The following is a 42,705-nucleotide window of genomic DNA, read 5'->3' as shown; positions in this document are numbered from 1 at the left end:
GGTAACCCGGCAGGACGCCGGGTTAGCCGTCCTGGGCCAGGGATGGCCCATGACGGCGGCCCACGGTCCAAAGCCGGAGTGAGGGCACACCGAGCATTAGCGAGGTGCCGAGTGGTGGGGCAAGAGCGTTTTGCTTACTTTTGCGCTCTTCAAAAGTGAGCCGCTGTAAGAGCGGAACCCATATCAGCCGTTACCCAAATAACGGATATACACCCAAAACCCACCTCAGCCCCGCCGACTCCCCAGCCATTCCTCCCGGGTAATCTCCCAGATATCCTTGGGCAAACTCCCAGCGACAAACTGCCCCTCATCGGTCCTGACCAACCGCATCCCCGTCCGCTCGGAAATCCTGCGAGACGCCACGTTCGGCGCCGCCTTGGGCACGCGCATCACGGGCCGCTCCAGCACCTCAAACCAATACTCAGTCACCGCCGCACTGGCCTCGGCCATCAACCCCTGGCCCTGCCACTGCGGCGCCAGCCAAAAGCCGCGGTTGTTGTCCACCTCATCCATCAGGCTGACATTACCAATCAACACCCCAGGCGCGCTTTTCAGGCGGATCGACCAATGCCACTCCTCACCCCGGGCCATCGCCGGCAATGCAACCTGCTCCAGATAGCTGCGCGCACCATCCGCCGGGTACGGCCAGGGCACCAGGGCATTCAGGTAACGCACCACTTCCCAATGCGGAAATTGCTGCTGGACACCCTCGGCATCCTCCAGCGTCAACGGCCGCAGGATCAGCCGTTCGGTATACAGCGTAGGTTGCGCATCCATGTCGTTACCAAGTGGCAGTGTTGGGAAAGTCCAGGGTCCCGCGATCCACAAAACGCATGGTGCCAAACAGGCCACCTGCGAGTTTCCCGCGCAACACGTACGGCAGGTTATTCAAACTCTGGGTCTGGCTCAAGCCAAGGGTCTGGCGCAACACGGAAAACGCCGAAACGCTCACCGGCACCGTCAGCACCGTCTCCGAAAAGCGTGGGATCGAGCCACCCTGGTCACTCACCCCGGACGCCAGCGGCCGGCCATTGACCTCCAGGTCCAGGGCCACGCCGCTGTAGTCGATGGCGGTTTCATTGGGGTTCTGTATGCGCAGTTTCACCGCGAACCGCACTTCCAGGTCCTGGCTCTGCAGCGGCTCGATGCCCACCACGTTGATGTTCACCGGGTCGCGGTTGGGGAACAGCGCGCACGCGCTCAGGGTGAGTAGCAGCAGTGACAAAACCATGAGCTTGCGCATAAAACGGGTTCTCCTATTTCGTGACGTCCGGGTCCTGCATCACTTTGAGGGTGGAGGCTTCCGGATCAAATTCATCTTCTTCCAACTCTATGAACTCCTCAGGCAGGAAGATGTTCAGCACGATAGCGCAGAACGCCCCCACGGTGATTGGCGACTCGAAGATGTTGTGCAGCGCCTTGGGCAGCTCGCGCAGTACTTCCGGCACTGCTGCCACACCCAGGCCCATGCCCAGGGAGATCGCCACGATCAGCACATTGCGCCGGTGCAGCCCGGCTTCGGCGAGGATCTTGATCCCGGCCACGGCCACGGTGCCGAACATGATCAGCGTGGCGCCACCGAGTACCGGCTTGGGCATCAGTTGCAACACCGCGCCGATCATCGGGAACAGCCCCAGCAGCACCAGCAGCCCGGCAATGAAGTACGCCACATAACGGCTGGCCACGCCGGTCAACTGGATCACCCCGTTGTTCTGGGCGAAGGTCACCATCGGCAAGCTGTTGAAGGTGGCCGCCATCACCGAGTTGAGGCCGTCGGCCAGCAGGCCGGACTTGATGCGCTTGATGTACAGCGGGCCCTTGACCGGCTGTTGCGAGATCATCGAGTTGGCGGTCAGGTCACCGGCGGCTTCCAGTGGCGAAATCAGGAAGATCACCGCCACCGGGATAAACGCCACCCAGTCGAACGAAAAACCGTACTTGAACGGCACCGGTACGCTGATCAGTGGCAACTGGGGCAGGGCGCCCAGGTCGACGCGGCCCATCCACCAGGCCACCACAAAACCCAGGGTCAGGCCGATCACGATCGAACCCAGGCGCAGGAACGCGTTGTTGAAGCGGTTGAGCACCACGATGGTCAGCAGCACCAGGGCCGCCAGGCCCATGTTGCCGGCGGCGCCCAGGTCGCTGGCGCCATAACCGCCGGCCATGTCGGTGACGGCTACCTTGATCAGCGACAACCCCATCAAGGTAATGATGGTGCCGGTGACCACCGGGGTGATCAGCTTGCGCAGCTTGCCGATGAACTGGCTGAGCACCACTTCGATAAACGCCGCGAAAAAGCAGATGCCGAAGATCGTCGACAGGATCTCATCGGTGCCGCCGCCCCGGGCCTTGACCATGAAGCCGGCACTGAGGATCACGCTGATAAACGAAAAACTGGTGCCTTGCAGGCACAGCAGGCCCGAACCCACCGGGCCGAACTTGCGGGCCTGCACAAAGGTGCCGAGCCCGGACACAAACAACGCCATGCTGACCAGGTACGGCACTTCGCTTTCCAGGCCCAGCACGCCGCCGACGATCAGCGTCGGGGTGATGATCCCGACAAAGCTGGCCAGCACGTGCTGCAGGGCGGCAAATATCGCCGCGCTGAAGTGCGGACGGTCGTCGAGGCCGTAGATCAGGTCGGATTTATAACGGGGGCGAGGGGTTTGAGTGTCAGACAAAATACGGGCCCGGGTAGGAAAAAGGAGGCGCAGGATGCCAGAAAGTGCCAGTTGTCAGAAGTGTGAAAAAATATTTCGAAACATCCCCCATTAAATCCTCAAGCCGGCCGATACCGTTTATAGGCCCACATACCTATTACAACAGTGGCGCCAGCCGGTCAGAGCGGCGCGTTGACGCCCACTGACCGTGTCGCGGCAGGGATGCTCGCAGCCACTACTTCTAAGAGCGCCCCCTATGTCCCTTCGTAACCTGAATATCGCACCTCGAGCTTTTCTCGGTTTCGCCTTCATCGCGTTGCTTGTCGTTATTCTTGGGGTGTTTGCGGCGAACCGCATGACCCTGATTCGTCAGGCATCGGTCGACATGGGCTCCAACCAACTGCCCAGCGTCGGGTATCTGGCGACCATGACCGAAAACGTCCTGCGCCTGCGGATTCTCTCTTTTCGTGTGCTGGTAAACCGTGAGCCGGCGGCTCTGGATGAGGCTCAAACCCGCATGGGTGTGCTGGTGGACAAGGTCAAGACGGCACAGGCCGCTTATGCAGGCATGCCAGCCGGGAACGAAGAGGCGGCGCTTTACAAAACGTTCTCCCTCACGCTCGACAATTATCTGAAGGCCCAGGCCGAGATGGTTGCCTTTTCACAGCAGAACAAGGTCGAAGAGATGCGCGCCCTGATCAACAGCCGCATCAAGGACGGCACCGACCAGATGGGCGAGCAGTTGAATAAACTGATCGCCATCAACGCTGCTGACGCGAAGCAGGCCGACACCGAGGCCGGGCAAAGTTATCAGGATGCAATCACTGGCATCATCGCAGTCTCCGTGATTGCTGCGTTGATGACCGTACTGCTGGCCTGGCTGCTGACGCGCAGTATCGTGACGCCCTTGCGCAAAGCGCTGGAGGTTGCTGAAACCATCGCCGGCGGCAACCTGAGCAAGCCCATCGAAGTCGACGGCAAGGACGAACCGGCCCGCCTGATCGGCGCCTTGGCCGCGATGCAGAACAACCTGCGCCAGACCATCCAGCACATCGCCGGCTCAGCCACGCAGTTGGCCTCCGCCGCTGAAGAGCTCAGCGCCGTCACCGAAGAAGCCTCCAAAGGCCTGCAACAGCAAAACAACGAAATCGACCAGGCCGCCACCGCGGTCAACGAAATGACGGCCGCCGTGGAAGAAGTGGCGCGCAACGCGGTGTCCACCTCCGAGGCGTCCAGCCAGTCCAATCAGGCTGCGCGGGAAGGGCGCGACCGAGTGGTGGAAACCGTCGGCGCGATCCAGACCATGACCCAGGACGTGCAAAACACCTCGGTGCTGATCGAAGGCCTGGCCACCCAGGGCCGTGACATTGGCAAGGTACTGGATGTGATTCGCGCGATTGCCGAGCAGACCAACCTGCTGGCCCTCAACGCGGCGATTGAAGCGGCGCGTGCCGGTGAAGCCGGGCGTGGTTTTGCGGTGGTGGCGGACGAAGTGCGGGCCCTGGCCCATCGCACGGCGCAGTCGACCCAGGAAATCGAGAAAATGGTCGCCGGCATCCAGAGCGGTACGGGTGAAGCGGTGCAGTCCATGCAGCAGAGCAACCAGCGCACCCAAAGCACCCTGGAAATGGCGCGGGCTGCCGGTGTGGCCCTGGAGCAGATCACCCAGTCCATCAGCCTGATCAACGAGCGCAACCTGGTGATCGCCAGTGCCTCGGAAGAACAGGCTCAGGTGTCCCGCGAAGTGGATCGCAACCTGGTGAACATCCGCGACCTGGCGACGCAGTCGGCGGCGGGTGCCAATCAGACCAGCGCGGCCAGCCATGAGCTGTCGCGACTGGCAGTGGATTTGAACGGGATGGTGGCGCGCTTCGTCATCTGACCTGAAATACGATCAAAAATGTGGGAGCGGGCTTGCTCGCGAAAGCGGTGTGTCAGTTGATGCATTCGGTGGCTGACACACCGCCTTCGCGAGCAAGCCCGCTCCCACATTGGCTTCTGTGGTGCTTCAGGAATCAGTGTTTCCAGGCGGCTGGGTTCACCAGGTTCTTCGGCTTCTCACCCGCCAGCGCCGCCAGCAGATTGTCCACCGCGCACTTGGCCATCGCCTCCCGCGTTTCATGAGTCGCTGAACCGATATGCGGCGTCGCCACCACATTGTTCAAACGCAACAACGGCGAGTCATGCTGCAGCGGCTCGCGCACAAACACATCCAGTCCCGCCGCGCGTATCGTGCGTTGTTGCAACGCCTCGATCAGCGCCGGCTCGTCCACCACCTTGCCCCGGGAGATGTTGATAAAGATCGTCTCCGGGCCCATCAGCGCGAACTCTTCGGCACCCATCAACCCTTCGGTTTCAGCCGTCAGCGGCAAGGTCAGGCACACAAAGTCGGCTTCCCGGAGCAGGTCCGGCAGGCTGCGGTATTGCGCGTCAAACCGCGCCTCCACCGCAGGTTTTGGCGAGTGGCTGTGGTAGATCACCGGCATGCCGAACCCGAAGTGCCCACGCTGGGCCAATGCTTCACCAATCCGGCCCATGCCGATAATGCCCAGGGTCTTGCCATGCACGTCGCTGCCGAAATGCAGCGGGCCGATGTTCTGGTTCCAGTTGCCGGCACGCACCATATTGGCCAGCTCCACCACTCGCCGGGCGGTCGCCAGGATCAGGGCGAAGCCGGTATCGGCGGTGGTTTCGGTCAGTACGTCGGGGGTATTGCTGAGCAGGATGCCGCGCTCGGTCAGGTAGTCGATATCGTAGTTGTCGACACCAACCGACACGCTGGCCACCGCCTCAAGGTTTGGCGCCAGATCCAGCAGTTTGGCATCCAGGCGCAGGCTGGCACCCAGCAACCCCTGGGCCGTCGGCAAGGCTTCACGCAGTTTGGCCAGGCCGCTTTCATCCAGCGATTCAATAAGCGTGACCTCGGCCTGTTCATGCAGGCGGGCCATCAGCGGTGCAGAGAGTTTCTTGTAGAGCACGACAGACTTTTTCATCAGGTCTTTACCTTCAATTCAAGGGATTGCAGCGGGGCGCGTTCGCGGTCACTGGCGCCGGGCTTGAGAAAGATCGTCAACACCACCGACACCAGCAGCGCACCGCTCATCAGCAAGTACGAGGCGCCGGGCGATCCGGTGCTGCTGTTGAGGTAGCCCACCAGGTACGAACCGCCGAACGAACCGAGGGCGCCCATGCTGTTGATCAGCGCCATGGCGCCGCCGGCGACGTTGGCCGGAAGGATCTCGGGGACGATTGCGAAAAACGGCCCGTAAGGCGCATACATACAGGCCCCGGCGATCACCAGCAGGGTGTACGACCACCAGAAGTGTTCGGCGCCGAGCACGTAGGACGCATAAAACGCGATGGAGGCGATCAGCAACGGTGGCCACACAAAACGTTTACGTTTTTGCAGTTTGTCCGAGCCCCAGGACACCGCCAGCATGCCGATCACCGCCGCCAGGTACGGCAGCGCCGACAGCCAGCCGGCCTCGACCATGTCCATTTTCAGGCCGGCCTTGAGGATCGACGGCAGCCACAGCACGAAGCCATACACGCCAATGCTCCAGCAGAAAAACTGCAGCGCCAGGATGATCACCTTGGGTGAGCGAAAGGCCTCGGCGTAGTTCTTTACCGCCTTGATGCCCACTTGTTCTTCGGCGAGGGCTGTTTCCAGGTCTTTTTTATGCTGGGCGCTCAGCCATTTGGCGTCTGCGGGTTTTTCATCCGCCAGCTTCCACCAGATAAACGCCCACAGCACCGCCGGCAAACCTTCGATGATAAACATCCAGCGCCAGCTGAAATGCTGCACCAGGTAGCCCGAGACCACCGACATCCACATCATGGTCACCGGGTTGCCGAGGATCAGGAAGGTGTTGGCCCGCGAGCGTTCCGCGCGGGTGAACCAGTGGCACAGGTACACCAGCATCGCCGGCATCACGGCGGCTTCGACCACCCCGAGCATGAAGCGGATCACGATCAGCATGTAGGCGTTGGACACCATGCCGGTCAGGGTGGCCAGGCCGCCCCACAGGATCAGGCTGACGAAAATCAGCTTCTTCACGCTGCGTTTCTGCGCGTAGATCGCACCGGGCACCTGGAAGAAAAAGTAGCCGAGGAAGAACAGCGCGCCGAGCAATGACGACATGCCCGGGGTGATCATCAGGTCTTCGGCCATCCCGGAGGCGGCGGCAAAGCCGTAGTTGGCGCGGTCCAGGTACGCCAGGCTGTAGGTGATAAACACGATGGGCATGATGTACCACCAACGGCGGGTGGCGAGTTTCAACGGTTCCATAAGGTTGCTCCTGAGCTTGTTGTAGTTGTGGCAACAGGTAACTCGGTGATGCTGATTAACCGGCTTTCTGGGTGTGGGGCAGATCGGTCCTGAACGGCAAGCCTTCCATGTCGCCACGGCTCTGCACCGCGCGGCTGCCGATCCAGTTGCCGCGCTGCACGGCTTCGCTGAAGCTCAGGTTTTCCAGGAGCGCGCTGATCATGCCCACGGCAAATCCATCGCCGGCGCCGACCGTGTCGACCACCTTGGCCACTGGCACGGCGGCGACAAACCCCTGGTCCAGCTGGGTGCGGTAATACGCGCCGTGGGGCCCGAGCTTGATGGCCACGGCTTCCACGCCCTGGTCCAGGTAAAACGCGGCGATGTCGGCCGGGTCTTCAAAACCGGTAAGCAAGCGGCCTTCGCTCAAGCCCGGCAACACCCAGTCCGCCAGGCAGGCGAGGGCGTTGATTTCGCTGATCATGCGTTGCTCGTTCGCCCACAGGGAAGGGCGCAAGTTCGGGTCGAAGGACACGCTGCGCCCGGCCTCGCGCATTTGTGTCATCAACTGGCGCGACAGGTCGCGGGTGGCGTCCGACAGCGCCGGCGGAATGCCGGTGGCGTGCAGGTGCCGGGCTTGCAACAGCTCAGGCTTGATCGCCTCGACCGACAGATGGCTGGCGGCCGAGCCACGGCGGAAGTACTCCACCTGCGGATCATCGCCGGCTTCCTCGCGGGACTTGAGTTGAAAGCCCGTGGGGTGCAGCGGGTCCACCGCCACATGGGTGCAGTCCAGGCCTTCGTTCTGCAAGGTGTCCACCACGAAGCGCCCGAGGGAATCGTCACCCACGCGGCTCAGCCATGCGACGTTGAAGCCCAGGCGTGACAGGCCGATGGCGACGTTGCTGTCGGCGCCGGCAATACGCTTGTGAAATTGGGCAACCTGGGCCAGGTCGCCGGTCTGTTCGGCGACAAACATCGCCATGGTTTCACCAAACGACAGGATATCGATCTCAGACATGTGCGTTCTCCACGCGGGGCTGGCCGAGGACGGCGAGGGCGGCGACCTGCTGGGCGGTGACCTGCACCAGGTCATTGCCTTGCAGCGGAAATTCCACGGCCCGGGTAATACCTTGAGTCATGTGCTTGAGCAGTTGTTCCCACAGATGCAGGTCGGCGGCGCCCGGCGGCAGGGCCACCAGCTTGCCGTCGGCGCGGCGGGCCACGGCCTTGCAGTGCAGGTAATCCACGTGGCGGCCCAGCAGGCGTGCAGCGGTGGTCGCCGATTGGTCTTGCCATTGCCAGTTGCCGATATCGAAGGTCATTTTCACCGGCACCGCCAACCGCTCGACTTCGTTGAAAAAGCGCTGCATCGGCTCGATGCGCCCGCCGTGCAGGGTCTGGTCGTTTTCCACCAGCAGCTTGACCGGATGCCGGTTGAGCAGGGCGCTCAAACTGTCGAGGTCGTTGGTGTCGGTGAAATAGCCCAGGGAGACTTTCAGCCAGCGGGCGCCGAATGCCTGGGCGCGGTCGAGGGTGGCGGCCAGTTCGGCATTGGGCTGCGAGCGACCGGCCACCCAGAGTTCCAGGGGCGATGAGAACACGCACTCCAGGCCTTGATCGGCTGCAGCTTGCGCCAGCTCATGGGGTTGTTCGGTGGTCAGCAGCTCTTCGCGCCATTCGATGCGTTGCGCGCCGGCGGCAGCCAGCACCTCGACGAAACTCAACTGGCCTTGCTGGCGTACCAGGTCGGCGCCGTAACTGGAAAGGCTGATGGAGACGGGGTATTTATGCATTGTTGTGTACCTCTGAAACCGGTTTCATTTTTATTCGCAAAATAAACGTGTGGGAGCTGGCTTGCCTGCGATGGCGGCGGTCAGCCGCCTACTGCTTCGCCGGAGAAACCGTTATCGCAGGCAAGCCAGCTCCCACAAGGGATTGGGTCGAGCCCCGGATAATCAGTTGTGGCAAGAAATCCAGGGTGCGTGGGGGCTGGCTATCGCCGCGCAAACGCTTGAGTAAACAGTCAAACGCACTGGCGCCGATGGCCTCGGTGGGCTGGGCGAGGGCGGTGATGCCGTTGCCCACCAGCGGGTACCAGTCGAGGTCATCCAGGGCGATCAGGCCCACGTCATCAAACAGGTCGCAGCCTAGATTTTTCAACGCACGGGTACACGCCAGTGCCGCGATTCCGTTGGCGCAGAACAACGCCTTGGGGCCGGATTTGCCTAGAAACTTTTGCAGACGCTGTTCCAGTTCGCCGTCCAACTCGAGTACGGCGCCGGTCAACGTCGGACGGTTGGTCATCTCCGCCTTGAAACTGTCCAGGCGCTCAAGCCGCGAGCTGGTGCCGTCGGTGGCTTCAGTCACCAACAGCAGGTCGCGATAGCCTTGTTGTTCCAGATGCTCCACGGCCATGCGCACCGCCACCGGGTTGTCCAGCCCTACCAGGTCGCTGTGCAGCGGTTCGACCTTGCGGTCCACCAGCACCAGGGGCATTTCCCGTTGCAGTTCCAGCAATTGGTCCAGGTGATGGCCGAGGGTATTCACGATCAGCCCTTCGATATTGTAGGCACGCAGGGCCGCCAGGTGCTGGCGCTCCTGCTCGTCATCGCGGTCGGTGTTGCACACCACCAGGCTGTAGCCGTGCTGGCGGCAGGCGGTTTCCACGCCATGCATCACGGCAATCGAATAGGGGTTGCGGATATCGGCTACCAGCATGCCGATCAGGCGGGTGCGCCCGCGTTTCAGGCCGCGGGCCATCTGGTTGGGGCGATAGCCCAGCTCATCGATGGCCTGCTCGATGCGCAGGGCGATGGCATCGGAGAGCAGGGCACGGTCGTCGCCGATAAAGCGCGACACGCTGGCCTTGGATACACCGGCGCGCTCGGCGACGTCCAGCATGGTCACGCGGCTGCGTTGGGCGGCGGAAAAAGTAGTCACGGCGGCGGCCTTTCTTATTGGATTTATCTGGGTTCCAAGGCGAAACCAATTGCTGAAACCGGTTTCAGGAAACACCAAGTAGGAAATTTCGTCAAGCGCTGCTCAGTAACCGCCCTGGCAGCAAGGCCGAGCAAAAAGCGACGAATGGAGGGGGCTACCTGTTAATTCTGACAGTATCCGGACGAAGGAATCGGGCGCTTAATTCTCTCAACGCCACTTGGTACACACACGCCGCCTGCCGGCAGGCCACTGTCCACCGTGTTGAGGATTAAACCCATGTCTGACGTCTCTGAATCCACTTACCTGATCAACCCCTTGGGCGCGGACGACGGGGGCACTGTGTTGCTGGACCCGATGGACATACCCGGCGTCGACAGTGGTGACCCCCGGGGCGTGATCCCGCGCTCGCGCCTGCAGGGCCCGCTGCAGGTCAACATTCCGATGTGGAACCCGCGACCCGAGCCGCTGCTGGATGAGCCGCACATCGTGCGCCTCCGCTGGGTGTGGGCGGGTGTCGATGAGGTGGTTGATTCGCGGCAGGTGTTTGGCCCGCCACCCCCTTTGCCAGCGGTGATCTCACTGGAGGTGCCCCTGTCACGATTGACTGATGAGGGCTCCGGCACCGCGCAACTCTACTACACGGTTCAGGACTCCTTTGGCGGCGTCAGTGTGTTGAATCCCAGGAGAACACTCACCATCGATCTGGATTCGCCTGAGTTACTGAACCCTCTGGATACTGTGGATTTTGTAGTTGCCCCGACCCCGAACGTCGATGAGCAATACCTGCTCGATAACGTGCCGGTGGCGTTCAATATTCCGTTCTACACCGTGCGCGCGGACAGGGACCGGATTGAATTCTACCTGTCCAACCGGGATAACCCGCCGCTAAGCGCGGCGGACGCCGAGTACGTGATCGCGTTAGCCTCAGACCCGCTGGTTGCTTACGTGGACCCCGATATTTTTCGCAGGTTGAACAACGGTGACGCCTATATTTTCTACCGCATTTTTGACGAGGCAGGCAATTTCAGCAGCCAGAGTGCCGGACTGCTGTTTCAGCTGGCACTGACGCCGTTGCCGAGCAACTTGCCGCGTCCGCAAATTCGGCCACCGGCATACGACGACGGCCTGATCAAGCGCGATGATGCACGTCGTGGCGTGTTCATGCGCATTGACCCCGCCTACGACGATTGGGCGCCGGGGGACCAGGTAATCGCCTATTGGAATGCCCGTCCGACAGTCCCGCAGCCGGTACTGAGCTTCCCTTGTGATGTGGAAATTCCATGGCTGACCCTCAGGGGGCCTGCGCCTGTACTGGTTCCCGAAGCGGCGGTGGTGCGCTACGAAATCATTCGCGGAGCCCTGCCTCCATTTCGTTCCTTATCGGAACGGTTCAATGTCGACCTGACGATTGCCGGCCAGGACCATCCCAATGCGCCCGCATTGCTTAACCCGACCCTGGCCAGCGTCACGGTGATAGGGCGCGGCTCCAAGACTCCCAATCAGCTCAATCATCTGGATCGTGGGCTGGCTGCCCAGGCATATGTTCCTTTGTTTGCAGATCCGGTTGCGGGTCAATTGCTCAGTCTGTTCTGGAACGGTGTTGGCCCGGTGGCCAGCCATCCCGTGCAGTTGGGGGAGGTAGGAGGGCAGTTGGTGTGGTTTACCGATATTCCCTGGAATCTGATCGAGGGGACGGTCAATCCACGTCTGCCGGTCCATTACCTCACCAGTAATGGGGTCAACGAACAACAGTCGCCGCCAACTTTTGTGAATGTCGATGTGACGGCGCTGATTGATTTTACTCCTCCGCAAGTTCAGCACACCCTGACTAGCGAGTATGTGACCTGTTGTTCTTCGCCTTCGCCTTTATATGGCGTGCATTGGTTGATTCCGGGCAATATCGGCCTGCAACTTAACGACGAGGTGCGTTTTCACTGGCAAGGCTATGCGCGTAATAACTGGGTTGATCCTATTGCTGGCACTGAATACGAAGAAACCATCCAAGTGCTGCAACCCCATATTGATAACGGTATTAAAGTTGTGGTGGAACCGTTCGACCGGACCTTGGAGCCTATGCGCGAATACGGTTCAGCTGTCGCCAGTTTCGAAGTGTGGCGCAACCTGGGCAAGGTGGGTGACTCCCGGCCAGACGTCAAGGGGAGCGGACATATCCGTGTCGACCTGACCTTTCCAACGGGTGGGTTTTGTAAACCCGGGGATGTCATTAGTTGCACCAGTGATGGAAAGGCAACGTTGGTCAAAGATTAAAGAACTGGGTGTATTTGTTGTTGTGCAGGGAATAGTCGGCGTGTGATAGGCGTGCAAGCGCTTTGTCTCGCGACGCGAACGGCTACGTCAATGGTAGGGAAGTGTGGGTGAGATGTAATTCGTCTTAATATCTGGAGACACGTAATGAAAAAGGACACGCTCGACTTTATCCGTAACTATGCAAAGAATCGAAGTGCCAATACGACTGGCGCCTTGCCTGATGGTATTCTTGAAGGTGAGGTGCCTGGCTACCCTGGATTGCTTTCACGGGAGTACAACCTGCGTGAGAATTTGAATTTCTCTATTCCACTATGGCCTGACGCCGATACCCATCCGTTTCTTGACGATCTTGTCAGTGTTTGGTGGAAAAATTTCGATGACACCGAGTGGGGCACGCCCATTTATAGGTTCACCGTTGTTGCCCCAGGGCCTGAGACAGTGGTGAACATTGCTCAAGGTCGGCGGCCCGCGGGGCGGTACCAAATCAAGTACGGAATTGAAGTACGTGGCGTTGACAACTATTCCGAATCAGATCCGCAGACCGTTATCGTTGACCTGACACCACCGTATGCCATTTCCCCCGATGCACCGCCGGCGCCGATTCCGCCTGCCGACCTGCCGACACCTGCCGACCGCGACTACTTTGAAAGCAAGCCCAATGAGTCTGCAGTGTTTACGATCCCGGATTATGTGGCGCATGGTCGGGCAGACGGCGATTGGGCGTATCTTTACTATAATGGCTCCGATACGCCCTATGCACCCAACCCGCCCGATCCTTCGCCACGCTGGAATCTGCCTGCGGACCTGAGCTTCCCATTGCCATTATCCGTGGTTGACGCCAATCCGGATGGCCTGCGCAATTTGCGGTATGAGTTGTTCGACGCGGCAGGGAATTGGGCGCGGCTTTCGACTGCCTACGAGATGGACGTGGGCCTGTTTCCAGCGCCCGAGAACCTGCTGGCCCCCCTGGTTGACCGAACCTCACCCCCCGGCGATGTATTGATTGATCGGGCGGACGTTGCGCTGGACGGCGGCATGATCGTGCGTATTCCTGAATATACGAACTTTCTGCGCGGCGTCGATGGAGATGAATTCCTCGTCACATTGAGGACAAGCATCACCACCGTTCCCTTGGAGGCCCAGCCACTGGGCAACAGCCGTTTCCCGGCGGAGGTTTACGTTCCGTACAGGGTGCTGGAAATCCTGTATGGCGCCACTCGAGGGCTATTGCCGTTGACGGTTTCCTATGTGGTGCGGCGGCGGTCTGTCAACAACCCGGCGACACCGACCACCACCGTCAACCTGGACCTGTTTGTTGTCGGCCCCACTCCCATTGGCCCGGACCCGATCAACGATGACCTGCTGCCCGTAGTCGTGAACGGGGTGGACGCAACCGGTACCGAGGGCCCCGACGACGAACTGGAGCGCGACCACGCCAACCGGCCTGCAATTGCTCGGGTAACGTTATGGAGTACGGCACCCACACCGGATGCCAGCGACTTTACGATCCGCCTTTACTATTCGGGCGAACTCGTTGCTACCCAACCGGTGACTGGCGCCTCGGCTGGCCAGGTGATTCCGCTCTCAATCCCGTGGAGCTTCATTGAGCGTCATGGCAATGGCCGCAAGACGGTGTTCTACACCATTGCCCAAGGGGCCAGCACCAACCGCCAGTTTTCCCCTGAAACCACGGTGACGGTGAATGCCAACTTCAAAGAGCTTGCCCCGCCGGTGGTACGACATCTGTCGGACGCAGGGGCGATCAACTGCACTACGTTCAGGCCTGAAAATCCTCCCGGAAACGTTGTGGTGTTTATCCCGCCTTCGGAGCACTTTGAACTGAGGATGGTGGTTACGCTGCACTGGCAGGGCTACAGCGACAATGCAGGAATGGTAGCGGTCCCGGCAGCAGTGGGTCGTGTGGACTCCATACCGCTCACGCAAGCCATGATCAATTCTGGGTTCGAGTTGCTCCTTGGGCCCTATGAGACCATCTACAAACCCATCCAGCCCCACTCGGGTGCAAGGCTGGCCGGCTCCGCGCGGATCTGGTACACCATCAACCTGCCTGAAGGACCATTACCTTCCGATGAAGCGCATCCTCTTGTTCGCGGGGTTCGGATAGGTGGAACGAATGGCTTTTTCTGCGACGGTACTGCCGTCCCGCTTCCTTGATACTTGTTTGAGCCCTAATGCCAAAGAGGAGCCTTGCTCCTCTTTGGCATTTTTGCCGTTGGGTCGACTACAAACTGCATTCACTTTCAGCACAGCACCTTGGGATTAGTCCTACAGATGTTGGGAACAGCTCTGGGTACCTTGGGCGCCGCTTGATTGGCAGGGTCCACACGCTTTTCGGAACCGGCCAGTTTTTTTCCGTAAAGGAACGCCAACCCAGAGGTCCGTAAAGATGTCAGCTCCATTCGATTTCAAACCAACTCCCTTAAGCCTTGCCTTCAAGGCCAAGGCCGTCACACTGCTGATGCTCATGGCGCAGCTGTCCGAAGCGCGTGTCGTGACCGGCCCGGATGAAATGGTGGGGCCTGGCCCGCGCCCTGACACTTTTGAATTGCGTGCAGGTTCCCGCCTGACGGTTCTGGGAGTGCCCACCCTGCAAATCACTGCCAATTCCGCAACCCTGATTGTCAATGCCGGCAGCAGCACCCGGGACATTGCCGCAATCAACTCCGACATCCGCATCGATGGTTCGGACGTCGTTGCGCGGGATTCGGCAAGGGCCGGGGTTCATGTCACGGGCAGCAACGTGGTGATCACCAACAGCAACGTTACCCACAACAACGGAACCGGGCTGGCAGCGGCCCGTTCCCTGGGCGCCACCAATGGTTCCAGCGTCACGGTCGTCAACAGTCACATCACCGGCAGCACCCGCGGTGCCTCGGCCAGTGCCCACAGTGTGCTGGACCTGACCGATTCGCGTGTCGAGGCGACCGCAGATGATGGCGTGGGTATCGAACTGTTCAATGGCCAGGCCCGTGCGTTCAATACCAGCATCGTTGGTGGAGACATTGGCGTGAAGATGGGCGTGGATAACGACCCGACTTTGGCCAGCAGCCTGATCCTCGACCGCTCGAGCGTCGAGGGCAAGACCGGTTCGGCGATTCAGGTCGGCTCGTTCAGGCCCGGGGAATCCACCCTTGCTGATATTCATGTACTCAATGGCTCCACGCTGACCGGCGCAAACGGTGTGCTGCTGGAAGTCATGAACGGCGCCACCGCCAACATGAACGTCGACCGCAGCTTCCTGGTCGGTGACGTGGTGGTCGAAGACGGCAGCACCGCCAGGTTGCAGCTCAACAATGGCTCCTGGCTCACCGGCAAACTGCAGAACGTCGCCGAGTTGAGCGTCAATTCAGCGTCCCACTGGATGCTGGTGGATGACAGTTCAGTCGGCGACCTGATCATGGGCGGCGGCACCGTGCACTTTGGCGGCGCCGATGAGTTCTTCCAGTTGGACGTCAACAGCCTGTCGGGTGACGGCAGCTATGTGATGCACACCGACTTCAGCACCGGCCAGACCGACTTGCTCAACGTCAACGGGGTTGCCACGGGCAACCACAGCCTGCTGTTGGCGGCGACCGGCTCCGAGTTGGCGAGTGCCTTGCCGATTCGTGTGGTGCACACCGAAGGTGGCGATGCGCACTTCTCGCTGGACGGCGACACCGTGGATGTGGGCGCCTATTCCTACGGGCTGAAGAAGGAAGACACCGACTGGTACCTCGACCCTAACCGTCGTGGCACCAGCAACAGCACCAAAACCGTGATGGCGTTGTTCAACACGGCCCCCACCGTGCTGTACGGCGAGATGTCCCTGCTGCGTACCCGCATGGGTGAACTGCGCTTCAGCGACGGCCAGAGCAACGGGTTCTGGATGCGTGGCTACGGCAACAAATACGAGGTAGCCGGGAACAAGGACGGTGGTGGCTACACGCAAAACCAGCGTGGCCTGAGCCTGGGGGCCGATGCGCCATTGTCGGGCGGAGATGGCCAGTGGATGGCCGGTGTCATGGCGGGTCACAGCACGTCCGACATCAGCGCCAACACTTCCGGCAGCGGCAAGGTCAACAGCTACTACCTGGGGGGGTATGCCACCTGGATCGACGACGAGAGCGGGCTGTACTTCGACGGCGTGGTCAAGCTCAACCGCTTGCACAACGAGGTCAATGTGACCATGAGCGACGGCAAGCGTGCCAAGGGCAACTACACGCAGAATGCCGTGAGCGCATCGGCGGAAGTCGGCCGGCATATCAAGCTCGACGATGGTTACTTTGTAGAACCGTACTCGCAACTGAGCACAGCGATTATCCAGGCGCAAAGTTACGAGCTGGACAATGGCCTGCAGGCCAAGGGTGATCGCAGCGCCTCCGTGGTGGGCAAGCTCGGCGTGACAGGTGGCAAGAATATCCAGCTGGAGAGCGGCGGGGTGCTGCAGCCCTACCTGCGTACAGCGTTGGCCCATGAGTTCAACCACAGCAACAAGGTCAAGGTGAACGACCAGCGCTTCAACAACGATGTGTTCGGTTCGCGTATCGAAGTGGCAGCGGGCGTGGCGATGTCGGTGTCGAAGAACGTCAAGCTGCACGCTGATATTGAACATGCCCAAGGCAAGAAGGTGGATCAGCCGTGGGGGGTTAATGTGGGAGTGCGTTACGATTTCTAGGAAACAGGGGTAAAGAAAAAAGGAAGCCGAGGCTTCCTTTTTTTGTGGGGTTAAGTATCTTGATTTTTTAATAGGGAGTCATGCACCACGCTGACATGTTGTAATGCCCGCGCACAGCCACCCAGTATAGCGGTCCGGTTCCTATCGTTATGAAGTTGTACCAATCACCATTGAATGAACAAAGTCCATACTCTCTGAGTCTTGGAGGAGGGTTGTATATAGAGCTTAACGCGGAAATTATCGATCCATTTCCGCTGTTGCCTATTACAAGTGGGCGTCCTCCTATTGAGTTCATCCAGTTAATAGCAGCAGTAGGAGACTGGTGTGTTTCATTGACTTGTAGTTGGAAGATGTTAGAGACAACGACCGTATAGGACCGCGAAATATTATTTCTGTCTCTCGCGGTGATCGTCGCCGTACCATTACGATTGCCTGTTACTTTTCCCGTGGTTAAGTGTACTGAAGCAATAGTAGGTGCGCTGGACGCGTAGGAATAAGAACCAACCCCTCCGCTGGCTACTCGTGTCTGCGTATTGCCCGCCCAATCCCTCCCGGTTGCGGGCCAGTTGGTGAGCACCCTTGTACCGTTCAAGTTCATTTGACTCTGATCAATCCTCAGCGAAGTGATTACCGTATAGGTCGCAGTGGGGAACGTAATGGCCGTGGATTCAACGCTGCTGCCATCAAACGTTACCTTGCACGTTACGGTGATGGTGCTGTTGTTAGGCAGCCCGTCCAGCCATGTGCGCAGTACCGCCTTGTTCACCAAGCCGGTCGATACTTCTCCCGCCAGCAGGCTGTAGTTTGTCAGCACATTCAACGGCGCGCTGCCCGCCCTGGTCAGTTGCACCCAGACCTTCTGGCCCGTTGCGGCCAAAGGCCAAGGGGCAACACTCAAGGTGGCATTGGTGCTGAAGTTATTGAGGTTCAACTCACCGCCTGTAGGGACGCCATTGATCAGCGGCCGAGGCAGCGCCGAGGACGGAACACGGTTGACGGTCAGCTTCTGTGTTTCTGACGGGACAATAGTCGTCCCTATCGTCGCCATATAACGGAGCTCGATCAATTTGCCCGCGCTGTTGGCGAGGATGTCCCGGCTGATCTGAAAGTCGACGCGCTTATTGGTGTTACCGTTCTGCGCCGGGATGGTCGCCATGGTGCCGTTCGGGTAAATCCACTCGAGGGCGATGCGGTGGGCCGCGGTCATTTCGTTATAGGCCACCGCCACATAGGCGTTGTTCTGCCAGTCCTGTGGGTCGATGGTCAAGGTGGCGCCTTGCAGGTTGGCAAAGGCCGGGCGCGGCAATGTGGCGGGGATCGACTGGATAATATGCTCGCGTACACCAAACAATACTGCGGTGTTTTTATCAGTGCTTTCGGCCAGGCTGACCCAGAAGCGAATGGTCAGGTGCGACTCGTTCCTGAGACCTTGCAGCTCCGCCAACGGTATGGGTTGCGAGACACCCAGGGTGGCGCTTTCTCCAACAGGGGCGGCGATAAAAGTGTCCAGGTTGAACGTACTGCCGTCGGTGTTGGTACCCGTGTATTGCAGCCACATGAACTGCTCTTCAAAGGCCAAAGGCCAGGCCGCCACACGGATGCGGGCTTGAGCAACAAGCTCGTTCGTCGGCAGGATCACGCTGTTGCCGACCCCGTCGATGGTTGGTGTGGGTAAGCCACTCAACGGCAGCAGGTCCAGGTTCAGAGTATCCGACTCATGGAGAAACCCGCTGCGGGTAAAACTGTATTGCACACTGATGCGGTTACGCTCGTTGCGAATGCCCTTGGCAATGGTACGGGCCTCTATCGGCACACCCACTTCATTGGTGTCGGGGTTGCCCCAACCCGTTTCGACGGTGCTGCCCAGCAGATCGGCCGTCACCCATTTCACTGAAAACGATTCGCTCTCGCGCATGCGCCGGTATTTCACCAGCACCGTTGCACCCGATTGAGCTGCCAGCGGGTCAAGCCGGTCAGGGTACTGCTCGGCTTCCACGACTTCAGGCGCATCCAGTTCCACGCCACGGCCCACGGTCAGGAGGGTTGTAAACGAGCGCAAGGTGAGTTTCGGCAGCGGGGTTTCGCGTTCCAGGCTGTAGGTGATGCGCAGTTGGCCATCGAAGTTGTTATCCAGCACCGCACGGCTCACCGGCAGTACCAGTGGCTGGCCCTGTGTCGCACCGTTGATCGTCACCGAACCGCTGGCGGAACCGCCTGTGCCCGTGCCCACAATGTTCCATTGGATATGGTCGCGGCTCCTGGTTGCCGTATAGGGTAGCGTCAGCAGCACGCTGTCGCCCACTACGTCAACCGGGTCAACGTTGTCGTCAATCGCACCCTGCAGGGTGGGGGCAGGCATGGTTTCGAGGCGTTCGTCGATGCGTACTGTCAGCACCCGGGATTTGCGTTCAATCAGCGCACCGTAGGCATGCAACTGGGCATCCGCGCCGTCGTCGACAAGGTAATACACTGCGACGTCACCCAGCCCCTTGAACTGTTGCAGTATTTCGCTTGGAACCCGGCGCGTGCCACCCTGGTCCCCGGCCAGTTGCGGGTCGGAATAGCGCATTCCACCGCCCCCTGGAACAATCTGCTCGATGACCAGGGTTTCCAGCGAGTCGTAGGCGTGTGGCTGGTAGGACGGGATGCTGATAAACGCATCATCGTCCGGATTGATCAGGCCCAACTCGCTCGGGGTCACGGTCACTGCCGGCATCGAGGTCGGTGTACCCACCACCGTCACGGTGACACTGCCAGACTGCCCGAGGTGGCCACCGGTGGCGGTGTGCCAGACGAATGAAGCCCTGAACGAGCCGCCGATGACGCGCTCGATCAAATCGCGGTCCACCGGGAAGATCTCTTCCCGACCGTTCCTGACTTCGACAGGATCAAGCACCAGTTCTTCGATCGTGCCGTCCGCCAGTGTGGCCGTCAGGGTAATCGTGACCTGGTTTGGGGGCAGCGGGGCCGGTGTCACCCGTGGGGTCTGCAACAGGATTTCGAACAGTGAATTACTTTGCGTGTCGTAATCGATTTGCCGGCTTTCCGCGTCATCCACCAGGAAAAACGGCGCGCTCATCAAGCTGGGGTCCAGTTCGGCGACCAGTCCATACGGCTTGGAGTACTGGTATTTTTCCCCTGAGTAATTCTGAACCACATCGAACACCCTGAAGCGCAGGGTGAGTGCGCCGTTGAGGCCGCCCTTGAGAATATTTTCCTTGCTGATAAATACCCTGATCGGCTGGATACCGCCAGCCTCGGCGGCCGTGACCAGGTGCCTGATCTCAATTCCGTCCCAATAGAACTCAATGGTGTCGTTCTTGCGCACGTTCGGATAGGGCGCAATCACGGCGTATAACCCGCGACTGATCGTGTCCATGTTGATCGTGCTGCTTTCGGGCAAGCCGTCGACACTCAGGCTGAGTTTACTGTGCCATTTGTCGTCACCATTGTTCTCTATCCCGCCGGGACGGGTGGTCTTGATCAATATGCTTTGCGGCGGCGAGGTGCTTTCCTGGCCGCTGCCTGCGCGCAGTACCCGCGCGCGCACTTGCACTTCACCTTCAGGCATGCGTTCGGCGATGACGTACATGCCATAACGATCCTGGTCCATCTCGACGACACCAGATACCTGAAGATCGTTATTGAGGTACAACTCAAAGGCGTCGAAGATGGCCCAGGTGTGCCATTTTTCCAGGACGAAATACGCATAGGGCTGAACATGCCGAATGCCCAGGCCATAGGCGTAAGGTTCATCGGGATACCGGTCAAGCGAGACCGGCGGGAACGCCGAATAGGGTGGGGCCAGGTCTTCAGCCGTGATCACCGGCAGGGGCGCGGGCTCAAGGAGGGCCAGGGGGCTGTCGGAAACAGGTACACCTGGGTCTTCAATGACCGAGGCATTGTCATCGGGGTCGATCGGTTGGTTGGGCATGCTGACCACTCCTTGCTGGAAGTCACGCACAGCGCTGGCTGTGCATATAGGCAAGGGAAATCAAACACCCGCAGCCCCGATAGCGGATAGCTGTGAAAACTGACAGTGCCGACGAACGGTTGTGTCTACACCCAGACGCTCAGCCAGCTTGAGACCAGCAACAACACCGCCATGCAGCGGTTGAACCGTTGCATGGCCTTGGGCGAGCGAAACACCCGGTTGCTTCCAACCCCCAGCAATGCCCACGCGCCGAGGCACGGCAAGGCGATCACAAAGAACGCCAGCGACAGGTACAGCACATGGCTCTGGCGTTCATCGCCATTGCCGGCAAACACGCTCACCACCGCCAGGGCCATCATCCAGGTCTTGGGGTTGACCAGTTGCAGGCTGGCGGCGCCGGCCAGGCCCAGGGGTTTTTGCACGGCAGCCGGGTCGATTGACTCGGCGGGGGCGCTGAAGATCTGCCAGGAAAGATAGCTGAGCCAGGCGACCCCCAGCCATTGCATCGCTGCCTGCACCCGGGGCCAGTGCGCCAGCGACTGGCCAACGCCGGAGCCTACCAGCAGCACAATCCCCGCCGCCCCCGCGCATGCGCCCAGCACGATAGGCAGTGCGGCTGTGAAGCCATACCGTGCGCTGTTACTCAGCACCAGGATATTGGTGGGGCCAGGGGTGATGGAGGCTACAAAAGCGAATAAAAGGAAGGGCAACAGGGTAGGGAACATGGTGGGGCGACTCCGTAAGTGGGGCGATGGAGTCGATGGTTGCAGGGGCGTGGTGGCGTGTCTGGAAGGTTTGAGCAGGGCAAGCGCATCGGTATATGAGGCAGGGGGAGTGGGGGATAAAAAGACGGGACAAATCCATGACTAAGATGGATTTGTCCCGGTGTTGGCTGTGACTTATAAAGCGATGACTGTCACTTTGTCGTCGATAAAGTCGGCTGTATAAAGTCTTGAACCGTCGGGTAATACGCAAACATCGTAGGCGCGGCGCGGCATATCAATACTACCTATTATCTCCTCCGTGCGCGTATCAAAAGTTAGAAGTGTTCCTGGATTACTACTGGTTACCACATACGCGCGTGCAATTTGTTGATTGACGGATATGCCACTGCTCCGACTGCCGTTAGGGATCAAAATGGTTTTGTGAAGTGTGTGGCTGTCGGTATTGAAGATGAGTATTTCACGTGACGTCGTGCAATACATGAGCAATGTATTATGAGGGTCGGCCGCGAGTGAGTAAGCAAATCCTGGTAGCTCGATTGTTGTAGTTATCTTGTAAGTGTTGGTGTCAATTACAAATAGTGCGTTTACACCGTTCCTGATCACCCCGTGGGTATAAAAACTGCTCCCGTCGGCGCTAAAGGCCATTGCGTAGGCTGTGCTCCCTGCGCCGTTTGCGGGCACAGGTATCGAAGCCAAGTGGCGCCCACTATTGGCATCGTAGATGTCAATGGTGGTTGTACTTTTGGTATAAAGTTGCGTACCACTCGAGTTGAGTACCAGCTCAAATGCTGGGGAGGGGATAGAAAATCTCCTGATAATATTGAAGTTTGTGGTGTTTATTGCTCTGACTTCACGTCCAACTCCGATTATGTATAGAATTGAGCCGTCTGGCGAAATTGCGCAGTTGTTTGAAGTTACTTCTAGGATTGTGCGAATTACGCTATTGCTGGCGGTATCGATAACTGATATCCCGGATTGCGAGGTTGTATATACTCGTCTACTGTCCGGGCTTGCAATTACCGAGTAAGGAAGGTGTGCCACGTCAATAGCGCCAATAATTCCCACCCGTCTTACAACGCTATACGTCGTCTGCTGAAACACCACCGCGCTTGACTCATCGTCACTGCCATCAAACGTCACCTTGCACGTCAGGGTAAATATCCCGCCGTTTGCCAGGTAGAGGAACCAGCTGCGCTCGACGGCTTTGCTCGCCAAGCCGTTCCTGGCTTCCGCCGAGGTGATGCTATAGCCGTCGAGGATGTACAACGGTTCTACCCTGTCAGCAGTGCATGTCAACCAGACTTTTTGCCCTTGTTTACTCAAATCCCATTTAGCCACAGAGGCCAGCGGGTTGCCGGCAATGGCATCCATATTCAACGAACCGCCATTGGCGATGCTATTGATCAACGGTCGCGGCAAGTTATTTGGTGCGATGCTTTCAACCCTCAGCACTTGAACCTCTGAAGGCACCGGGCTGCCATTGATGGTGGCGACATAGCGCAACTCAATGGTTTTGCCGACGCTGTCTGCCAGCACTTCATTGGTAATGACGAAATCCACACGACCGCCGTCCAGGCCGTCCTTGGCGCCAATATCCGCAACACCGCCATCCGGGAAAATCCATTGCAACTGGATGGAATGGCTTGGATTCATGCCGCCATACGCCACCGTGACACTGGCGTTGTCTACGTGGTCCAGCGGCTGAATGGTCAGCGTTGCCCCGGGCTGGTCGTTGAACCGTGGGTGCGGCAGCACGGCGGGCAGGGTTTGCACACGGTGTTCACGCACGCCAAACAGCACGGCGGTGTTCTTGTCGGGGCTTTCTGCCAGGCTGACCCAGAAGCGGATGGTCAGGTGCGAGCCATCCATCAAGCGCTGCAGTTTGTCCACTGGCGCGGGTGGCGAGATACCGTTGGCGGCACCGTTTTCGGTGACCAGGTTGGCGGTGTAGGTGTCCTCGCGGTACGGGCTGCCGTCGGCAAACGTGCCCTCCCAACTCATCCACATAAACTGCCCGGCATCGATAAACGGCCAGACGGATACACGGGCGCGGGCCTGGTCATTGAGTTTCGACAGGTCGAGCAGGGTGCTGTCGCCAATGCCGTCGATCGTCGGTGTGGGCAGCCCGGTGAGGGGAAGCAGGTGCAGGTCGACAGTGTCCGAAGGGTACGGAAAGGCGCCACGGTTGAAGTGGTATTGCACGCTGATCTGGTTGCCACCGGGGCGAATACCCCTGGCGATGGTGCGCGCCGGGATGGTCACGAATACTTCGTTGGTGGACGGGTTGCCCAGGGTGTACTCGGTGGCACTGCCCAGCCCGTCGCGGCTCAACCAGTCGACCTTGATCTGGTCGGTGGCCTGCATCGGCCGGTATCTCACGATGACCTTGGCGCCGCTCAATGCGGCCAGGGGGTTGAGTGCGTCGGGGAACAGGGTGGCGCCGTCGATAACCGGACGGTCCAGTTGCACGCCGCGGCCCACGGTCAGGTTGAGCACCTCGGAGCGCAATACCAGGCGTGGCGGGCCGCTGCGTTCGAGGCTATAGGTAATGCGCAGGCTGCCATTATTGTTGTTGTCGAGGATCGCCCGGCTCACCGGGAAAACCAGGGGCTTGCCTGCCGTGCCGCCGTTGATGCGCACAACGCCGCTGGCCGAGCCGTCAAGGCCGGAGCCGATGGCGTTCCAGTGGATCAGGTCACCTTCTTCGGTCTGCCCGTGCGGGGCGGGCAAGGTCAGGGGCAGGGTCAGCAGCAAGGTGGGCGTGGTCACATGGCTGGGGTCGATGTTGTTGCCCAGGGCGCCTTCCAGGTGTGCAGTCGGCATGTTGCCGATGCGCTCACCCACGTGGGCGAACAGCTCGCGGGACTTGCGAGTGGTCAATGCGTTGCCGTCCAGGACGTGGCCGGCGCCATCGTTGACCAGGTAATAAAATGCGATGTCGCCCACGCCTTCAAACTGTTTCAGGTGCTCTTTGCTGACGTAGCGCGTGCCGCCCTGGGCGCCCGCCAGTTGTTCTTCCACGTAGTCTTCGCCGCCGCCGCCAGGACGGATATGTTCGATCACCAGGGTTTCCAGCCAGTCCGGGTTGTGGGGTTCGTAGAAGGGGATCTGCACGGTGATGTCCTGATCGGGCTCGATCAGCCCCACCTCGATCGGTGCGACCGTCACTGCCGGCATCGCCACCGGCGTGCCCACCACGCTGACGGAGGTACTGCCGGATTGCTCCACGCGGCCGTCGTTTTTCAGCCACTGGAACGAGACCCGGAAGGACCCGCCCACCAGTTGTTCGATAATCTCGCGGTCGACGGTGACAAATTCAACGCTGAGGTTTCTGTCCACCACCGGGGCCAAGGGGAACACCTGGGTCGAACCGTCGCCCAGGGTACCGAACAAGGTCACCGCCAATTGGTGCCGCGGCAGCGGCGCCGGGGTTTGCCGAGGCACCGTCACCAGCACTTCGAAGGTTGCCTCGCTCTGGGTATCGAAGTCGATCTGGGTCGCCTCTTCGCCATCCACCAGGAAGATCGGTGCAGAAAGCAGGTTCGGATCCAGCTCGCTGTCCAGGAAGTAGGGTTTGGAATACTGGTACTTATCCCCGGAGAAGTTTTGCACCACGTCCGAGACCCGAAACCGCAGGGTCAGCTTGCCGAAATGCCCACCCTGCAAAATGATGTCCCTGGAGACAAAGACGCGAATCGGCCCTGAACCCGCGACTTCGGCCGGGCTGACGATATGCGTGACTAAAACCCCATCCCACGACAGCTCGATCTGGTCATTCTGGCGCAGGTTTTCATAGCGCTGGATCAGGCACCAGACCCCGCTGTTGGCATTATCTATATTAACGGTGGAGCCCTCAGGCAGGCCTTCCACCGTCATCACCAGGCCCGGGTGCCATTTGCTGCCGGGGTCGTTATCGCGGCCACCGGGGCGGGTGGTCTTGATCAGGATGGTTTGCAGCGGCGACGTACTCTCCTGGCCGCTGCCGGCCCGCACTACGCGGCCGTATATCTGGACGTCGCCTTCGGGGATGAATTCTTCGGGGACGAACAAGTCGTAACGGTCCCGGTCTTCAAGCGCAATATCGGCGGCGACTGCATTGACCAGGTCGTTGAGGTAGAGGGCGTAGAAGTCGTAATTGAAGTTGAACCAGCGTTCGAAGGTCCACTGGGCAAAGGGGCGCACGTGGCGGATGCCCAGGCCGTAGACCCCTCTTTCAGGATACAGCGTGGCATCCAGCGGGACCGACGGATAGGCTGACTTGGGTGGGTCGAGGTCTTCGACGCGGCGCGACGCCAGGCCTGACGATGGGTTATGCAGCACGAGGGCGTTGCCGGGCGGGTTGTTGTCGCCCAGCGGCGCATTATCCGGGGCTATGGGAAAATTGGGCATGGACAGGCTTCCTTGAATGAGGCGCGGCCCTGAGTGGCCGACTGCTGACAAGGAGATCAAACACCTATCGGGGGGCGTGGCGAACCTGTGAGAATTGACAGTGCCGACGAGTGGTGGTGGCGCAGCTAGCGCTGCAAAACGCTTGAACACCGCTTGCGATACGCCGCCGGCGTCAGGCCATACGCCCTCACGAACCAGCGCCCCAGGTGACTCTGGTCGGCAAAGCCCAGGGCAATCGCTACGTCGGCGGGTTGCTTGCCGTTGGCCAGCCAATGCCGGGCGCGGGCCAGGCGCAGTTGCACCAGGTAGGCATGGGGTGGCAGGCCGAAGGCGCTCTTGAAGGCGCGGGTAAGGCGAAAGCGATCGACGCCGCAGGCCAGCGCCAGTTCATCCATGCCCACATCTTGCTGCAGGTGCGCATGCAGGTATTCCCGGGCCTTGTGCGCCACCCGTGGCAGGCGAGGGTCTTCATGGTAGCGGGTGCGCCAGTGCAGTTGCGCAGTGAGGCGTTCGAGCAGTTGGTCCATCGCCTGTTGCCGCACGATGCGCAGCTCACCTCCGTGCAAGGTCTGGAAGGCCCGGCTGGTGGCCAGGGCCAGGCGCGGGTCGCTGGCCAGGGTGCTGGCAAACCCCAGCTGGCTGTCGAGCGGCGCTTCTTCGAACACTGCGCTGACTTCCCGCGCCAACCACTGCGGGTCGAGGTAAAGCATGTGGTAGGTAAAACCGTCCGCCGTGGGCGCGTCGCCGTCGTGCAGCTCGCCGGGCTCCACCAGGAACACCTGGCCGGGCACGCTGTTATGGCGGGTGCGCCGGCAGTTGAACTGCTGCACACCTTGCTCCGTGACGCCCACCAGGTAGCTGTCGTGCCAGTGCGGGTCGTAGGCGTGGCCCTCGAAATGCGCGCGCAGGGTCTCGATGCCGGTGTCGGCGTCCTGAGCCAGGTCGATCCAGTTGTGGGCGGCCATAAAATACCTATGGGGTGGAACACTGCAAGAGCGAACAAGCTCGCTCCTGCAGGAGCTTAGCGTCTAGAAGGTTTGTGCAGCTTCATCCAAACAATCCGGCGGCGATGTTGATCGAGAACCCCAGAATCGCCGTGTTGAACAGGAACCCGATCAACGATTGCCCCAGCACCACCTTGCGCATGGTACGCGTGGCAACCCCGACATCCGCTGTTTGCACCGCCACGCCGATGGTGAACGAGAAGTACAGGAAGTCCCAGTAATTGGGCGTGCGTAAATCCTCGGCAAAGCGCAGTGCCGGCTCGGGGCCGTCCCAGGTGTAATACAGGCGCGCATAGTGCACGCTGAAAATCACCCCGATCAGCAACCATGAGCCAACCACTGTCAGGCCGGTAAAACCGTAGTGCAACAGGCGCTGGCTATCGCTCAGGTCCTTGGTGCCCACCAGGTTCAGGGTGATGGTCGCCAGGCTGGCAATCGCCGCGATGCACACCATGAACAACACCAGGCCGGCGTTTTCGTCCTCGATCTCGGCGATGCGCTTTACGTCGTCGGCGCGGGAATGGCTGGTGAGCCACAGCATCAGCACCAGGTAGGTCCAGACCCCGGCGTTCCAGCCGATGAGGATTTTGCTGATGATTGTGTCGGCGGGAGCCAGGAGCCCCACCGCCAGGCCCAGGACGGCGGCGCAGGACAGGCGAGGGTGGGTGCGTGCGAGGAAGGGCATGGCGCTCACAAATCAGGGATGTGTAAGCACCATAGCGCATTTATTACGTGTGGCGCTTGCGCACCAGCTTCATGACCACGACGAAGAACACCGGCACAAACACCACCGCCAGCGTCGCGGTAATCATCCCGCCGATCACCCCGGTACCGATGGCCTGCTGGCTGGCCGAGCTGGCGCCCGTGGCAATCGCCAACGGCACCACACCGAGGATGAACGCCAGGGACGTCATGATGATTGGCCGCAGGCGCAAGCGTGCGGCTTTCAACGTGGCGTCAATCAGGTCTTCACCCTGGTCATACAGGTCCTTGGCAAACTCGATGATCAGGATCGCGTTCTTCGCCGACAGCCCAATGATGGTAATCAGGCCGACCTTGAAGAACACATCGTTGGGCATCCCGCGCAAGCTTACGGCCAATACCGCGCCGAGCACGCCGAGGGGCACCACCAGCAGCACCGAGGTCGGAATCGACCAGCTCTCATACAGCGCCGCCAGGCACAGGAACACGATCAGCAGCGACAAACCGAGCAGCAGCGGGGCCTGGGAGCCGGACAAGCGCTCCTGCAACGACAGGCCGGTCCATTCCTGGCCCAGGCCGGCGGGCAGTTGGCTGACCAGGCGCTGGATTTCCTCCATCGCCTCGCCGGTACTGTGGCCCGGTGCCGATTCACCGGAAATCGCGATGGCCGGGTAGCCGTTGTAGCGGGTCAACTGGGCGGGGCCCTGAATCCAGCGCGCCTCGACGAAGGCCGACAGCGGCACCATCTTCCCGGCGTTGTTGCGCACATGGATCTTCATCAGGTCGGCCACCTGGCTGCGCTGATCACCTTCGGCCTGCACCACCACCCGCTGCATGCGGCCCTGGTTGGGGAAGTCGTTGATATAGGCCGAACCGATGGCCGAGGACAGCACATTGCCGATATCGGCAAAGGAAATGCCCAGGGCATTGGCTTGCTTGCGGTCAACTTCCAGCTGTACCTGAGGTGCCTCGGCCAGGGCGCTTTCACGCACGTTGGCCAGGATCGGGCTTTTCTCGGCGGCGGCCAGCAGTTCGGTACGGGCCTCCATCAAGGCGGCATGGCCGACGCCACCCCGGTCCTGCAGGCGGAACTCGAAACCACTGGAGGTGCCCAGGCCATCCACCGGCGGCGGCAGGATTGCATAGGCAATCGCGTCCTTCAGCTCACTGAAAGCCGCGTTGGCACGGTCCGCAATGGCCGCGGCGGAATCCTTGCTGCTGCGCTCCGACCAGTCCTTGAGCGTGGTAAACGCCAGCGCGGCGTTCTGCCCCGAACCGGAGAAGCTGAAACCCATGATCATCGTGGTATCGCCCACGCCCGGCTCGCCGGCGTTGTGTGCCTCGATCTGCTCGGCGACCTGCACCGTGCGGTTTTTGCTGGCACCCGGCGGCAGCTGGATATCGGTGATGGTGTAGCCCTGGTCTTCCACCGGCAGGAAGGACGAGGGCAGGCGGGCGAACAGCACCCCAAGCCCCACCACCAGCACCAGATAGATCAACAGGTAACGCCCGCTGCGCTTGAGGGCGTAGGCCACCCAGCCTTCATAGCGGTCGGTGAACTGCTCGAAGCGCCGGTTGAACCAGCCGAAGAACCCGCCTTTCTCATGGTGCTCGCCCTTGGCAATCGGCTTGAGCAAGGTCGCGCACAGGGCTGGGGTCAAGGTCAGGGCGAGGAATGCCGAAAACAGGATCGAGGTGGCCATCGACAACGAGAACTGCTGATAGATCACGCCCACCGAACCCGGCATGAACGCCATCGGCAGGAACACCGCCACCAGCACCAGGGTGATACCGACAATCGCCCCGGTAATCTGGCCCATGGCCTTGCGGGTGGCCTCCTTGGGCGACAGGCCCTCGGTGACCATGATCCGCTCGACGTTCTCCACCACCACAATCGCATCGTCCACCAAAATGCCGATGGCCAATACCATGCCGAACATGGTCAGCACGTTGATCGAGAAACCCAGCAACAGCATCGTCGCAAAGGTACCCATCAAGGCGATCGGCACCACCAGCGTCGGGATCAGCGTGTAGCGGATGTTCTGCAGGAACAGGAACATCACCGCAAACACCAGCAACATCGCTTCGCCCAGGGTGTACACCACCTTGGTGATCGAGACCTTCACGAACGGCGAGGTGTCGTACGGAATTTTGTATTCGACGTTGGCCGGGAAGTAGCGCGCCAGTTCGTCCATCTTCGCCCGCACCAGGGTTGCGGTGCTCAAGGCGTTGGCGCCCGGTGACAGCTGCACGCTGACGGCGGTGGACGGCTTGCCGTTCAGGCGGGTGGAGAACTGGTATTCCTGGCTGCCGATTTCCACCCGCGCCACGTCACCGACGCGCACGGTGGAACCGTCCGGGTTGGCCTTGAGCACGATGTCGGCAAATTCGGCCGGGGTCGACAGTTGGCCTTTCACCAGGATCGACGCGGTGATTTCCTGGGTTTTGGTGCCTGGCAAATCGCCGATGCTGCCGGCCGACACTTGGGCGTTCTGCGCCGCAATCGCCGCGTTGACGTCGGCCGGGGTCAGGTTGAAGCCGATCAGCTTCTGCGGGTCGATCCAGATGCGCATTGCGCGTTCGGCGCCGTACAGCTGGGCCTTGCCCACACCGTCCAGGCGCTTGAGTTCGTTCATCACGTTGCGCGCCAGGTAATCGCTGAGTGCTACGTCATCGAGCTTGCCGTCACTGGAGGTCAGGGTGACCAGCAGCAGGAAGCCGGCGGAGACTTTCTCCACCTGCAAGCCTTGCTGCGTCACGGCTTGGGGCAGGCGCGGCTCCACGGCCTTGAGACGGTTTTGCACGTCAACCTGGGCCATCTCCGGGTCGGTGCCCGGCTGAAAGGTGGCGGTGATGGTGGCCGAACCGAGGCTGCTCTGGGATTCGAAATACAGCAGGTGATCGGCGCCGTTAAGCTCCTGCTCGATCAGGCTGACCACGCTTTCGTCCAGGGTTTGCGCGGAGGCACCCGGGTACACCGCATAGATCTCGACTTTTGGCGGCGCGACGTTGGGGTACTGCGCGACTGGCAACTGCGGGATGGCGAGGGCGCCGGCCAGCAGGATAAACAGGGCGACCACCCAGGCGAAGATCGGGCGGTCAATAAAGAACTGCGGCATGTTTAACGATCCTTATTGGCCGGATGCCTGGGCGATGGGCGCGGGGCTGTCGTCGACCTGGACTTTCTCGCCAGGGCGGGCGTGTTGCAGGCCTTCGACGACGATACGGTCACCGGCCTTCAGGCCGCGGGTCACCACCCAGCGGTCATTAACCACCGAACCCAGTTCTACCGGCTGCTGGCTCACGGTTTGCTCGGCGTCCAGCAGTAACACCATCGGGATCCCGGCGCTGTCGCGGGTGATCGCCCGCTGCGGCACGCTGATCCCTTGCTGATCGACGGCTTGCTCCAGGCGTACGCGGATAAAGCTGCCGGGCAGCAGGTCGAGGTCCGGGTTGGGGAACTCGCTGCGCAAGATGATCTGCCCGGTGCCCGGGTCGACGCTGATCTCGGCGAACAGCAACTTGCCCGGCAGCGGATACAGGCTGCCGTCATCCTGGATCAGCGTGGCCTTGGCCTGGTCCTGGCCGACTTGCTTCAAGTGCCCGGCGCGAAAGGCCCGGCGCAGGTCGTTCAGCTCGCGGGTGGATTGGGTCAGGTCGGCGTGGATCGGGTCCAGTTGCTGGATCAGCGCCATCGGTGTGGCTTCGTTCTGGCCCACCAGCGCACCTTCGGTCACCAGCGCACGGCCAATCCGACCGGAAATCGGCGCAGTCACGGTGGCATAACCCAGGTTCAATTTGGCGCGCTGCACGGCGGCCTGGTTGGCGGCCACATCGGCGGCGGTTTGCCGGGCGGCGGCGCGGGCGTTGTCGTATTCCTGGCCGCTGATGGCGTTGCCTTCCACCAGTTGGCTGTAGCGCTGCTCTTGCAGGCGCGCCTGGAATGCATTGGCCTCGGCCTTGCGCAGGCTGGCCTGGGCGCTGTCGAGGTCGGCCTTGAACGGCGCCGGGTCAATCCGGAACAGCACATCGCCCTGTTTGACGTCATGGCCTTCCTTGAACACCCGTTGCAACACCACGCCGGCCACCCGGGCGCGCACTTCGGCGATGCGTGGCGCGGCAATCCGTCCGCTCAACTCGCTGGTGATGGACAGGGGCTTGGCTTCCAGGGTTTCGATCCGCACCTTGGCCAGCGGCGCCTCGGCGGCGTCGTCCGCCGACTTGCCACACGCGCTCAACGCCAGTGTCAGGGCCAACAGGCAAAACGGCGCAAACAGATTCTTCGACATGCTCATATCCCAATATTGACTGGCGCATCCTACGGGCGCCCCCGCCACAGTGCTGTGAAGCTCTGTAGGTGGTGTGTGAAGAAATGTAAGGTGCGACCCACAGATGCACGCGGGCGTATATCCTTCATAACCGCCGAACCTTACACGATCTTCCTGACACCGAAGATCAAATGTGGGAGCGGGCTTGCTCGCGAAAGCGGTGTTTCAGTCAACGCATACGGCGGCTGACACACCGCCTTCGCGAGCAAGCCCGCTCCCACATTGGATTTGCGTACTACTCAGAAATTGTATTATTTGGAAATACCATGCCCAACATTCTTCTGGTGGAAGACGACGCCGCGCTCTCCGAATTGATCGCCAGTTACCTGGAACGCAACGGCTATCACGTCAGTGTGCTCAGCCGTGGCGACCACGTGCGTGAGCGTGCGCGGCTCAACCCACCGGACCTGGTGATTCTCGACCTGATGCTGCCGGGCCTCGACGGCCTGCAGGTCTGCCGGTTGCTGCGGGCCGACTCGGCCACGCTGCCGATCCTGATGCTCACCGCCCGCGACGACAGCCACGACCAGGTGTTGGGCCTGGAAATGGGCGCCGACGACTACGTCACCAAACCCTGCGAGCCGCGGGTATTGCTGGCGCGGGTGCGAACCTTGCTGCGCCGCAGCAGCCTCACCGAACCCCAGGTGGCCAACGACCAGATCCTGATGGGCAACCTGTGCATCGACCTGTCGGAACGTACCGTGACCTGGCGCGGCCAGCCGGTTGAGCTGTCCAGCGGTGAATACAACCTGCTGGTGGTGCTGGCCCGGCACGCCGGCGAAGTGCTCAGCCGCGACCAGATCCTGCAACGCCTGCGCGGCATCGAGTTCAACGGCACCGACCGTTCGGTGGACGTGGCGATTTCCAAGCTGCGGCGCAAGTTCGACGACCACGCGGGCGAGGCGCGCAAGATCAAGACGGTGTGGGGCAAGGGCTACCTGTTCAGCCGTTCCGAGTGGGAATGCTGAGCCATGTTTCGCGTCCTGATTCGGCTGTACCTGATCACCATCGTCACCTTCGCCGCCGCGATCTACCTGGTGCCCCGGGCGGTGATCCAGCTGTTTGAACACCGTTACATGAACTACAACATCGAGCAGTCCCGAGGCATGCAGAGCCTGATCGTCAAGGAGTACCGACGGGTGCCGATGGAGCAGTGGGCCAATATCACCGTGCGCCTGTCGGCGGATTTTGCGCCGCTGAAGGTGCAACTGCTGCGTATCCAGGACGCCAGCTACACCCCTGAAGAACAGCGCCTGCTGGAAAAAGACCAGATGGTGATTCGCCTGGGCGAGTGGGGCTGGGCGGACGACGTCAGCTCGGCCCTGGACGACCAGTTGGTGGTCAAGGTCTCGGTACCGCCGGACCCGCTGGACATGAACCTGCTGTACTGGAGCATGAACGTGCTGATCGGCGCGGCGCTGCTGGCATGCCTGCTGTTCTGGCTGCGGCCCCACTGGCGCGACCTGGAACGCCTGAAAAGCACCGCCGCGCAACTCGGCCAGGGCAACCTTGCGGCCCGCACAAAAATCCCGCCCAGCTCCAACATCGGCAGCCTGGCGGCGGTGTTCGACACCATGGCCAACGACATCGAACAGCTGCTCAACCAGCAACGCGACTTGCTCAATGCCGTCTCCCATGAACTGCGTACGCCGCTGACGCGCCTGGACTTCGGCCTGGCCCTGGCGCTGTCCGACGACCTCCCGGCGGCCAGCCGTGAGCGGCTGCAAGGGTTGGTGGCGCACATTCGCGAGCTGGATGAGCTGGTGCTGGAGCTGCTCTCCTACAGCCGTTTGCAAAACCCGGCGCAAACACCCGAGCGGGTGGAAGTGGTGCTGGATGAGTTCATCGACAGCATCCTGGGCAGCGTCGACGACGAACTGGAAAACCCGGATATCGTGATGGACGTGATGCTGGACTGCGCCGTGGAACGCTTCACCCTGGACCCGCGCCTGACCGCCCGGGCCCTGCAAAACCTGCTGCGCAACGCCATGCGGTATTGCGAGCGGCGAATTCAGGTGGGGGTGAAGGTGTGTCCCAGGGGGTGCGAGATTTGCGTGGATGATGACGGCATTGGCATTCCGGTTGACCAGCGGGAGCGGATTTTCGAGCCGTTCTACCGGCTGGATCGCAGCCGGGATCGAGCCACTGGCGGTTTTGGCCTGGGATTGGCCATCAGCCGGCGGGCGCTGGAGGCGCAGGGCGGAACATTGACGGCCCAGGCTTCGCCATTGGGTGGCGCACGCTTCCGGCTCTGGCTGCCGAGTTAAAGAACACCACAAAACCATTGTGGGAGCAGGCTTGCCTGCGATGGCGGTGGGTCAGCTTGCATCTTTGCTAACTGATACACCGCCATCGCAGGCAAGCCAGCTCCCACATTTGATCTTCATCGTTCTTCAGTCCCGAATTTGGCGTTTGCACAGCCTTACCACCTCACGCGGTGCCTTGTTATAGTTCGGCCCCTATTCCAGCCGCCAGTCAAGGATCACTGCCATGTCCGAATACCAAGCCTTTGTCGTCGAACTCAGCGGCAACGTCGCCCATGTGCAGCTCAATCGCCCGGAAAAGATCAACGCGATGAACGCGGCGTTCTGGACCGAGATCATCGACATCTTCCAATGGGTCGAAGACACCGACGCGGTGCGAGCCGTGGTCATCAGCGGCGCCGGCAAGCATTTCTCCTCCGGCATCGACCTGATGCTGCTGGCCTCGGTCGCCAACGAGTTCGGCAAGGACGTGGGCCGCAACGCGCGCCTGCTGCGGCGCAAGATCCTCGAACTGCAAGCCTCCTTCAACGCCGTCGACAACTGCCGCAAGCCGGTACTCGCGGCGATCCATGGCTACTGCATCGGCGGCGCCATCGACCTGATCAGCGCCTGTGACATGCGTTACGCCGCCGAAGATGCGCAATTCTCCATCAAGGAAATCGACATCGGCATGGCCGCCGACGTCGGCACCCTGCAACGCCTGCCGCGCATCGTCGGCGATGGCATGCTGCGCGAGCTGGCCTACACCGGCCGCCAGTTCGGCGCCGAAGAGGCGCGCAGCATCGGCCTGGTGAATCGGGTGTACAGCGATCACCAGAGCCTGCTGGCCGGCGTGCTGGAAATCGCCCGGGAAATCGCCGCCAAATCGCCGATCGCGGTCACCGGCACCAAGGCGATGATCAGCTACATGCGTGACCACACGATCAATGACGGTTTGGAATACGTTGCCACCTGGAACTCAGCTATGTTGCAATCCAACGACCTGCGCGTGGCCATCGCGGCCCATATGAGCAAGCAGAAACCCGACTTCGTGGATTGACTGAACATGACCCCAGGCTGGATTACCACAACGCTGCTGGACAACGACGCCCCGGGCGGCTGGGCCGTGGCCCGCAGCCGTGAAGGCTTTTTACACGACCAGAACGGCCCGCTGTTTCCCCGGGAATGGCTCAAGCGCCAGGACCTCTCGGTGTTCGCCGAGCATGGCATCGGTCACCTGGACGGCGAGCCGGTGTACCTGCTGGAACTCAACAGCCCCGCCGACGTTCCGGGCTGCGGCTGGCAGGGCCTGCGGGCATTCATGCTGCAGGGCGATCACACGCTGTACAAAGTCCTGGGCTACGCCGCGCAAATCGGCACCTGGGCCCGGGAGCATCGTTTTTGCGGCAGTTGCGGCCAGGCGATGGTGCAGGTGCCACGGGAGCGGGCGATGTTCTGCCAGGCCTGTGACCTGCGCAGCTACCCGCGGATCTCGCCGAGCATGATCGTGTTGGTGACCCGTGGCGACGAGATCCTGCTGGCCCGTTCGCCGCGCTTTGTCACGGGTGTCTACAGCACCCTGGCGGGGTTTGCCGAGCCGGGCGAGTCGGCCGAGGACTGCCTGATTCGCGAGGTGCGTGAAGAAGTGCAGGTGGAGGTCAAGAACATCCAGTACATGGGCAGCCAGTGCTGGCCGTTCCCGCACTCGATGATGCTGGGCTTTCACGCCGAGTACGCCGGCGGCGACATTGTGCCCCAGGCTGACGAGATCGAAGACGCGCAGTGGTTCAACATCCATGAACTGCCGCCGTTGCCGGCGTCGCGCTCGATTGCGCGCTACCTGATCGACCTCTACCTGGCCCGTCGCCTAGGCCGCGCTGAACCAGTGCTGCCAGGCTAGGCGCACCGTCAGGCCGAGCACCACTGTGATGAACACCGGGCGAATGAACTTGGCGCCGCCGCTGATGGCGCTGCGTGCGCCAAAAAAAGCGCCGCACATCACCGACACGCCCATGCACAGGCCGACAATCCAGTCTACCGAGCCATTGAAAATGAACACCGTCAGCGCCGCCGCGTTGCTGACGAAGTTCATGCTGCGCGCCACGCCGCTGGCCTTTACCAGGTCGATGGGGTGCAACAGCATGGTACTCACGGTCCAGAAGGCCCCGGTGCCCGGGCCGGCGACGCCGTCGTAGAAACCCAGGCCAAAGCCCTGGGTGGACTGCCATTTCTTCTTGACCGGTGCGTCGTTGTCCAGCGCCGCCTTGGGCGTGCCGCCGAACAGCAAATACAAACCGCAGCCGAACACAATCACCGGGAGCATCTTGTTCAGGGTTTCTGCCGGCAGGTAATGGGCCACGACCGCGCCGGTGAGTGCACCGACCAGGGTGCCGACGATGGCGTGCACCCACTGGCGCGGATGAAACAGCTTGCGCCGGTAGAAGGTAAAGCTGGCAGTGGCCGAGCCGAAGGTGGAACTGAGCTTGTTGGTGCCCAGCACCAGGTGGGGCGGCATGCCGGCGGTCAGCAGGGCGGGCGTGGTGAGCAGGCCGCCACCGCCGGCGATGGCGTCGATGAAACCGGCGATAAAGGCAACCACGGCGAGGATCGCCAGGGTGGTGAGGTCAACGCTGAGTTCGAAGGGCATGGGCAAGACTTAGTCGGCAGGGCGCAGCAAGGGCTGCGCGAAAGGCCGGTATCTTACCGATTAGCGTGGGGGCCTGCGACTATGATCGTTCCCACGCTCTGCGTGGGAATGCCGCCTTGGACGCTCCGCGTCCTGCTGCCGCAAGGGTGACGCAGAGCGTCACGGGATGCATGCCCAATGTGGGAGCGGGCTTGCTCGCGAATGCGCAGTGTCAGTCACTGGATAGAGTGGCTGATCCACCGCCTTCGCGAGCAAGCCCGCTCCCACATTTCAACCGTGCCTGCTTGGCTATTTATGTGTTTCGACCCACTCCAGTGCGGTCCGCCAGATGCAGATCCCCAGGAAGTACGCCGACATCAGCAACCACAGGCCCAGGGTCAGGCGATTGGTGTACGGGAAGTCGATCACCAGCAGCAGGCTGCACAGCAACCAGATGGTGGTCACGGCAATATTGATCGGCATGAAGCGCTTGACCCGGAACGGGTGCAGGAACTTCATCGGCGTCACGGTCAGCAACGCCAGGCCGATCACGGTGAGCAAGGTGACCCAGGCTTCCGGCTGGATGATATAGACGCACAGCGCCACCACGTTCCATGCGGCGGGGAAGCCGACGAAGTAGTTGTCCTTGCTCTTCATGTTGACGTTGCAGAAGCAGAACAGCGACGACACCAGAATCACCGACACCGTAAACAACGGGGTGAAGTCCGGCAGGGCGATATAGCGATAGATAAACAGCGCCGGAATAAACACGTACGTCAGGTAATCAATCACCAGGTCCAATACCGAGCCATCGAAGCTTGGCAGCACTGTTTGCACATTCACCCGTCGCGCGAGAGAGCCGTCGACCCCATCGACGATCAAGGCCAGGCCCAGCCACAGCAGGCAAGCCTTGGGCTGGTTGTCGAGCAGTGCCAGGGTGGCGAGGAAGGCCAGCACCACGCCGGTGGCGGTAAAACCATGGGCGCCCCAGGCCTTGAGACGGGCTACATGCAGGGTCGATATCACAGGGGCGTTCTCCAAAAGGTGAAACAGGGCAGCCGACGGGGTAGCACCGTCGAATCTGGCCAGAGTGTGCAGGTATCGACCGGGAAGGGTGGGATAAGGTTCACCACCCGGCGTAGGTTAAGCGTAGCAAGCGCAGGACGTTTCGGCATCAGCCTTGGCGAAACACCAGTGCCTTTAATCCGCTTTGCGGGTCGATATCGGGGAATTCCGGCGGGTTTTCCAGCCGCTGGTCAAAGCGCAGGCCAGGCGCTTCGCGGGTTACGCCGTCGATCAGGAAGTCTTCGCCGAACGCCGGGTCGTTCATGCACGCCAGCACCGTACCCTGGGCCGTGAGCAAATCCGGCAGGCGACGCAGCACCCGCTGGTAGTCCTTGGTCAAAAGGAAACTGCCTTTCTGGAACGAGGGCGGGTCGATGATCACCAGGTCGTACGGGCCGCTGTTGGTGACCTTGGCCCACGACTTGAACAGGTCGTGGCCGAGGAACGTCACCTTGCTCAGGTCGTGGCCGTTCAGGCGGTGATTGTCGCGACCCCGGCTCAGGGCGCCACGGGCCATGTCCAGGTTCACCACATGCTCGGCGCCGCCTTCGATGGCCGCCACGGAGAAACCACAGGTGTAGGCGAACAGGTTCAGCACCCGCAGGCCATGAGCCTGTTCGCGTACCCAGTTGCGGCCGTAACGCATGTCGAGGAACAGCCCACTGTTCTGCTTTTTGCCCAGGTCGATCAGGTAGCGCAGGCCGCCTTCGGTGATGGTCAGTTCGTCGACCACCTCGCCCAGCAGCCATTCGGTGGTGCTTTGCGGCAGGTAGCGGTGTTGCAGCGCCACGGTATGGGCGCCGAATGACCGCCAGTCGATCTGCACCAGCATCTGCTTCAAGGCCTCAAGCTCCGTGGCTTCTGGCTCCTTGAACAGCGAGACCAGCACCACGCCTTGCAGCCAGTCCACCGTCAGTTGCTCCAGGCCCGGCCAGCAGCGGCCACGCCCGTGAAACAGGCGCCGGGTCTCGGCGGGGACGGTTTGCAGGGCGTTCAGCAAATGGGTGTGCAGGGTGGCGAGTGCGTCTGGGTTCATCGGGCAACGTCGGTCATTGAGCGGGCGGCATTTTAAACACAATTGCGGGGTGTTCGGGAGTTGAAGCACAACGTGCTTTGAATCTGCTGATTGGCAGTGATTTATGCTCAAAAGGCCCCGAGAGGCGGCGCACAACAGTCAAAAAATCCCTTGGCACCGACATAAACTGGAAAAAAAGCCCGGAGGTGCCCATGAACGGTTTCGCGAGTGCAGTGAGTCAGACAGCGATGGACCAGGAAGAACTGGCCGAATGGCGCGATGCCCTGGCCTCCCTGGTGGCCAACGCCGGCGCGGCGCGCGCACGGGAGATCCTCGACATGCTGGCGGATGCCGGCGGCGCGCCGCACATCGCCTGGAAACCCCGGCATGGCACGCCCTACATCAATAGCATCGCCGTGGAGCAGCAACCGCCGTTTCCCGGCGACCTGGCCACTGAAGAACGCCTGGCCTCAGTGGTGCGCTGGAACGCCCTGGCCATGGTAGTGCGCGCCAACCAGGCCTATGGCGAACTGGGCGGGCATATCGCCAGCTACGCCAGCGCGGCGGATTTGTTCGAGGTGGGCTTCAACCACTTTTTCCGTGCCCGCAACGACAGTTTTGGCGGCGACCTGGTGTTCTACCAGCCGCATTCCGCCCCCGGCATCTATGCTCGCGCCTTCCTTGAAGGGCGCCTGACCGAGGCCGACCTGGCCCACTATCGCCAGGAAATCGGTGCAGGCAAGGCGGGCGCCCGAGGTTTGTCCAGCTATCCCCATCCGTGGTTGATGCCGGACTTCTGGCAATTTCCCACCGGGTCCATGGGCATTGGCCCCATCAGCTCGATTTTCCAGGCGCGGTTCATGCGCTACCTGCAACACCGCGGCTTGCAGGACACTACCGACCGTCACGTTTGGGGCGTATTCGGCGACGGCGAGATGGACGAACCGGAAAGCATGTCGGCCCTGACCCTGGCCGCCCGTGAAGGCCTGGACAACCTGACCTGGGTGGTCAACTGCAACCTGCAACGGCTCGACGGCCCGGTGCGTGGCAACGGGCGAATTATCGACGAGCTGGAGGCGTTGTTCGCCGGTGCCGGCTGGAACGTGATCAAGCTGGTCTGGGGCTCGGATTGGGACGCCTTGCTGGCCAAGGACGCCGACGGCTCGCTGGTACGCACCTTGTCGCAGACGGTGGACGGACAGTTCCAGACCTTCGCCGCCAAGGACGGCGCCTATAACCGCGAACATTTCTTCGGCCAAAGCGAGGCGCTGTCCAAACTGGTCGAGGGCCTGAGCGACGAGCAGATCGACCGGCTCAAGCGTGGCGGCCATGACATGGTCAAGATCCACGCCGCCTATCACGCGGCGCGCCGGGTCGCCGGCAAACCCACGGTGATCCTGGCCCAGACCAAAAAGGGCTTTGGCATGGGCGAGGCCGGGCAGGGCAAGATGACCACCCACCAGCAGAAGAAGCTCGACCGCGAGGCCTTGATCGCCTTCCGCAATCGCTTCCAGTTGCCGCTGTCGGATGAACAGGCCGAATCCCTGAGCTTCTACAAACCGGCTGAAGACAGTCTCGAAATGCGCTACTTGCACCAGCGCCGCGCCACCCTCGGCGGGTATGTGCCGAGCCGTGGCCAGCAGGCGCCCACCGTGAGTGTCCCGCCGGTGTCGGGCTACGGCGCGTTTGCCACCCAGGCGGAGGGCAAGGAAATGTCCACCACCATGGCCTTTGTGCGCATGCTCACCAATCTGCTCAAGGACAAGGCCCTCGGCCCGCGCATCGTGCCCATCGTCGCCGATGAGGCGCGCACCTTCGGCATGGCCAACCTGTTCAAGCAGATCGGCATCTATTCCAGCGTCGGCCAGCGCTACGAGCCCGAAGACATCGGCTCGATCCTCAGCTACCGCGAAGCCACCGACGGGCAGATCCTTGAAGAAGGCATCAGCGAAGCCAGCGCCATCAGTTCCTGGGTCGCGGCGGCCACCAGTTATTCGGTGCATGGCCTGCGGATGCTGCCGTTTTACATCTACTACTCGATGTTCGGTTTCCAGCGCGTGGGGGACCTCATCTGGGCCGCCGCCGACCAGCGTGCCCGAGGTTTTCTGCTGGGCGCCACTGCCGGGCGCACCACCCTGGGTGGCGAAGGCTTGCAGCACCAGGACGGCAGCAGCCACCTGATGGCCGCCACCGTGCCCAATTGCCGTGCCTACGACCCGGCGTTTGCCGGCGAGTTTGCGGTGATCCTCGACCATGGCATGCGCCAGATGCTGGAGCACGATGTGGACGAGTTCTACTACGTGACCCTGATGAACGAAAACTACCCGCAGCCGAGCCTGCCGGAAGGCGTCGAAGCGGCGATCATCAAAGGCATGTACCGGCTGAGCGGGCAGCCTGGCGGCATGGTCCGGTTGCTCGGCTCCGGCACGCTGGTGCGCGAAGCCCAGGCAGCGGCGCAATTGTTGGCGGAGGATTGGCAGGTTGACGCTGAAGTGTTCAGTGTCACCAGCTTCAGCGAACTGGCCCGGGACGCCCGTGACGTGGAACGCTGGAACCGCCTGCATCCGCAACAGCCGGCGCGGCGCAGCCACCTGGCGGAGTGTTTGCCCAAGGGCGCGCCGGTGGTGGCGGTATCTGACTATGTAAGGGCGGTGCCGCAGATGATTGGGTCATACGTGGATTCGGCTTACACCGTGCTGGGGACGGATGGCTTTGGTCGCAGCGATACCCGGGCGGCGTTGCGGGATTTCTTCGAGGTGGACCGGTATCACATTGTGCTGGCGGCGCTGACGGCGTTAGTAGAGCAGGGGAGTCTGGACAGGCAGGTTTGCCAGCAGGCGATAGAGCGTTATGGGGTGCAGACCGATCGCGAGCCGTCCTGGACCTCCTGAGCGACAAAGATCTAAATGTGGGAGCGGGCTTGCTCGCGAATGCGGTGTGTCAGTCAATATATCCGGCAACTGATACACCGCTTTCGCGAGCAAGCCCGCTCCCACACTGGTTCTGTGTGGTTGTCTAAATACTGGCTATCAACGGCGCCCCAAACGATTCCCGCAGAAACCCCGGCGCGATATACCGCTCGTAATGCGCCTCGGACAACAGGAAAAACTCCCGGTCAATCGCATCCCGCAAATCTGCCAGATTGCGCTCGCGAAACTCCGGCAACAGCGCCAACCCATACGCATCCAGCTTCGAAATCACCCGCGCGCCCCGGGCAATCAACTGGTACGCCCAGCAATACGGCGACTGGTGGGGCACAAAGCGGATCTTGCGATCTTCCAGTTGCTGGCGCAGGCGCTGCGGGTCCAGTACCTGCAGCTTGCTGGTCATCACCTGCACCAGCAGTTGTTCCAGGCGCAGCCACACCGCCTGTTTCTCCTCGGCGTTGTAGCCGTTCCACTGAATCACCTCATGGTGATAGCGCTTGCAGCCCCGGCATACCAGGTCTCCGTAGACGGTGGAGCACAGGCCGACGCAAGGTGTCTTGATGGTTTGATTGGGCATAAAAAACATCGACAGGTGAAACAACACGGCCCCCGAAGGGGCCGCTTTAAATCAATCCCAGCTCAGCGCGCCGCCAGTCTGGTACTCGATCACACGGGTCTCGAAGAAGTTCTTCTCTTTCTTCAGGTCCATGATCTCGCTCATCCACGGGAACGGGTTAGTCGTCCCTGGATACTCTTCCTTCAGACCAATCTGCGACAGACGACGATTCGCGATGAACTTGAGGTAATCCTCCATCATCGCCGCATTCATGCCCAACACACCGCGTGGCATGGTGTCACGCGCGTATTCAATCTCCAGCTGAGTCCCTTGCAGGATCATCTGGGTCGCTTCTTCCTTCATCTCGGCATCCCA

General features: G+C 61.0%; 29 protein-coding genes. 9 read left to right on the top strand and 20 right to left on the bottom strand.

Annotation, left to right across the window (positions count from 1 at the left end; genetic code table 11):
• Positions 1 to 225: 225 nt before the first annotated feature.
• From ACIOMR_RS26320 to ACIOMR_RS26310, 3 genes are read right to left on the bottom strand one after another with little or no spacing between them, the layout of a single operon-like run.
• Entirely contained in the window at positions 226 to 777 is a 552-nt protein-coding gene (locus ACIOMR_RS26320; RefSeq protein WP_087694381.1) for a GNAT family N-acetyltransferase, read from the bottom strand.
• Positions 778 to 781: 4 nt separating this feature from the next.
• Positions 782 to 1,243 (bottom strand): LEA type 2 family protein, encoded by a 462-nt coding sequence (locus ACIOMR_RS26315; RefSeq protein WP_003214086.1) that lies wholly within the window; start codon positions 1,241 to 1,243, stop codon positions 782 to 784.
• Positions 1,244 to 1,256: 13 nt separating this feature from the next.
• Positions 1,257 to 2,684, bottom strand: coding sequence for a nucleobase:cation symporter-2 family protein (locus ACIOMR_RS26310; protein ID WP_003214084.1), 1,428 nt, complete (start codon positions 2,682 to 2,684; stop codon positions 1,257 to 1,259).
• A 235-nt stretch (positions 2,685 to 2,919) separates the two neighbouring features.
• Between ACIOMR_RS26310 and ACIOMR_RS26305 the strand changes: the two genes are divergently transcribed.
• Positions 2,920 to 4,545: a methyl-accepting chemotaxis protein gene (locus tag ACIOMR_RS26305; protein ID WP_177009635.1), complete on the top strand. Its 1,626-nt coding sequence runs from the start codon at positions 2,920 to 2,922 to the stop codon at positions 4,543 to 4,545.
• A 133-nt stretch (positions 4,546 to 4,678) separates the two neighbouring features.
• Here ACIOMR_RS26305 and ACIOMR_RS26300 read toward each other — a convergent pair whose 3' ends face one another.
• The 5 genes from ACIOMR_RS26300 to ACIOMR_RS26280 all read right to left on the bottom strand — a co-directional run bounded on the left by ACIOMR_RS26300 (position 4,679) and on the right by ACIOMR_RS26280 (position 9,873).
• A complete protein-coding gene (locus ACIOMR_RS26300; protein WP_401197213.1) occupies positions 4,679 to 5,656 on the bottom strand; it encodes a 2-hydroxyacid dehydrogenase in 978 nt (325 codons plus the stop codon).
• Positions 5,656 to 6,951: an MFS transporter gene (locus ACIOMR_RS26295; RefSeq protein ID WP_003214078.1), complete on the bottom strand. Its 1,296-nt coding sequence runs from the start codon at positions 6,949 to 6,951 to the stop codon at positions 5,656 to 5,658. Before ACIOMR_RS26295 ends, ACIOMR_RS26300 begins: the two co-directional genes overlap by 1 nt.
• Positions 6,952 to 7,006: 55 nt before the next feature.
• On the bottom strand, positions 7,007 to 7,951 hold the full coding sequence (locus ACIOMR_RS26290; RefSeq protein ID WP_177023335.1) for a sugar kinase: 945 nt from the start codon (positions 7,949 to 7,951) through the stop codon (positions 7,007 to 7,009).
• Entirely contained in the window at positions 7,944 to 8,726 is a 783-nt protein-coding gene (locus ACIOMR_RS26285) for a sugar phosphate isomerase/epimerase (RefSeq protein WP_177023334.1), read from the bottom strand. Before ACIOMR_RS26285 ends, ACIOMR_RS26290 begins: the two co-directional genes overlap by 8 nt.
• Positions 8,727 to 8,814: 88 nt before the next feature.
• Positions 8,815 to 9,873: a LacI family DNA-binding transcriptional regulator gene (locus ACIOMR_RS26280; RefSeq protein WP_003214073.1), complete on the bottom strand. Its 1,059-nt coding sequence runs from the start codon at positions 9,871 to 9,873 to the stop codon at positions 8,815 to 8,817.
• Positions 9,874 to 10,149: 276 nt separating this feature from the next.
• Between ACIOMR_RS26280 and ACIOMR_RS26275 the strand changes: the two genes are divergently transcribed.
• The 3 genes from ACIOMR_RS26275 to ACIOMR_RS26265 all read left to right on the top strand — a co-directional run bounded on the left by ACIOMR_RS26275 (position 10,150) and on the right by ACIOMR_RS26265 (position 16,816).
• Entirely contained in the window at positions 10,150 to 12,141 is a 1,992-nt protein-coding gene (locus ACIOMR_RS26275; RefSeq protein WP_401197208.1) for a hypothetical protein, read from the top strand.
• Between the two features lie 144 nt (positions 12,142 to 12,285).
• Positions 12,286 to 14,316, top strand: a complete 2,031-nt coding sequence (locus ACIOMR_RS26270) for a hypothetical protein (protein WP_214498693.1) — start codon at positions 12,286 to 12,288, stop codon at positions 14,314 to 14,316.
• Between the two features lie 232 nt (positions 14,317 to 14,548).
• Positions 14,549 to 16,816, top strand: coding sequence for an autotransporter outer membrane beta-barrel domain-containing protein (locus ACIOMR_RS26265; RefSeq protein ID WP_401197205.1), 2,268 nt, complete (start codon positions 14,549 to 14,551; stop codon positions 16,814 to 16,816).
• A gap of 67 nt (positions 16,817 to 16,883) precedes the next feature.
• On the opposite strand, the gene ACIOMR_RS26260 is transcribed toward ACIOMR_RS26265, so the two are convergent.
• The 7 genes from ACIOMR_RS26260 to ACIOMR_RS26230 form a co-directional block, all read right to left on the bottom strand.
• Positions 16,884 to 20,750, bottom strand: coding sequence for an Ig-like domain-containing protein (locus tag ACIOMR_RS26260; RefSeq protein ID WP_401197202.1), 3,867 nt, complete (start codon positions 20,748 to 20,750; stop codon positions 16,884 to 16,886).
• Positions 20,751 to 20,875: 125 nt separating this feature from the next.
• A complete protein-coding gene (locus tag ACIOMR_RS26255; protein WP_401197199.1) occupies positions 20,876 to 21,475 on the bottom strand; it encodes a LysE family translocator in 600 nt (199 codons plus the stop codon).
• 174 nt (positions 21,476 to 21,649) lie between these two features.
• Positions 21,650 to 25,864, bottom strand: coding sequence for a WD40 repeat domain-containing protein (locus ACIOMR_RS26250; protein WP_401197196.1), 4,215 nt, complete (start codon positions 25,862 to 25,864; stop codon positions 21,650 to 21,652).
• 125 nt (positions 25,865 to 25,989) lie between these two features.
• Positions 25,990 to 26,829 carry an AraC family transcriptional regulator gene (locus tag ACIOMR_RS26245; protein WP_008431232.1) on the bottom strand — a complete coding sequence of 280 codons (840 nt, stop codon included), beginning with the start codon at positions 26,827 to 26,829 and terminating at the stop codon, positions 25,990 to 25,992.
• Positions 26,830 to 26,911: 82 nt separating this feature from the next.
• Positions 26,912 to 27,553, bottom strand: a complete 642-nt coding sequence (locus ACIOMR_RS26240; protein WP_401197192.1) for a DUF1345 domain-containing protein — start codon at positions 27,551 to 27,553, stop codon at positions 26,912 to 26,914.
• Positions 27,554 to 27,596: 43 nt separating this feature from the next.
• On the bottom strand, positions 27,597 to 30,689 hold the full coding sequence (locus ACIOMR_RS26235; protein WP_003214052.1) for an efflux RND transporter permease subunit: 3,093 nt from the start codon (positions 30,687 to 30,689) through the stop codon (positions 27,597 to 27,599).
• Between the two features lie 12 nt (positions 30,690 to 30,701).
• Entirely contained in the window at positions 30,702 to 31,859 is a 1,158-nt protein-coding gene (locus ACIOMR_RS26230) for an efflux RND transporter periplasmic adaptor subunit (protein ID WP_023658897.1), read from the bottom strand.
• A gap of 305 nt (positions 31,860 to 32,164) precedes the next feature.
• Here ACIOMR_RS26230 and ACIOMR_RS26225 point away from each other — a divergent pair, with 305 nt between their 5' ends.
• The 4 genes from ACIOMR_RS26225 to nudC all read left to right on the top strand — a co-directional run bounded on the left by ACIOMR_RS26225 (position 32,165) and on the right by nudC (position 36,041).
• Positions 32,165 to 32,866: a response regulator transcription factor gene (locus ACIOMR_RS26225; protein ID WP_008430287.1), complete on the top strand. Its 702-nt coding sequence runs from the start codon at positions 32,165 to 32,167 to the stop codon at positions 32,864 to 32,866.
• Between the two features lie 3 nt (positions 32,867 to 32,869).
• Positions 32,870 to 34,165: an ATP-binding protein gene (locus ACIOMR_RS26220; protein WP_401197188.1), complete on the top strand. Its 1,296-nt coding sequence runs from the start codon at positions 32,870 to 32,872 to the stop codon at positions 34,163 to 34,165.
• 223 nt (positions 34,166 to 34,388) lie between these two features.
• Positions 34,389 to 35,201: a crotonase/enoyl-CoA hydratase family protein gene (locus ACIOMR_RS26215; RefSeq protein WP_102369234.1), complete on the top strand. Its 813-nt coding sequence runs from the start codon at positions 34,389 to 34,391 to the stop codon at positions 35,199 to 35,201.
• A 6-nt stretch (positions 35,202 to 35,207) separates the two neighbouring features.
• Entirely contained in the window at positions 35,208 to 36,041 is an 834-nt protein-coding gene (nudC, locus tag ACIOMR_RS26210; RefSeq protein ID WP_134326772.1) for an NAD(+) diphosphatase, read from the top strand.
• On the opposite strand, the gene ACIOMR_RS26205 is transcribed toward nudC, so the two are convergent.
• From ACIOMR_RS26205 to ACIOMR_RS26195, 3 genes are all read right to left on the bottom strand, one after another.
• Positions 36,009 to 36,788, bottom strand: coding sequence for a TSUP family transporter (locus ACIOMR_RS26205; RefSeq protein ID WP_401197184.1), 780 nt, complete (start codon positions 36,786 to 36,788; stop codon positions 36,009 to 36,011). The two genes, nudC and ACIOMR_RS26205, sit on opposite strands and share 33 nt — an antisense overlap.
• A 288-nt stretch (positions 36,789 to 37,076) precedes the next feature.
• A complete protein-coding gene (gene pcsA / locus ACIOMR_RS26200) occupies positions 37,077 to 37,793 on the bottom strand; it encodes a phosphatidylcholine synthase (RefSeq protein WP_003208507.1) in 717 nt (238 codons plus the stop codon).
• 148 nt (positions 37,794 to 37,941) lie between these two features.
• Positions 37,942 to 38,868: a class I SAM-dependent methyltransferase gene (locus tag ACIOMR_RS26195; RefSeq protein WP_177023324.1), complete on the bottom strand. Its 927-nt coding sequence runs from the start codon at positions 38,866 to 38,868 to the stop codon at positions 37,942 to 37,944.
• 191 nt (positions 38,869 to 39,059) lie between these two features.
• On the opposite strand from ACIOMR_RS26195, the gene mdeB reads away from it, so the two are divergent.
• Entirely contained in the window at positions 39,060 to 41,738 is a 2,679-nt protein-coding gene (gene mdeB, locus ACIOMR_RS26190) for an alpha-ketoglutarate dehydrogenase (RefSeq protein ID WP_401197181.1), read from the top strand.
• 124 nt (positions 41,739 to 41,862) lie between these two features.
• Here mdeB and ACIOMR_RS26185 read toward each other — a convergent pair whose 3' ends face one another.
• Both ACIOMR_RS26185 and ACIOMR_RS26180 read right to left on the bottom strand, forming a co-directional pair.
• On the bottom strand, positions 41,863 to 42,351 hold the full coding sequence (locus ACIOMR_RS26185; protein ID WP_003208512.1) for a DUF1289 domain-containing protein: 489 nt from the start codon (positions 42,349 to 42,351) through the stop codon (positions 41,863 to 41,865).
• 51 nt (positions 42,352 to 42,402) lie between these two features.
• Positions 42,403 to 42,705 (bottom strand): ribonucleotide-diphosphate reductase subunit beta (locus ACIOMR_RS26180; protein WP_314532256.1); only part of this gene is annotated, 303 nt, incomplete at its 5' end.

This window comes from Pseudomonas sp. NPDC087814 (genome assembly GCF_044742865.1).
Taxonomy (GTDB): domain Bacteria; phylum Pseudomonadota; class Gammaproteobacteria; order Pseudomonadales; family Pseudomonadaceae; genus Aquipseudomonas.
This window is presented reverse-complemented; position numbering and strand designations above follow the sequence as displayed.

Coding starts and splice junctions, on each gene's coding strand:
- ACIOMR_RS26300 (WP_401197213.1), bottom strand. CDS start 5,656: ATGAAAAAGTCTGTCGTGCTCTACAAGAAACTCTCTGCACCGCTGATG.
- ACIOMR_RS26275 (WP_401197208.1), top strand. CDS start 10,150: ATGTCTGACGTCTCTGAATCCACTTACCTGATCAACCCCTTGGGCGCG.
- ACIOMR_RS26290 (WP_177023335.1), bottom strand. CDS start 7,951: ATGTCTGAGATCGATATCCTGTCGTTTGGTGAAACCATGGCGATGTTT.
- mdeB (WP_401197181.1), top strand. CDS start 39,060: ATGAACGGTTTCGCGAGTGCAGTGAGTCAGACAGCGATGGACCAGGAA.
- ACIOMR_RS26195 (WP_177023324.1), bottom strand. CDS start 38,868: ATGAACCCAGACGCACTCGCCACCCTGCACACCCATTTGCTGAACGCC.
- ACIOMR_RS26305 (WP_177009635.1), top strand. CDS start 2,920: ATGTCCCTTCGTAACCTGAATATCGCACCTCGAGCTTTTCTCGGTTTC.
- ACIOMR_RS26260 (WP_401197202.1), bottom strand. CDS start 20,750: ATGCCCAACCAACCGATCGACCCCGATGACAATGCCTCGGTCATTGAA.
- ACIOMR_RS26255 (WP_401197199.1), bottom strand. CDS start 21,475: ATGTTCCCTACCCTGTTGCCCTTCCTTTTATTCGCTTTTGTAGCCTCC.
- ACIOMR_RS26240 (WP_401197192.1), bottom strand. CDS start 27,553: ATGCCCTTCCTCGCACGCACCCACCCTCGCCTGTCCTGCGCCGCCGTC.
- ACIOMR_RS26215 (WP_102369234.1), top strand. CDS start 34,389: ATGTCCGAATACCAAGCCTTTGTCGTCGAACTCAGCGGCAACGTCGCC.
- ACIOMR_RS26265 (WP_401197205.1), top strand. CDS start 14,549: ATGTCAGCTCCATTCGATTTCAAACCAACTCCCTTAAGCCTTGCCTTC.
- ACIOMR_RS26315 (WP_003214086.1), bottom strand. CDS start 1,243: ATGCGCAAGCTCATGGTTTTGTCACTGCTGCTACTCACCCTGAGCGCG.
- ACIOMR_RS26285 (WP_177023334.1), bottom strand. CDS start 8,726: ATGCATAAATACCCCGTCTCCATCAGCCTTTCCAGTTACGGCGCCGAC.
- ACIOMR_RS26235 (WP_003214052.1), bottom strand. CDS start 30,689: ATGCCGCAGTTCTTTATTGACCGCCCGATCTTCGCCTGGGTGGTCGCC.
- ACIOMR_RS26295 (WP_003214078.1), bottom strand. CDS start 6,951: ATGGAACCGTTGAAACTCGCCACCCGCCGTTGGTGGTACATCATGCCC.
- ACIOMR_RS26245 (WP_008431232.1), bottom strand. CDS start 26,829: ATGGCCGCCCACAACTGGATCGACCTGGCTCAGGACGCCGACACCGGC.
- ACIOMR_RS26205 (WP_401197184.1), bottom strand. CDS start 36,788: ATGCCCTTCGAACTCAGCGTTGACCTCACCACCCTGGCGATCCTCGCC.
- ACIOMR_RS26230 (WP_023658897.1), bottom strand. CDS start 31,859: ATGTCGAAGAATCTGTTTGCGCCGTTTTGCCTGTTGGCCCTGACACTG.
- ACIOMR_RS26220 (WP_401197188.1), top strand. CDS start 32,870: ATGTTTCGCGTCCTGATTCGGCTGTACCTGATCACCATCGTCACCTTC.
- ACIOMR_RS26250 (WP_401197196.1), bottom strand. CDS start 25,864: ATGCCCAATTTTCCCATAGCCCCGGATAATGCGCCGCTGGGCGACAAC.
- ACIOMR_RS26320 (WP_087694381.1), bottom strand. CDS start 777: ATGGATGCGCAACCTACGCTGTATACCGAACGGCTGATCCTGCGGCCG.
- ACIOMR_RS26225 (WP_008430287.1), top strand. CDS start 32,165: ATGCCCAACATTCTTCTGGTGGAAGACGACGCCGCGCTCTCCGAATTG.
- ACIOMR_RS26270 (WP_214498693.1), top strand. CDS start 12,286: ATGAAAAAGGACACGCTCGACTTTATCCGTAACTATGCAAAGAATCGA.
- ACIOMR_RS26185 (WP_003208512.1), bottom strand. CDS start 42,351: ATGCCCAATCAAACCATCAAGACACCTTGCGTCGGCCTGTGCTCCACC.
- nudC (WP_134326772.1), top strand. CDS start 35,208: ATGACCCCAGGCTGGATTACCACAACGCTGCTGGACAACGACGCCCCG.